Origin of the sequence: Marinagarivorans algicola (assembly GCF_001292705.1) — a bacterium.
Classification (GTDB): Bacteria; Pseudomonadota; Gammaproteobacteria; order Pseudomonadales; family Cellvibrionaceae; genus Marinagarivorans; species Marinagarivorans algicola.
In genome coordinates, this window is sequence record NZ_LGAK01000022.1 from 1 (window position 1) to 57,671 (window position 57,671).

35 protein-coding genes and 1 tRNA gene (1 of these 36 running past the window's edge) are annotated in these 57,671 nt (G+C 43.0%); 14 read left to right on the top strand and 22 right to left on the bottom strand.

All coding sequences use genetic code 11. From position 1 onward, the window contains the following. Positions 1–137: 137 nt before the first annotated feature. From AC438_RS09020 to AC438_RS09055, 8 genes are all read right to left on the bottom strand, one after another. Complete coding sequence (locus AC438_RS09020) at positions 138–965, bottom strand: HDOD domain-containing protein (RefSeq protein ID WP_053980931.1); 828 nt, start codon at positions 963–965, stop codon at positions 138–140. Positions 966–1,073: 108 nt separating this feature from the next. Beyond that, the gene (locus AC438_RS09025; RefSeq protein WP_053980932.1) at positions 1,074–1,478 is read right to left on the bottom strand and encodes a type IV pilin protein; all 405 of its coding nucleotides are present in this window, start codon (positions 1,476–1,478) and stop codon (positions 1,074–1,076) included. A gap of 16 nt (positions 1,479–1,494) precedes the next feature. Further along, the gene (locus AC438_RS09030) at positions 1,495–6,360 is read right to left on the bottom strand and encodes a PilC/PilY family type IV pilus protein (protein WP_053980933.1); all 4,866 of its coding nucleotides are present in this window, start codon (positions 6,358–6,360) and stop codon (positions 1,495–1,497) included. Between the two features lie 8 nt (positions 6,361–6,368). Next, positions 6,369–6,959, bottom strand: a complete 591-nt coding sequence (locus tag AC438_RS09035; protein WP_053980934.1) for a PilX N-terminal domain-containing pilus assembly protein — start codon at positions 6,957–6,959, stop codon at positions 6,369–6,371. Position 6,960: 1 nt separating this feature from the next. Further along, positions 6,961–7,959, bottom strand: a complete 999-nt coding sequence (locus AC438_RS09040) for a PilW family protein (RefSeq protein WP_053980935.1) — start codon at positions 7,957–7,959, stop codon at positions 6,961–6,963. A 38-nt stretch (positions 7,960–7,997) separates the two neighbouring features. Continuing rightward, positions 7,998–8,483 carry a type IV pilus modification protein PilV gene (gene pilV, locus AC438_RS09045; protein WP_082354055.1) on the bottom strand — a complete coding sequence of 162 codons (486 nt, stop codon included), beginning with the start codon at positions 8,481–8,483 and terminating at the stop codon, positions 7,998–8,000. Next, positions 8,471–9,010 carry a GspH/FimT family protein gene (locus tag AC438_RS09050; protein ID WP_053980937.1) on the bottom strand — a complete coding sequence of 180 codons (540 nt, stop codon included), beginning with the start codon at positions 9,008–9,010 and terminating at the stop codon, positions 8,471–8,473. The genes pilV and AC438_RS09050 overlap by 13 nt, the downstream gene beginning before the upstream one ends. Before the next feature lie 178 nt (positions 9,011–9,188). Next, positions 9,189–10,025: a hypothetical protein gene (locus AC438_RS09055; RefSeq protein WP_053980938.1), complete on the bottom strand. Its 837-nt coding sequence runs from the start codon at positions 10,023–10,025 to the stop codon at positions 9,189–9,191. A 360-nt stretch (positions 10,026–10,385) separates the two neighbouring features. Between AC438_RS09055 and AC438_RS09060 the strand changes: the two genes are divergently transcribed. The 5 genes from AC438_RS09060 (at position 10,386) to AC438_RS09080 (ending at position 19,785) form a co-directional block, all read left to right on the top strand. Next, positions 10,386–11,042: an RNA polymerase sigma factor gene (locus AC438_RS09060; protein WP_053980939.1), complete on the top strand. Its 657-nt coding sequence runs from the start codon at positions 10,386–10,388 to the stop codon at positions 11,040–11,042. Then, positions 11,039–12,037, top strand: coding sequence for a FecR family protein (locus AC438_RS09065; protein WP_053980940.1), 999 nt, complete (start codon positions 11,039–11,041; stop codon positions 12,035–12,037). The genes AC438_RS09060 and AC438_RS09065 overlap by 4 nt, the downstream gene beginning before the upstream one ends. A 164-nt stretch (positions 12,038–12,201) precedes the next feature. Continuing rightward, positions 12,202–15,027 carry a TonB-dependent receptor gene (locus tag AC438_RS09070; protein WP_053980941.1) on the top strand — a complete coding sequence of 942 codons (2,826 nt, stop codon included), beginning with the start codon at positions 12,202–12,204 and terminating at the stop codon, positions 15,025–15,027. Between the two features lie 467 nt (positions 15,028–15,494). Then, complete coding sequence (locus AC438_RS09075) at positions 15,495–16,970, top strand: Ca2+-dependent phosphoinositide-specific phospholipase C (protein WP_053980942.1); 1,476 nt, start codon at positions 15,495–15,497, stop codon at positions 16,968–16,970. Between the two features lie 337 nt (positions 16,971–17,307). Next, complete coding sequence (locus AC438_RS09080; RefSeq protein WP_053980943.1) at positions 17,308–19,785, top strand: glycoside hydrolase family 3 N-terminal domain-containing protein; 2,478 nt, start codon at positions 17,308–17,310, stop codon at positions 19,783–19,785. A 436-nt stretch (positions 19,786–20,221) separates the two neighbouring features. Here the strand turns inward: AC438_RS09080 and AC438_RS09085 are convergent, their stop codons facing one another. The 5 genes from AC438_RS09085 to AC438_RS09110 all read right to left on the bottom strand — a co-directional run bounded on the left by AC438_RS09085 (position 20,222) and on the right by AC438_RS09110 (position 30,709). Then, entirely contained in the window at positions 20,222–21,886 is a 1,665-nt protein-coding gene (locus AC438_RS09085; RefSeq protein ID WP_156317047.1) for an RCC1 domain-containing protein, read from the bottom strand. A gap of 71 nt (positions 21,887–21,957) precedes the next feature. Further along, positions 21,958–23,559 carry a hypothetical protein gene (locus AC438_RS09095; protein ID WP_053980946.1) on the bottom strand — a complete coding sequence of 534 codons (1,602 nt, stop codon included), beginning with the start codon at positions 23,557–23,559 and terminating at the stop codon, positions 21,958–21,960. Positions 23,560–23,775: 216 nt separating this feature from the next. After that, positions 23,776–25,263: a DUF1552 domain-containing protein gene (locus tag AC438_RS09100; RefSeq protein WP_053980947.1), complete on the bottom strand. Its 1,488-nt coding sequence runs from the start codon at positions 25,261–25,263 to the stop codon at positions 23,776–23,778. Positions 25,264–25,265: 2 nt separating this feature from the next. Then, positions 25,266–28,244 carry a malectin domain-containing carbohydrate-binding protein gene (locus AC438_RS09105; RefSeq protein WP_053980948.1) on the bottom strand — a complete coding sequence of 993 codons (2,979 nt, stop codon included), beginning with the start codon at positions 28,242–28,244 and terminating at the stop codon, positions 25,266–25,268. 827 nt (positions 28,245–29,071) lie between these two features. Further along, on the bottom strand, positions 29,072–30,709 hold the full coding sequence (locus tag AC438_RS09110; RefSeq protein ID WP_156317048.1) for a glycoside hydrolase family protein: 1,638 nt from the start codon (positions 30,707–30,709) through the stop codon (positions 29,072–29,074). 387 nt (positions 30,710–31,096) lie between these two features. On the opposite strand from AC438_RS09110, the gene AC438_RS09120 reads away from it, so the two are divergent. Together AC438_RS09120 and AC438_RS09125 are read left to right on the top strand one after the other, a co-directional pair. After that, positions 31,097–32,278: a helix-turn-helix domain-containing protein gene (locus AC438_RS09120; protein ID WP_162230718.1), complete on the top strand. Its 1,182-nt coding sequence runs from the start codon at positions 31,097–31,099 to the stop codon at positions 32,276–32,278. Positions 32,279–32,540: 262 nt separating this feature from the next. Further along, complete coding sequence (locus AC438_RS09125) at positions 32,541–34,154, top strand: cellulase family glycosylhydrolase (protein ID WP_053980952.1); 1,614 nt, start codon at positions 32,541–32,543, stop codon at positions 34,152–34,154. Between the two features lie 327 nt (positions 34,155–34,481). On the opposite strand, the gene AC438_RS09130 is transcribed toward AC438_RS09125, so the two are convergent. Further along, a complete protein-coding gene (locus AC438_RS09130; RefSeq protein ID WP_156317049.1) occupies positions 34,482–35,924 on the bottom strand; it encodes a hypothetical protein in 1,443 nt (480 codons plus the stop codon). Positions 35,925–36,455: 531 nt separating this feature from the next. Beyond that, on the bottom strand, positions 36,456–36,932 hold the full coding sequence (locus AC438_RS09135; protein ID WP_053980954.1) for a Spy/CpxP family protein refolding chaperone: 477 nt from the start codon (positions 36,930–36,932) through the stop codon (positions 36,456–36,458). A gap of 207 nt (positions 36,933–37,139) precedes the next feature. Between AC438_RS09135 and AC438_RS09140 the strand changes: the two genes are divergently transcribed. The 3 genes from AC438_RS09140 to AC438_RS09150 all read left to right on the top strand — a co-directional run bounded on the left by AC438_RS09140 (position 37,140) and on the right by AC438_RS09150 (position 40,542). Then, entirely contained in the window at positions 37,140–37,844 is a 705-nt protein-coding gene (locus AC438_RS09140; protein ID WP_172676736.1) for a response regulator, read from the top strand. A gap of 65 nt (positions 37,845–37,909) precedes the next feature. Beyond that, on the top strand, positions 37,910–39,259 hold the full coding sequence (locus AC438_RS09145; RefSeq protein WP_053980955.1) for a sensor histidine kinase: 1,350 nt from the start codon (positions 37,910–37,912) through the stop codon (positions 39,257–39,259). A gap of 41 nt (positions 39,260–39,300) precedes the next feature. Continuing rightward, positions 39,301–40,542 carry a cytochrome-c peroxidase gene (locus tag AC438_RS09150; RefSeq protein WP_053980956.1) on the top strand — a complete coding sequence of 414 codons (1,242 nt, stop codon included), beginning with the start codon at positions 39,301–39,303 and terminating at the stop codon, positions 40,540–40,542. A 113-nt stretch (positions 40,543–40,655) separates the two neighbouring features. Here AC438_RS09150 and AC438_RS09155 read toward each other — a convergent pair whose 3' ends face one another. The 5 genes from AC438_RS09155 to AC438_RS09175 all read right to left on the bottom strand — a co-directional run bounded on the left by AC438_RS09155 (position 40,656) and on the right by AC438_RS09175 (position 45,241). Then, positions 40,656–41,378 carry a polyamine aminopropyltransferase gene (locus AC438_RS09155; RefSeq protein WP_053980957.1) on the bottom strand — a complete coding sequence of 241 codons (723 nt, stop codon included), beginning with the start codon at positions 41,376–41,378 and terminating at the stop codon, positions 40,656–40,658. A gap of 414 nt (positions 41,379–41,792) precedes the next feature. Continuing rightward, complete coding sequence (locus AC438_RS09160) at positions 41,793–43,706, bottom strand: multiheme c-type cytochrome (protein WP_162230719.1); 1,914 nt, start codon at positions 43,704–43,706, stop codon at positions 41,793–41,795. 77 nt (positions 43,707–43,783) lie between these two features. Beyond that, positions 43,784–44,149 (bottom strand): hypothetical protein, encoded by a 366-nt coding sequence (locus AC438_RS09165; protein ID WP_053980959.1) that lies wholly within the window; start codon positions 44,147–44,149, stop codon positions 43,784–43,786. A 299-nt stretch (positions 44,150–44,448) separates the two neighbouring features. Beyond that, positions 44,449–44,524 (bottom strand) — tRNA-Asn (locus AC438_RS09170). Between the two features lie 135 nt (positions 44,525–44,659). Continuing rightward, the gene (locus tag AC438_RS09175) at positions 44,660–45,241 is read right to left on the bottom strand and encodes a hypothetical protein (RefSeq protein WP_053980960.1); all 582 of its coding nucleotides are present in this window, start codon (positions 45,239–45,241) and stop codon (positions 44,660–44,662) included. 181 nt (positions 45,242–45,422) lie between these two features. On the opposite strand from AC438_RS09175, the gene AC438_RS09180 reads away from it, so the two are divergent. Then, positions 45,423–46,001, top strand: coding sequence for an outer membrane beta-barrel protein (locus tag AC438_RS09180; RefSeq protein WP_162230720.1), 579 nt, complete (start codon positions 45,423–45,425; stop codon positions 45,999–46,001). A gap of 188 nt (positions 46,002–46,189) precedes the next feature. On the opposite strand, the gene AC438_RS17425 is transcribed toward AC438_RS09180, so the two are convergent. Next, the gene (locus AC438_RS17425; RefSeq protein ID WP_082354059.1) at positions 46,190–46,525 is read right to left on the bottom strand and encodes a transposase; all 336 of its coding nucleotides are present in this window, start codon (positions 46,523–46,525) and stop codon (positions 46,190–46,192) included. An 815-nt stretch (positions 46,526–47,340) separates the two neighbouring features. Between AC438_RS17425 and AC438_RS09190 the strand changes: the two genes are divergently transcribed. Beyond that, positions 47,341–52,386: a PAS domain S-box protein gene (locus tag AC438_RS09190; RefSeq protein ID WP_053980963.1), complete on the top strand. Its 5,046-nt coding sequence runs from the start codon at positions 47,341–47,343 to the stop codon at positions 52,384–52,386. 202 nt (positions 52,387–52,588) lie between these two features. Continuing rightward, positions 52,589–53,326, top strand: coding sequence for an SPOR domain-containing protein (locus tag AC438_RS09195; RefSeq protein ID WP_053980964.1), 738 nt, complete (start codon positions 52,589–52,591; stop codon positions 53,324–53,326). Positions 53,327–53,517: 191 nt separating this feature from the next. Here AC438_RS09195 and AC438_RS09200 read toward each other — a convergent pair whose 3' ends face one another. Next, complete coding sequence (locus AC438_RS09200) at positions 53,518–55,236, bottom strand: alpha-amylase family glycosyl hydrolase (RefSeq protein WP_053980965.1); 1,719 nt, start codon at positions 55,234–55,236, stop codon at positions 53,518–53,520. Positions 55,237–55,578: 342 nt separating this feature from the next. On the opposite strand from AC438_RS09200, the gene AC438_RS09205 reads away from it, so the two are divergent. Then, positions 55,579–57,671: the 5' portion of a TonB-dependent receptor gene (locus tag AC438_RS09205; RefSeq protein WP_053980966.1), read on the top strand. 886 nt of this gene lie beyond the right edge of the window; only the first 2,093 of its 2,979 coding nucleotides appear in the window; its start codon is at positions 55,579–55,581; the stop codon falls past the right edge of the window.

Sequence of the window (57,671 nt, forward strand, 5' to 3'; positions counted from 1 at the left end):
CGAGAGTAGGTCATTGTCAGGTCTTATTACAAAAACCCCCTTCGAAGCGATTCGGAGGGGGTTTTTACGTTTATGGCGGCCTATCCAAAGCTTTTTGTGATGAGCTTTTTAATCTGCTGTGCCGCGCTTCTTGTAACTTAGTCAAGTAACAACCCAATGCCTCCACTAAAGTCGTCTACGGCATCTAATGCCGATACCATTGCATTAAGATCTACAGGTGGGTTATCTTTTATTTCACTGGGTAGTGAGGTTAAGATTTCATCTTTAGAGGGATGATCTTTAAGCATGTCAACCACATGCTTTGCTAAATAAATGAGTGCGGCAGTCACTGAAGCGGGCGTTGCTTTTTTAGGGTTGTTTTGAAATCTGAGCCCAGTATTGATGACATCGGGAAATTTCCAGCGTTTAGCGAGCTCTGAACCGGCTTCGCAGTTATTGAATCCAAAGATCTCTAGTTCAGCGGCTAGTCGCTCTTGCCCGTTAGCAACTTTTGCTTGTACTTCATTCGCTTTTGCGGGTTCAGCGGAATACATTAACAACTGCCCAACACTGTGAATGAGGCCGGCAGTAAATGCGGTATTTGCGTCTAATTCCTTTTGGAATTTACATAGCCATTTGGCGCACCCTGCAACTTCAAAGGCGTTGATCCAAAAAGACCTTTTATTTAAGGCTGCTGGCATTTCGAGCGAGTCGACCATACCGCTAGCCATAACTAGTGTGCGTACCGCTGGAAAACCCATAATAATAGCTGCATCTTGAACAGATGATACCTGTCTCGGGAGCCCATAATGTGCGGAGTTGGCAACACGTAAAAGTTTAGTCGTTAGTACTGGTTCTTGTGCTATTTTAGCACTTATTTTGTCTATATCGGCATTAGGGTCATCTAAACTTTCGATGAGCTCTTCAATTATTTTTGGAATGCTTGGTAAGCGCGTGGCGCTATTAAATAGACTGTTAAAGCTCATAAGTTAAATCTCTGCCTTTTATTATTTTATGATAGGTGTTAAGTTCTTAATATAAAGAAATTACCTATATGAAATAATTTTTCGGCTACAAAGTTGAGTAAATGGTAATTACCATTTGTCGAGAGGTAATTTTTGTCCGCGGGTATCAATTGTTAAATCGCCGTCAGGCATTTGATTATGAATTGCTTTAGCTTGTAGGGTGACGCAGCTTGTAATAGGGCAGTGTTTTGTTGGAGAAGCTACGCTTAATGTATAATGCCCTTGCTCTGTTGTGACGTTTGTTGTGGAGCTGTAGCCGAGTTTGGTGAGGTCTGTTGTATAAGTGTTTTCGCTATAGAAGTATTGCTCCATGCCTGATAAAGCTTCTAATAAGGCCTTGTGGCCATCGGTGCGGTTGCCTTTGCGAACACTATTTTGGTAAGACGGAAATGCAATGGTAGCGACAATCCCGACAACTGTAATAGCAATAAGTAACTCAATAAGATTGAATCCATAGTGTCTTTTGCTAATCATAGATATAGATACTCTGTTATTGAAGTTCTCGCCAGCTGACTTCGCCACTGCGAATATTCTCTTGATTTTTTTGCTCTATGGTCGTGATTGCGCCATCTGATGTTTGAATAATTGCATTGGCTTTGTTATTTGAAGTGTAACCATCCCCAATATGAATACTTGGGCTGGTTGCAGGGGAGCCCCCGAGGTCAACAACATGCTGGTTGTATTGACTGTTGTTATCTTGCACTAAAATACCTGGACTACCGGCTGTACCGGTCAGGCTATTGAGGACATAAAGACGAGCATCGCCATTGACCGAACATTCATCGAATTCAGGATCAAAGGTTGTAAAAGTTAGTGTACCGCCAAAAATAGTGGCGGTACCAAAGTTCTTCTCTCCTTCTCCTAATTTTCGTACCCAGCCGTCGACAGCTTCATTACTTCCAAAAGATTTCATACGAGATTGAAGTATATGAATGGTTGCGTCATTTTGAAGTGGCGGTGTTAATGTTGGTGGTTGCTCAACTCGGGCGTCATCACTTCTTACTTGAGTATTGGTTACATCGACGATCTTTGTTGGTGATTTATAAGTAAAGCTACCTGTGTTAATGCGAGTCTCTTTCAGCCCATAAAAATAGTTGTAATTGTTATCCAGATTATCTTCTTGGGTATAAAATCGACCGGTACCAAAGTGTAGCCAGCGATTGCGCACATTATCAGTAGTCATTGATATAGGTGATGTAATCGGTCGTTGTGGATTATAGACTTCTTTGATATTCCACTGGTTAACTGGCTTTTGAGTTTCATTATTATTTTCTTGTATTAAGAGTCTGTATACTTTTCCACTCCAATTATTGGGTTCTCCACTGACAGTGCCAAAATATACTGCATCTGTTGTAAATTTATCGAGCCCAAAATCAACAGCGCTTAAATCTGAAATAAAGCTATTATCGTCGGGCAATTGAATTTTTCCATTGCCGTTGCCAAAAGATTTTTCTAAAACAGAATTTTTACCTGCGGCAATATTATTTAGGTCTAGTAGGAATAAGGTTGCTTTTTGAGTGCTGCTCACATGATCAAAACCTGTTGGCGTTGTGTCTGCTCCGGAGCCTAATAATAAGTACCAATCACCAGAGCCTTCGATATTATTACTAACGACAATCGGTGCAGGAATAGCTGTGGTAAAACCGAGCTGTGGATCGGTAAATTCTAAAAGTAATTTTGGGGGTTTATCTGGATTAGTAATGTCAAAAATTGTAATGCTTGAGCGCAAAGTTCGATTGTTTGTGGTAGCGCTTAAATCCATATCTAGTGTTCTTGTGCCTCCGCCTAAGCGACTACCAACAACTAAGACAGTGCCCCACCCTTCTGGATGGTCATTGTCTTTAGGGAAAATTTTAGCGTCAAAAATTCTTGGTTCCAAATCAACAAAATATAAGTGATCGGAGGATACGGAGCCATAATTAGGACGTGTTAAATATTCTAAATGAGTGAGTGTATTATAAGGCGCATACGCCCAGAGTTCAGCACCAAAATCAAATGCTATTGATGACCCTGGCGCACCACTTCCTTTTGCCTTTTGGAATTTTTTTGTTTCAGGGTCAAACCATCCGCCATTAAATGCATGTAGCATGCCGTCATTTCCACCTGCATATACAACCTGTCGGCGATATCGATACCGATCAAAGAAAGCTTGATAGCTAGTACTGCCATAAATTAGATCTAAATTTTCAGCGGGTCTGCCGACTACGGTAGGAGTCGAATAAATGATATCCCCTAAGCGCATGGTTTTTCCATTAAGCTGACGTGAGCGATATCCAGGAATATCTTTGCCTCTAATAAAGCGAACAATATCTTTAGCTTCAGCGACAGTATTAGACAGTAAACCCGCAGTGCTTTCGTCAAAGCTATCGGGCGAAAAATCAATCACTTCTGAGGATGTGACTAGCCCATCGTTGTTATTGTCTATGCCTGAGAAGATGTATCGACCTAGTTGAGTTGAGGTGTAATCACGCTGTTGGATAGCTTCATTATCACTCAATGATGATAGCCAACTAGAGCCGCTCCAGAGATATTCTAGATCGAATAAGTCCTTATCAAATAAAGCTTTAGTGCAGCTAGAAAACTGGATCTTAGAAGGGCGCTGCGATGCCGAAGAAGATAGCTTGACTCTAACTTCCTTGAGTTCTCCATCATCGTAAGAACACATGTCAATATAGTTATCAGCCGCTGGATCACCTAAAATACCATCCCCATTATCTTGGCGAATATTACCGGAGCTATCAATCATCAGTGCATGAACATCGCCGACCCATGTTACTTCTTCCCCATCAGATGTCACAGAGGGTCGAAATATGGCGTTAAAGACGGCCCCTTCACCAGAGCGTGATGCAGCAATAACAGACGCTGCTCCACCAGAGCCAGAACGCGCAGTAATAGATTCTAAAGCCGCATTGAGTTGAGTGACGAGCTCTTCGGCATTACTGGCGAAGTAAAAAGTATCTGGATTACAGTCTCCATCTTCATCCCATTCATTGGGCGTACATGAGTTGTTGCCGTTTTTAATGTAGCTATTAAAATTTTCAGGGTGCGGTGGAGTGGGGTTATGATCACCATTATTATCGATAAAGCCACCGTTAGCTGCCGCTTCTCGCATTCGACGACTTGCGTCGTTATATTGCTCCCCTTCACCTAAGGCAGCATAAACATAATAGCTAATAATCTCTTGATGACCAACCATACCACTTTCTTCTCGGCAATCTTCTTGTCTCAGCATTAGGGCTAAGTCATCTAATACTTGCTCAGTGCCAAAGCTCCCAATACCATCATTTTTTATTCTAGGATGGCCAATACCATCAAAGTCCTTATAAGGTGCACCATCATTAAAGTGTAGGACAAATGATTTGGCACATGGCAGTCGAGCAGAATATTCGGAATAATAATAGGGGTCCCAGTCATTACTGATTTCATAAGAGTTTCGTTGGCCTGGAGTGCCCTCTGTTCCATTGTCGTACCACTGTGAGTGCTTGCTTAGGCCGCGATTAAAGTCATGCTGAGAAAAATAACCTTTGATATCGTAGAGCGTCTCAGCGATAGGTGTAGTACCCCAAATCAAAGGGTGATCTTCAATAACATCAATGATGTTAGAGAGTGGGGACTTCACGTGTGTATCAAGGCAAATGTCAAAATTGGTCCGTGTCGATACTTTTTTGGATACATCAGGATAGCAGGCTCTTAACGTGCCTCCATGTACGTTATTACCATTATAAATCGAAGTAGGATCACGTGAATGATCATAATTGTAAACAGCGACCCCAAAGCGTACAGATCCTGAATTTTGCTGAATAATACCAGAAGGCTCTGAGTTAATAGCCACTCGAATTTTATAAGCTGGATCTGTTTCTATCGCTAAAAATCCAATGGTTTCATTTAAATGGTAGGTTTCATTTCCGTTAGATCTTTCTTCTTCTATTAAAACATCGAAGCCATTACTGTCAACTTCAGAGTCACCATAACGGACTACTGCTGGATCAGGATCATTGGTACTTTGCATATTGACAGCAATAATGGGTGTGGTGCGAAATAAGTCTTCTTCTAGTTTAATATCTTTCCATGAACTACTAAAAGAAATTTTACTACCAATCTGTATTGCACTAGCAGAATGTGTGGAATGACCTGATAGAGACTCTATGGCAATCCAGCTGACATCCTCGGCGCCATGTTGATTTCCCCTATCTTGGTACTTTTCTTCCATTTGCATAGCCACTTTAAATTCAAAAACATTACTCGAATAAAGGTCTTTAACGCGAGTTGTTACAGGTGTATTATCAAAATTTGTTGTGACGCCGGTAAATAGTACAGGTTTTACAAATTTAGCCGCGGTGTTAATTCTTGTATAATCATTATCATTATTGCTATCTCTAAGGGTTTTATCTGAAGAAAGCCTTGCAGTACCAGCAGATACTGGGTAGGTTCGTATATTTGTAGAATTTTTATCTTTAATATCTATCGTATACTGGCCTTTAGCCGCCACGATAAATGTAATTTTTTCTGTTGTATGGCTGCCGTCGAGATAGTCCCACTCATCAATTCTAACTTTAAAGCCTTTATGAGTGATATTAGATACTCGGGCTACCGCAGGATGACTACCGTTATAAGATAACGCAGTGGCAACCACTGCGGGAGGGTTACCTTGATCGTAAGTATTTTTAAAGGTGACCTGGTACCAGCCGTTTTCATTTTTATCTCTATCGGTATCAATAGTGCCTATTTCGACATTATCACTGAGTATGACACTTGTTGCACCGCCTGTATTGTTAGTAATGGAAAACGTTCCTTCACTAATTAGAACTTCTGCGTTATTAGGTATTGGGCTTAAAGTTGAACTCGCATTATATTTCTTTTTAAATGTATAATCTAAAGGTTCATTTTGTCCTTCCAGTACATACCATTTTTCACCGTTAATAAGATCACCTGAGCGATTTTTTACTTTACCACCCACCAATACTTTGCGCACTACATCCATGCGACGCATGGTTAGCCAATTTAAATAATTGCCATCCCATGCTCCTGCTGTATCAGCATAAAAAAATTGTTTGTGAGTTTCTGCTGAATATGAATACTTTTGATCATTCTCGAAGTATCCGTAGTAAGGGTACTGTGGATTGAAATCTTGATGAATGCCTGATTTCCAATTAATACGCGTATCGCTATATGCGGATTGCTTCATACTACCTGAAATATCCAATGCAATAACCACGTTGGGCTTACCCACGTTTGTTGCTACAAAAGGTGGTGCTGCCGTGAAGTTGGCTGAATCGTTATGCGCAAAGGTAAATGCAGGCAAGAGTAAAATTAAACAGGCTAGTCCGTTAGTGAGCAATTTATTAAAAATTTTCATGGTTAGCCTCACTGAATGAATGCACGGTATTCACTGGCGGTCACTGTCTGTGCCCCGCCTTTTGCCATACCTTTTGATCGTAATTCAAAATAAATGGCGCTGCCGCTTGTGGCAACTCCTTTACCTGCGCCGCGATAACCTGCTAGCTGTTGTAGCCCACCACCAGAGGCGGCATTTGTCATGGGTATGCGTAAAATATAAATGTCAGAAGAAACCTTTTCTGCGGTAGCCGATTGAGCGACAGAAAAATTCATATCAGTTTCTAAAGTGTCAGTATCAAAAACATCTTCGCTTTGGTTACTTACTGCAAGCGGGTTAAAAGATGCCTCAAAAGATAAATTAATATGCTTATTGGCGCTATTCCAAGAGCGATCATAAATATATTCTTTTATCGCATTTCCTGCACTAACTCTACCCGTCTCTGAAGCTTGAAAAGATTGACTTTTGAATGCAGAATTAGAGGCCATCCTATAATCCAAGTTTGATGTTTCTATGCTTGCAATAGCGGCAATACCAACAATAGTTAATAAGATTAAGCCAATAATTAAGATGGCACCTTGTTGCTTCTTTTTCGGTTTTTTTCTAATTATTGTGTGCATTTTAACCTCTAACCATATTGCGTAACTGGACTACTTTTGTATAGGTACGTCTTCGATAAGCTTGATCTTCATTTTTGGGAGTGTAATTCACGTTTCCAACTAGCGTGTAAGTTTCGGTATCTAAAAGACTATTATCTTGAGTTTTTCCACGGATAACGAGACTGAACTTTACGCTTATCACTTGCTGCCAATCCTTAATGGCTGAAGGCGATAAGTATTGATCGGCGTTGTAATCGGCATCTGAGTCAATACCAAATTCAATTTGAAATTGCTCAACACCTGCAATTAATAGGTACTCTTTAAACTCTAAGCCATCAAGCTGATAGCGTACAAGACTTGGAATGTTATCATGGCAAACGCCATTTATTTTTTGGCTACAGGCACGAATATAGTAAAGCTCACTAGCGTATTTAAAATTATAAATACCCAATGCATCGCTAGACCCCCCAATGCTTGGCTTGCTATCGCCTTTGAATATTTCACCGGAAATTTGCTCATTAGAAGCCGTTACAGTTCTCACATATACGGTATTTGCATCCAAGTCACTCAACTTCGCCATACCGATGGTTGAGCCATATTTTAATGATAAGATATCGGTATTGGCGACATAATCACTCGCTTCTATGCAACCATTGGGTAAGTTTGTAACATGAGTAATCGTACTGTTGCCATCGTAAGCTCGAATAGGTTCTGATGTCGCAGTAATCCATGCATGATTACAATTGCCCTTGCCTTTAAGGGTTAATGAGCTATTTGTTAATATATCTATCGGGTCGACTCCACCAAAGTGACCGGCTTGCCGAATAGAGCTTTCTAGTACATGGTTAGCTGCGCGAGCGCCTTCTTGTAATGATCCAAAGTCAAACATCAAGCGGGAAGTGGTTTGATTACTGCTAAAAACTGTAATCAAACCACTTAGCAATATTGATCCAAGTAATAAAGCAATCATTAACCCAACAAGTGATATACCGGTATATTTACGTCTTATCGTGATCTGCATGAGATTGGCCTATATGAGTCGTGGCTAGCGCAAATAAATTAAGGGTTATATGGCATGAAGGTGAAGCGATGGGTTTTGGTGGTATGGGTATTTTTAGCTTTTTCTACCCAGCTGATATGAATGGTATATAAATTATTACTAGCATTGATCACATGTAGCGTAGGTGAAATTAAGCTTTGTGATAGCTGTTGTTTAATGCTGTAGGCATCAAATACTGCAGTCTGTTCAGGGCTGCATAATGAGTCGCAGTTGGCTGACGTATCGCCTTTAATATTATTATAGCTGCCTGCTTCTACACCCAGAGGGTTGGCCCGCATGCGATCTGCCATGTCGTTTGCGCTCAGTACGGCAACATTCATCGCATTGGAATTCGATAATAGGCCTAGTCCACCAAGTTGCATTGTTGCGATACCTAATATACCGCCTGCAAAGATAACCAGAGATACTAAAACCTCAATCATACCAAACCCAAAATTTAACCTTCTGGCAGGCATATAACCCTTACGGATTACTACTGATTGCATATCAATGCGCCTCCGACTTCATTGTATTGAGATATTTGAGGTCGACCGATAGTGTTGATAATGATTGCTTGTGCTTTCGGGCTACCACGAGAGTCACAAATAGTTATCTCACCAGGAGAAATCGTCATACCATTAGAGCGATATCGGATATATTTTGCGAGGTTATGGCTGACTGTGACTGTTAAACCGCGATCAAATTTTTCGCCAATTCTTAGGATTTCTTCGGCATTTTCATGCATATTATTACGATTGTTATCGATAAACATGATCCAACCATCAGCCCAAGTCTGTGCAGTATTACAGGTGTTATTGTTGCTACTAGGGCAAATAACCACTTGTCTTGCCCGTTTTACCGCTTCACTGCGTGCAAAGTGCAACTCACCTAAAAGTTTATTGATCGCTGCAGATTGTTTATTGTTATCCATAATGCTGTCAAAAGAAGGAACAGCTACGGCTGCAATAATAGCAATAATTGTGAGGGTAATTAATAGCTCTAGTAATGTATATCCGAATAATATTTTTTTCATAATTATATTTATAGCATTACTATCATATAGAAATATTATGATAAAGATAATTGGTTGGCCTTAGGTAATCAGTGTACCTCTTATATGATGATAATCTTATAATAAAATTATTATAACTAAATTTTTATTTCAGATATTTATGTCAGTAATATAATTAAAATTTATAGTACTAATGGCTTTATTCTTTTTTTGGCTGTTCGGGGTGGTTATATTTATGAAGCAGATCTTGTAGCACAATCACAAGATAATCTAATTCATCTTCAATAATATTATCATCTGTTTCGTTTAAGTAATGGCTAGCTGAGGAGGCGGGGTTATCAATGCTGGCGCGATAAGCAAGATTTAATAGGTATGCAATTTGCTTTTTCCATTTATTTGCATATGTTAGAGCAGTAAAGTTACTAATAATTAAAATTATGAAACTAGCAATTCCCCAAATCAACAAGCTCATTTGTGTGTTTTTTAATTCGCGATGATTTTTCATGGCTAGCGCCTGATCTATACCTTCTATAATATAAAAAATTTCACTTTGAATTCTAGAAAAGAACAATTGACTGCGCCATAAGTTCTCTTCGAAATTTGTATTGTGTGGCGCTATTGTTTTAATTTGATTTTGATAATTAAATAAAAAACTAATGAGTACGCTAAAATCAGTATTAAAAATAGATTGTCCTTTTTGGCTTAATTTTTTCATATTATGAATATGTTGATTTAGCGCCTGTATTGTATCTTCATAAGTAGGTGTTTCATTGATATTGACAGATACTTGTGCTGTTTGCTCTTGATGATGGCCTTTATTGCGGTAGCTAGCAAGTTGCATGCTAAGTGTGTTGAGCATGGCATATTCGTGTTTAATTTTTTTAATTGTTGTGACCGTCTCTGCATGTTGTGGCGCAGACGAAAAAACCCAGCTGGGGTTAATGAGGCTGATACTGATCAGTACAACGGTTAAAACAATAGCTTGTAAAAGTACAAGTCGTAGTATTTTATATTTTAGGCTACCTTTAATTCTCATTACTTACCTCATGAGTTCAGGGCTTTTCTAGGTATTTAGATTTTTATATTGAGTAACGATAGGTGAACTATAGAAGTGCTATGGCTACAGTGCTAGTCATAAGGTAGTAGGGCATAGGGTTAATTTATTGCCAGCACACTTATCGGCAGAGTAGGCCGTTGAGCTAAAGGTTGAAGGTGGTATTGCCGGCTATAAAGCCAACCCTTCTCTATACCAAATAATTGATTGGTTTCTCACGCAGGCAGCATATAAAGGTGTGTAGAAAAATATTGACGCTATAGTGCGGCGGTGTCTTAAAAAATTCATTTATGTGCAATAGACTGGCGCCTCATTAGATGTAAAGCTGAGTAATTGATCGTCATGAATAGTGTGTTGTTTGAGGCCGCGGCGAAGCCTGTACAAGTGGCTGCGACATTATCTTTCTCTTCATATAAAAAAAAGAAGCATAATCAAGATCGCCCGGGGCGATTGTGTGGTATCGGCGCAAATGTGATGCAGTCTCCTGAGCTGGCACGACACTGCTTGCTTGAGCGGCTTTATCGCGAATCATGGAGTGACTTATGTCGGCAGTTACAGAGGCTCTACGGTAACCCGCCTGACCCCGAAGATATTGCGCAGGAGGCCTTTACGAAGCTCTCACAAGTAAAAAATATTGACGATATTGAAAATCCTCGAGCTTTCGTATTCAAAATAGCCTTTAACGTAGCGCTAAAGTCGATTCATCATCTTCAAAGGGCGCGTAATTTTCTTAGTGAGCAGCTCAATAACGAAGACAGAGAGAGGCAGGATATTTCACCTGAGCGCATTGTGAGTAGTCAGCAGCATATAGAGGCTACGCATCGTGGTTTTATGAAATTAACCCAAAAGCAGCGCACTATTCTTATGCGTAGTCGTATTAAAGGGGATACTTACGCCGCAATTTCTCTCGATACTGGATGGAGTCAAGCCGATATCTCTCGTCAACTTAAACGTGCCTTAGCCCTGCTGGAAGAGGCTGTGAGTGAGTGTGACATATGAATGCTATTGATACGAAAGTAGCGGAGATACCTGACGGTGTGAGTGATAAGGCTAGGCAATGGTTGGTGCACCTTTATTCGGGTCATGCAACGCAAGCCGATTATGATGCGTTAGAGGCATGGCTCGCCAGCGATTCAGTACATCGAACGGCCCTAAAAAGAGTGGAGGCTGTTTGGCATAACATAGGCTTGTTCGATGACATTGAGGCGTTGGCGACAAGTATTGAGGCCTCTAGAAAGCGTCGCTTCAACCCGTTGAGAGTGATATCTCATCCTTATCATATTGCGATGGCAGCAAGCATCTTATGCGTGTTATGCCTATTTGCGCTGACACGTTATCTGCCATTAGATTATCGTGCGGTAGAGTATGCTTCGCTTTTTGGCGAAAATAAAAGTGTTGAGTTAGATGATGGTTCTGTGGTGATGTTGAGTGGGGACTCTAGAATCGAAGTGATATTGACGGGTAAGCAGCGCATGGTGCAATTGTTAAAAGGTAGTGCATACTTTCAAGTCGCCAGCGATAAGGCTAGGCCCTTTCATGTGGTAGGCCGGCATTCGAGTGTGAGCGTCTTAGGTACAGCGTTTATTTTTTGGCAAGGTATCGATACTGATCGAATATCGGTGACAGAGGGCGAGGTATCCGTATCACTACCTAGTGAAAATACCCCGTTGGGGGCTAGAGCAATATTGTCTGGTGAGCAAATAACGGTCAATAAAGATGGTGCTGTAGGCAATATAATAAAGTTTGATCCCAATGTTGAGCTGGCTTGGGTTAATCGGCGATTAATCTATGATGGTGAGCTTCTGCATAATATTATTACTGATATGAATCGTTATCATAGTAAAAATATTTCGCTAAAAAATATTAACACAAATATTGCAATAACCCTATCATTGGATGTCAATAATATTGATCAAGCACTTGCTGGATTGGTAAATGCCTACGGATTTAAAATATATGAAGACGATCATAATATTAAAATTATCAATGACTAAATCATATTGATATTGCATGTTAAAAATTCTATTAATTTTATTGTTAAGTTTTTGTTAAACTTTAAATAATGCTGAAAAAAAATTTCGCCAATAGATCTATATAGTACCAATATAATTTAAGTGTCTATTATCTGACACATCAATAAAACATTATAGGTATTTATATGTTATTTAAGCGTAATAAAAAAGCACAGGCGTTATCTGGTGTAATTTCTTTGGTGGCACTTGGATTTTCTGTGTGTGTGAATGCTGAGGCGGTTACGTTAGATATTGCTGAGCAGCCCTTAGGGCAAGCCATTAATCAGTTATCTGAAAAAACAGGTACCGTTATTTTGGCTCCAACTAAACTTATAAAAAATAAAGCTGCACCAGCAATTAAAGGGGAATACGAGATTGATGAGGCGCTAAAATTATTGCTCAATAGCACCGGGTTGAGTTATAAAAAAGGCGATAAGGGAAGTTTTATTATTGAGGTCGGAAAAAATAATCTAGCCATTAAAGCCGACCAGTCAGAGCCTACACTTGAAACAGTAATAATTACCGGTCGTTATTCTGGAGCTATAGCACGCGCTATTGATGTCAAACGCAATTCGGCATCGGTAATGGACAGCATAAATTCTGAAGATATTGGTAAATTCCCAACAGAGAATGTTGCTGAAGCATTACAGTTAGTACCAGGTGTTCAAATTGAGCGTAATCGTGGCGAAGGTTTATTTGTCAGCGTTCGAGGTTTGGGGCCTGAATTTCAAATTACACAACTTAATGGTAGTAGTCTTGCTATTAATGAGAATGTAGAGAACAGTGGCCAAAAAGGACGGTCGTTTCGCTATGATGTCCTACCCTCTGAGTTAATTTCGAGTATCGATGTGATTAAAGCGCCAGAGGCGCGTTTAGAGGAAGGCTCTATTGGTGGACTTGTCGATGTTAAAACATTTAAGCCGATACAATTAGGCCATTCAACAGCGCTCAGTCTTAAAGTGAGTCATTCTGATTTTGCAGGTGGTACAGATCCTAAGGTGTCAGGACTTAAAAGTTGGCTCAACGATGAAGGAACTTTTGGTGTGCTTGTTTCAGCGGCATACGGTAAGCGTAATATTCGCCAAGATCGTGCTTTTACTTTTAACTGGATCCAATCACAAGAAGAGGGTGACCCGCTCAATGGTTTTTTTAAGCCCCAGCGTAATCGGCCTACATTAGAGCGGCAGGAGCGTGAAAGGGTATCACTGGCAAGCAGTATGCAATGGCAGCCGAGTGATAACTATGAGGGAACATTAGATATTTTATGGTCGCAATTTTCGGTTGATTTTGATGAGATTGGTTTGGACCTAGGCTTTGGTAGCGAAATTATTAACGCTGTAACCAGTGGTAACACTGTTGTAGCGGGTACTGCCAGAGAGACGGGCATACAATTATCTCGTGAAACATCAAAATCATTGCACGATACATTTTCTATAGGATTAAAAAACCATTGGGATAATAACGACTGGCACTTTGATCTTAATCTCACCGCTTCTAGAGCGCAAAGTAATACAGACGACCCTATTCGGCGTAATCGATTGAGAACGTTTAGCGATTTAAATTTTGATTATTCAAACGGTTTTAACAGTGCTCCGTTTTTGATGACTCCTACGATTGATGTCAATGATGAAACTGCTTTTTTAGGGCGTCGTATTGAATATCGTACTATTGATGTTAGGGATAGTGATAACGGCTTTAAGTTTGAAGCGCAATATGATGTTAATGATATTTTTACTAATATTCAAATGGGTTTTGGTTTTCGTGACCGTTCACGTGAATACAAAAGGCGTGATATTCGATTTTCGTTTGATGGGTCTTTTGGTGGTGATTTCTTTGATGATTTTCCTGTCAGTAATTTTTTAGCAGATGTTAACGGTGATTTCCCTAGGCGTTTTGTTGTACCCAGTGCAACAAAATTTTTTGATGAGTTTTTTGAAGATAGCGCTATCAATGAACCATTAACCTCTGATGATTTAAAGCGCTCTTATCATGTTGATGAAACGATATTATCAACTTTTGTTCAGGGTAATTTTGGCGCTGAAAATGAAGACGATAAAATATTTGGTAATATAGGTGTTCGTATTGTTCAAACAACGCAGTCACCTTCAGGTCTGCGTATTATTAATCAGATACCTACACCCGTTTCGTTCGAAAATAAATATACTAATATATTACCAAGCTTAAATTTTAATTTTAGATTGAGTAATGACGTTCTATTAAGAACAGGCTCTGCTAAGGTTATTGCCCGTCCAGCACTTAATCAGCTAACACCCGGTTTAAGTGTTAATACTGATGCGCCTACCGCTCAGGGAGGCGAGCCTATGTTAAATCCTTATGAGGCCATTCAATATGATGCGGCCTTAGAGTGGTATTTCAGTGATGCAGGCTTGCTCTCTTTTAGTGTATTTTTAAAAGATATCACAACGTTTATCTCAACAACCTCAGAAAGTTTAAACATAGCAGGTGAGAGTATTGTCTTGAGCGCACCACGTAATACCGGCGGTGGTAGTATCGATGGGTTTGAAGTTAGTTATCAGCAGGTATTTGATCAGTTACCGGAGCCTTATAATGGTTTTGGTCTTCAAGCAAATTATACATATGCTGATGGCGAAGTAGAGGTTAATGAGGCGGGTATATTGCGCGATAAACCAATTGGTGGCTTATCTAAGAATAGCTTTAATGCTGTTGCCTTTTTTGAGCAAGATAATCTTAGCGCACGAGTTGGCTATAATTGGCGAGATGAATTTTTGCTGGATAACGGTGTGGGTATTGTCTCTGATGAATCACAAGCTGCTTTTGGTACAGTCGATACCAATATCAGCTACAGCATAACACCTGAAGCAACGGTCTCATTTGAAGTAATCAATATAACAAATAAAAAACAAAAAACTTTCTTTGAAAGTCACCTCCGAGGTGGGCGCATAGATCATTATGGGCGTCGTTTTGTGATGGGTGTTCGTGCTAAATTTTAGCATTTAATTTGTTACTATTTTTAGTTAATTTAAGTCATAAATACGTCATCACTATGTCATTTCAGAGGGATAATATGGCGTATGTAACCGTTAATGATTTTTCACTATAAGAGAAATAAAAATTGAGCGTTAATGAGTTATCGACTGAGGTATCAAATGCTCATGTAATAATCTCCTAATCATTAATGGTTACATGAAGGGTGCAGCATGGAATGTCGCACAAGATTAAGCTATGGCGTTAATAATTTTTTAAGTAACTATTCAGATATACCGAAATTGGGCACTAATGAATAATTGTCTGGGTCGCTCAAACCACTCATGATCGCTATATAAGCGATCGCGGGGGTTAAATATCTAGACCATAATTTATCAGTGTTCTATCAGGTGAATTTTTTTCAGATTAACTGAATGGTTGCTTGTTAATTAATAAGCCATTTAAATCTAGCCCAACCTTAATGAGACCCTCAATGAAAAAATATTCTATCCTACTATTTTTCTCTTTTTTTTTAGTATTGCAGGCAGTTGCTTCGCCTCGTTATAACGATATTCAACAAAAATCGTCACATAATAGCTATGCACGCGATGAAGGTTTATTAGATCAATTGATTTTTCATCGTGTGCGTTCTATTGAGCTGGACCTCTTTAGAAATGGCTCCTCTGGGCAAGACTGGCGTGTGATGCATATTCCCTTTTTTGATGAAGGATCAAATTGTTACAGTCTTAAAGATTGTTTCTCCTTGTTAAAATTATTTGATGAGCAATATCCCGATCATGAGGTTGTGACTGTTTGGTTCGATATGAAAAATGGATTCAGTGCAAGCCACACACCTAATGCTTTAGAGGGGCTTATTAGTCGGTATATCTCAAGGTCTGATGTATTAAAGCCGGCCGATTTATTTGCGGCTTGCCCTAGCGCGACTCATTTACGTGATACGGTAACAGGCAATTGTGCTTGGCCAACACTTGACAGGTTAAAAGGAAAGTGGATTTTTGTAACAACAAGTGATGAGTATCACACTCATAGCGATGGACGCTTGATGTTTAAAGCTGATGGGGTCAATACACTCACCGACGTTAATCGTTCATCGAAAATTTTCTTAAATACCAGCAGTCAAGATAATAACTTATCTAACAATATTAATCATCAAGGCTTGGTTAGCCGGCGTTATGTATTAAATAGCGAAAGTGCCTTTAATACAGCGATCAACGGTAAAGTTCACCACATCGCAACCGATAAGATTAATTTTCTTAGTGATTGGTGGTCCAAAACACACAATGCCAATAACCCCCTTGCTTGGCCTTTTCGTTGTGTTGAGCACTGTGGGGGGCGTCAAGAAAAAGTAGATGCTATTGGGATAAGAGTTAATTCAGAGGATATCAGTGGTCGCAGTGATCATTTTACATTTGCTTATCAAAAAAATAATACAGAGAAAAAAGATTGGACAGTAATGAGTAGTGTTACGAGTAGCCATGTTGATCGCTGGGCAAAAAGCTGCCTGATGGCACGTGCCTCCCTGCGTAGTGATGGTCCTTATTTTTCTGTGTGTCGCCCATCAGATAATCATAGTATCGTCACGCAGTGGCGTAGTGATTATAGCGACAAGACAAATAATTATAACGGACGCTTCAGTACCCCCGGAAATATTGATCAAGATGATTACTCTTTTATGCGATTAGCAATAGATAATAATGGTCGGTGTGCAACAGGGTTTGGCTCTTTTGATGGCCGCCGATGGGAGATAATTGGTAGTAAAATGTGTTTCTCTGAGCCATTGCAATATCAAGGTATTGCCGCGAGCTCTCATGGTAATAAGGAAGTTGGTCATATATTTTCTAATTTACGTCAGCGCAACGGTGTGATCAGACTCAACGATTTACAGTCTAAGAATATAGGTACAGTTCGCTCAGCTAAGTTTTATGAAAGTAAAAATTTATCTCCCTGAATTCACAATCGAAGTGCATAGCGTAGTGCTAATTGAAGATTTAAATGGTGGATGATTAACTCCCATCTTTATTGGTTTATTAATTATTTTTTACCCTTTTAGTGATATTTTTTTCACTATCATTTTTATTTAATGTTCCTTTTATCGCTAGCGTCCTCTAAAAGTACTTATCGCTAGTCATTTCACTTACCTTCAGCTATTATCTATCGCGAATGGCTGTATTTTTTTTATTTTACACGCTTCTTTTTATGCGCGAATGTCCATAAATTAACGCTATTGTATAGGGTTGATTTATAATTTTTTTCGTGGTGAATTTTGGTATAAAGTCAGGTGCTCTATGAAAAATTCTGTGTTGAAAGGTATGGCTGCGTTGATTTTTTACCTCAGTATTCACTCTTTTGTGATCGCTAGCCCAGTGGATAATGCCATGTATAAAAACCCTAAAGCCCCAATTGATGTGCGTGTGAATGACTTGCTCGAGCGGATGACTCTCGAGGAAAAAGCCGCGCAATTACAGACTATTTGGCAGGAGCGTCAAGCACTAGAAACCGACACGGGTGTTTTTATTGAGGCTAAGGCATCAGCGATTTTAGGGTTAGGTATAGGGCAGGTGGCGCGCCCAGCAGAAAATAAAGGCCCTACCACCATGAACAAAACACCATTAGCAACAGTGGCGTTTACCAATGCGATTCAAAAGTGGTTAATTGATAATACACGTTTAGGCATACCCGCTATTTTTCATGAAGAGGCTCTGCATGGGCATGCTGGGCGCAATGCAACGAGCTTTCCGCAAGCGATTGGTTTGGCCAGCACATGGAACCCAGAATTAGTGCATGATATTTATCGCGTTGCAGCCAAAGAAATTCGCGCACGCGGTGGTCATCAGGCATTAACGCCTATTTTAGATGTCGTCAGAGACCCTCGCTGGGGCCGAATAGAAGAGACTATGGGCGAAGACCCTTATTTAATTTCCGTATTGGGTGTGGCTGCGGTTAAAGGTTTTCAAGGTGATGGCGACGGTATTGCGAAAGACGGCGTGATTGCGACTCTAAAGCATTTGGCTGGGCACGGTGAGCCGGTTGGCGGGTTAAATATCGCCCCTACGCCCATTGGCGAACGTGGCCTACGCGAAATCTTTTTACCCCCCTTTGAGGCGGCGGTAAAAGTGGGTGGCGCACGCAGCGTAATGGCCTCTTATAATGAAATCGATGGCATTCCATCTCATGCCAATGTCGATTTACTGCAAAACATATTACGCGATGAATGGGGCTTTGACGGTGTTGTTGTGAGCGATTACTTCGCCATTAATGAACTTATGACGCGCCATCATTTAACCGAAGATAAAGCCGGTGCCGCGCTTTTGGCGCTGGCGGCAGGAGTGGATGTTGAAACACCCGATGTCGATGCATTTGGCTTATTAGTACAACTGGTTAAAGATAAAAAGCTCAGTGAAGAGGTATTAGACAAAGCAGTAGCAAGAGTACTCCATGAGAAGTTTTTACTTGGATTATTTGAAAACCCTTATACAGCAACACAAAATGTAGACGCTTTTGTGGGTAACGATAAGCATCGTGCGTTAGCGCTTACGGCGGCCGAGCAAGCAATGGTATTACTTAAAAATGACGATAACCTTTTACCCTTAGATGCCAACCAGCTTAAATCGATTGCCTTGATCGGCCCCCATGTACATGAAACATTATTGGGTGGCTATAGCGATGTACCGAAGCAAACGGTGAGTATTTTACAGGGGCTGCAAGAGCACCTAAAAGGCAAGGTGGATATTCATTATGAAAAAGGCACTTTGCTAATCATCGATACACTCGAAGTGGATGAAGATTCACAAATCGCTAATACTCAATCTAAAGAGCGCTGGAATACCGACGAGGTGGTACTGGCCACAAAAGCCGATACGAAAGGCATGATAGAAAAAGCCGTAGCCGCTGCGCAAAAAAGTGATGTAGCCGTGGTGGTGGTAGGCGATAACGAAGCGACCTCGCGCGAAGCATGGGCCGAATCACATTTAGGCGATAGTACACACCTTCAATTACTCGGCGAGCAACAAGCGTTAGTTGATGCTGTTTTAGCCACGGGCAAGCCGACCATTGTATTGTTGATTGGTGGCCGTCCATTAGCCATTAATCAAATAGCACAGTCGGCTCCCGCGATTATAGAGGGCTGGTATTTAGGGCAGGAAACAGGCACTGCAGTCGCCCGTGTATTATTTGGGGATGTAAACCCGAGTGGTAAATTACCGGTGAGTTTTGCACGCTCTGTAGGGCATTTACCGGTGTATTACAATCATAAGCCTACAGCAAAGCGGGGTTATGCTTTTGAAGATACCGGTGCACTTTACCCCTTTGGTCACGGTTTAAGTTACACCCAATTTAAATATAGCCAATTAACAATGAATAATAAAAAGCTTAAAGCGGGCGAGACGGTTGATATTAGCTTAACAGTTACTAATACCGGTGCCCATGCTGGAGACGAGGTGGTGCAGCTTTATGTGAATGATCCTGTTGCTAGTGTGACTCAGCCTGTGAAGCAGTTAAAAGGGTTTAAGCGTATCAGTCTCGCCCCCAAGCAGACTAAGCAAGTAACCTTTACGTTAGCGGCTAACCAGTTAGGCTTTTATAATCGTGATATGACATTCACATTGGAGCCGGGTAAAATTAAATTAATGCTAGGTTCGTCTTCGAAAGACATTCGCTTAGAGGGTGAAATTGAGATTAAAGGTAAAGACGTAGATATCAGTAATAATAAAGTGTATTTGACGCCTGTCATTGTTCAATCGCGCGGCGTTATAGACAAAATATAAGCTTCTTCCAATTATGTTGGGAGCTATTCAGAGGTGCCGAAATTGGGCGCTAATGCATCATTGTCTGGGCTGCTCAAGCTTGAGCTCCTCGATTTTATGCGCCTTCAAGGTCTAATCTTGCATATCCCTATGCAGGTGCAATTCTGCAGCTTGGCTGAACAGTTACTTATTGTGTTTTATTTGATGTAGCTTTGTTGGCAAGGTCAGTAATCGTCAGGTAGAGCCTGAGTGTTTTTGAGGTCGCGTGAATAATAAAATAACCCAAGATATGATTCGTTCGCGCTACAATTACAGCCTTTTTTAAACGTTATATTTAAGCCATAAAAAAGCCCCACAACCCAATGTTGTGGGGCTTTTTTATTATTGGTGCAATAGCTTTAGTCACAAAATAGCTGTAGCGACTCAATAAATATAGCGACTAGAATGGATGTGACCGCTAAGGCAATTTAATTTTAAAGTTATTCGGCATATTGATACGTTTATTCGAACCGTAATGTCTAAATTGCACAACGGTACCGTCTGTTTTAACAAGGTGTGCTGCAGCTCGGTTAGCGTAGACTTCGATAAAGTCGTTACCTGATGGTGGGTTGGCGCCTGCGCCCCAGCATACAGCGCTACCATTTGGCCTGACTGCGCAGCTGGTTTTTTCACCCGCGGCGATGGATTTGGCTTTGAGGTTGGCCGGTACATTGGTGCCTGCGCCATCGCCCCAGCATACAACATTATCGTTAAGATCAATTGCGCAAGCGTGAGGGTTAGAGCCGTATCCACCACCAACGGCAATACGCTTAGCTTTTAAGTCGTTGGGTGGATTGCGCTTTTTGGGTCCCCAGCAGGTGACTTTGTCATCGGCTTTTTGGATGGCACAGCTAAAGTCGCTGCCTGTTGATAGTGCTTTAGCAGCTAGGCCATTCGGTACAGTGTGTACGGTGTTGCTAAAACGAGTATCTGCAGCCCAGCAAATTACCTGACCGGCACTGTTCATGGCGCAGCTCTGACGATCACCGCCACCTAATTGCACGGGGTTTGCAAAGTCGGGTGACGGGCTGATTTCGGGGCCCCAACAACGAATGGCTTTTTGCGGGTTGCTTGGGTTTTGTAAAATAGCGCAGGCGCCGGTGTGCATACCTGATAAGGCTTTTACTTTACCTAAATCGTTGGGCGCACTAGCGCGACCAACGCAAGGACCTTTGCCCCATTCCTCTGGTTTGTTGTCGCACTTGTTACGAGGTAGCAAGTAGTTGCCGCCCCAGCATTTGACTGTGTTATCGGGTTTTATGGCGCAAGTACCGTATGGTCCCATACCAATAGATTGTGGCGGTAGCTGTATGCTTGGTTGTGGTTCGGGTTGCGGTGTACCGGCGTCTGGCCAGTCTTGCCCTGGACACCAAGGCTGACCTACGGCATCGCTGATATAGGCGGCGATATTATCGCCAAACGGCTGCCCAACACTGAGGCTTGTGGTGGGCATGTACATCGCAATAAAATCACCTAGTGGCAGCATTTGATGACTGTCATCCCGTGTTTGATAGCCGTTGCCGTCGCTGTCAAAGACATCAATGGCTACATTGCCAAATTGCCACTGAGTACTGCTGTTGGTGGGTACATCGCCATGGCAGCCGGTGCAGTCTTCTTGGTAGGCATATTTACCGGCTGTAATATTGGCGCTACAACCTGTTGGCGCCGAGGATGCGGCATGGCTTGATGATTGTGTGGGCTGTACGTCGCAGCGGTTAGCGCCGCATAGGCATACGCTATTATTGGCTAAGCTATTTTTACAGTCGGTGGCATTAGACCACTGCGCGCGGCATTCACCAGTGTTATTGCACTGGTCGGCGACAGGTACCATGCTCACCGAGGATGCAAGTGACGAAGATATCGAGTCAATAGAGGCTGAGCTTGAGATAACCGAGCTCGAGCTTTGGGCGCGGCTTGAAGCTAGGCTGCTGATGGATACGCTTGCAGAGCTATTGGATATAGAGCTGTTGCTTGCAGAACTCATGGGGGGCTTGGGTGTTGTGGTGCCTGTGCAGGCCGCCAGCAGCAACGCAACGCAGGGGAGCATGAATAATTCTCGGCTCCAAGCTAATGTTTTTATCATAATTATTAGTCTCAGTAATCTAAAGATGAGTAAGCGAGAGCCCCCTAGCGCCATGACTAGGGGGATCGTTTTTAAGGTGCAATCAAAACTTTAACGGCTGGGGGTAGGTCGGTCGCTTCAGTGGCCGGCATTGCTTCGAGTTTCTTTTTAATGTTGTAGTCACGGAAGCGGACGATATCGCCATTTTGCTTGGTGAATACAATGGCATAGCGTGAGGCGTTTACACTGACAAAGGTATTACCCTGCGGCCCCTTTTTACTGTTTTGCGCGATGGTGCTACCGCCGGTATCTGTTAGAGGCCCCCAGCATTGTGTTTGGCCATTTAGCAATACCGCACATGAGGAGTCAGCGGATGCAGCAACTGACTTGACTCTAAGGTTGGCTGGTTCGTTTGCACCTTCACCTTCGCCCCAACAAACGACTTTGTCGTTTAGGTTGATGGCACAGGCATGATGTGTTGCTGCGTAGCCAGCATAAATATAAGGCGCACCTGCGGTGCCAGACTTTGTACCGCCTACGCTGATATGCTTAGCTCTTAAGTTAGCTGGCGGCATGGGCGGGTTGTTACCCCAGCATGTGACGCTATCGTCTGCACGAATGGCACATACCGCTTCATGGGTACCTGCAATTGCTTTAGCTTTGAGGCTGGTGGGAGGCTTGGGGTAGTCATTGCTTGCATCGCTACTAGGCCAGCATTTCACGGCGCCAGTGCTGCGTAAGCCACAAGAGAAGTAGTTGCCACCCACGGTGCTTATGGTGTCGTTCCAATTGGGGGTGTTTTTGATGCGATCCTTAGCGCCCCAGCAAAAGACATTGCGGCCGTTGACCGCACTTTCACGGATAGCGCAAGCGCCGGCATGTGAGCCACTGAGAGCAATAATATTGCCTAAGTTTTTAGGGGGGACGGCACGCGATATGCAGTCGCCTTCCCCCCAGTTGGCGGGTGTTTTACGGCAACTGGCGTTGTTGGGTATCATAAAGTTACCCCCCCAACATTTTGCCTTCTTGTTGGCATTGACAAGACAACCTGCGTAGCCGCCTAAACCCACAAGGGTATCTTGCGCTGGCTTGCCGACAGTGAGAGGAAAATCACTCGCGGGTGGCTCGATGGTTTCGGGTGGCCATGGTTCGCCTGGGCACCAAGCTCGCCCGGTACTCTTGGTTAAGTAGGCTGCAATGTTATCGCCTTTGGGCTGGGCCACACCGCTATTCATACTGGGCATATATAAAGCGATAAAATCGCCAAGGGCGAGCATTTGTGAAGCGCCACTGCCACGAGGTTTGTAGCCATCGTTGTTACTATCAAATACATCCAGCGCGTTCCCGTTAAACACCCATTGACTTGTACCGTTGGTCGGCACATTACCATGACACGCGGTGCAATCTCTTTGGTAGGCTTGTTCGCCGGCAGCGGCTCGGCTATCACAATCGTTCGCTACCGAAGAGGCTGCGCTAGAGCGTACTGACGAAGAGCTTGATCTTGCGGATGAACTAGGTGCTAGGCTACTTGGAGGCGCTTGGCTGGATATTGCCGTACTCGATGGTGGCGCAGGCTGACTTGAGGTGTTGGCACTACTTGTTGGCTGCGAGGTGCCGCCAGTGCATGCCGATATTGTTAAGGCAAGTAATGGCAAAATAGTGAGTTTTTGCCATATAAATGTTGTGCTGGTCATAGTCTATGTTTCACGGTGAGGTTTCAGCATGCTGACTATCATCATTGGCAGCTATTGAACGCTACCGCTTAAAATAGTCGTGCTTTAAAATACTAAGGCCTTCAATATACAAGGCCTTAAAATGGCTAGATGTGAAAATATTGGGGTATCGCAAAAAAATAAACCCGCTACGGATGACTCCTTAGCGGGTTTATGAAAGTGAGACTTAAGGAGTCACTAAACGAGCATACCTCTATAGGCATTGGTTGAGGTACCAAAGTGGTTGAGGTTTGCACCAAGCCCCTCGGTAACACCATAGAAGAAGTCGGCAGAGTTTCTAAAGCTACCGCCACTGCGTGCATCTAGGTATTGGCCTGTCTTAAAGGCGCCACCACCATTGCCGCAAATCATATAAGGCATGTCGTTACTACGGTGGTTGTACATGCTGAATTCCGAGGCGGTGACAATCAGGGTGCTATCAAATAAAGTACCGCTGCCATCGGGTACAGCTTTGAGCTGATCAATTAACTGCGATAATTTACTGTAATACCAGCGGAAGATACGGGCTTGGTTACGACGACGCTTAGGGTCGGGATCATGGCCTAAATAGTGGTCGTTGACATCGCCAGCTTCTAAGCCAGGCACACCAATTTTGCGGTAGTGATCACGAGCAACGGGGCCCTTATCGGTGCCACTGCCGCTAAATTGCATCATAGAAACTCGTGTACGATCTAATGCAAATGACGCCACTGTGGTTTGAATGGCAATATCCATGAGTTTTTCAAAGTTTTCAGGCTTATTCCAGTACTTGCTTAAGTCAGTACGGGTACCGTTGGTATTGAGCCAATTATTAGGGATTGGAAAGCGTACGTCAGGACCGTTATTTTTAGCAGCCTCTTCATCAGCGAGTAATAATGCTGAGGTTTCCTTTTCGAGTTTGGTGTAAGACGCTAGCAACGTTTCGTATTTGCTATGCGCTTGCGCACCGCCCACACATTTAATGGCTTCTAGGCGGGCTTCCATGGCTTTCAGAATTTGTACCGTCGTTTGACGCTCGCCATAAGGAATAGCACCGCTGCCCCCCGAGGGGGCGGGAATACCATCGTTACCAAAGACAAACTTGTAGGTTTCCATGGGATTCCAGTTAGAGCTACCGGTGGTACCGCCACCGACTTTACGTACGGGCGATAAGTAATCGTCGTTAGCACCGCGGTTATGTACATGGTGACCCCAAATCGCCGAATAAATCGAAGGTACAGGTGAGCTACCTTGTAGTTTTTTGCCCAATATTTGGTCGATGCTTCCTTCGTTGGTTTTGCTGCCTGTTAGGGCACTATTCACCACTTGTTTATGCGGATCATCGGCATCGGCACCGTTATTTTTAAAACCGCTATAAAGTGAGATATCAGCTTCGTGCTTTTTGAGTGGCTGCAAGCAATAAGTTGCTTGGTTAGCATCGACATAGCCGCGAATAGAGCTGCCTTTACTTTGCGGGTTTTTGCCGTTAATGCTAGCCGCCTCGTTGATGACTAAGTTGCCGGTATTTCTGGGCCAAAAGGCTTGCTGAGCGCAGCCCTCTGGAACATACCAAACAATAACGCGCTTAAAGTTGGTGTCAGCGGCTAGTGCACGTTCAACCATAGAGGCAGACAGCGTACCAGCACCTGCCACGGCGGCTGTTTGTTTAATTAAATCGCGTCGACTGAGTGAGTTAAATCTTTTCATTGTTAGCTCCCAACCATACATGATTGTGCTGTGTTGGTATTTGAATACACATGTTTGAAGGCATCGCTTGTCACTAATGCACTAAAGGTGGCATTAATGGTGCCGGCGCCTTGTAAGGCTTCATAAACACTATTAAAACTGCTGCTTTCATTTTTAGTCACATCACGACCTAAAGCAAAGCGGAATAATTGGCGGCTTGCGCAATGTTTAAAGGCATCACTGTTTTCAAGTGCCTGCGCAAACTCAACAGCACCATCGTAATCGTCTGCAATGTCAACATCCATATACAGACCGCCAAATAATTCGGCTTTATCGAAGCGCTTGCCGTAATCGTCGTAGAGATCAAACATGCGACCAATAGGGTCGACCACTTGGTGGCAACCGCGACAGGCTAATGCCGTACCCCTGTCAGAGACTTGATCGGCCAGATCGACTGATTGCTCAGCTGGTGGTACTGGTGGCATGGCATCACAAAACAAACGTTCAAAGACGACCTTACCGCGGAAGATGGTATTGATATCGCGACCATGCTTGCCGTTAGCGGTTAAAAAGCTTGCGTGAGTTAAAATACCTTGGCGCTTAGCATTGGCTGGGAAATCATAGCGTGCCCAGTTAGTGGTAGGCTCTGGTACGCCATAGTGCCTTGCTAACACTTTGTTAATAAAGCTGTAATTAGCAGTAAATAGCTCTGTTAAGGGCAGGTTATTATCAATAATGTGGTTCACTAATAAGCGTGTTTCATGAAGTGATGCCGCATCGAGTGTACCTAGGTTGGTGCTAGAGGCTTTTGTGGGTATGCCTAACCACTCGGCAACAAAATTGAAAACAGTATTTTTATATTCTGCTTTTGCCATGAGACGGGTAGCTTGGCTATCAATTTTGCCGCTGTCATTGACAATACCATTGCGTGAGTTAACTAGGTTGTTATCGGGGGTGTTGTCGAGTAACAAGTAAGATAAACGGTTAATAAATTCACGGTCTGATAATTTGACTTTGCCAGACTGTGTACTGTTACCGCCTACTTCTACTTGGTAAATTGCACGATCATCGATTAAGACAAATGCGATACCCGCTGCTACGGCTTGCTCAGTGCTAGCACCTTTAGCAAGGCTGGCTCTAATGATGCCTCCAATGGTTTGTATATCAGGAGTAGAGAGTTCATTGAGGCGCAACAAGGCTTCGATCGGAGTCGTTAGCTGGGCTCTTACACAGTTATTGGGAGTGCTATTCCAATCACACTTATTGGCATAGTTAGTGGCTAAAGCATTAGCAATTAAGTTTGCCGCGCCAACCAAGGTACCAAAATCTGCTGATTTATCATCGGCATTGTTAATATACGTGCGGAATGGACCGGTGTTGTCACTTAATAAAGTGGCATCAGGTAGGTTATTTACGCCAAATGCAGTCTTAATCGTATTGGTATATTCAGAGGCGGTTAAGCGCATTTGAGGGCTGACAATAGCTGCTGTCGGAAGGTTATCGCTAGCGCCTGAACCAATGCCTGTACAGCCTGTAACCCCTACACTGAGACCTGCACTGGTACCTGGGCAGTTATCAATGACATCGGCTACGCCATCATTATCGCTATCGATGGCAATAACGCGTGCTGAGCAACCCGCTAAGCGGCCACTTGTGGTGATAGTATTTTTTTCGCTACTTATAGTGTCTGGGCAAACGTCATCAGGAATTAAAATGCCATCACCGTCTTTATCGCGCTGCTGATCAGAGCAACCTTCAGCATTCACTGTTGCACCAGGTTTTGTGCCTGGACAGGTTTCTCTTTTGTCGGGGATGCCATCGCCATCGCCATCGTTGTCTAGCAAGCTAACAACATTGATCGCCACAAGACTACCGTTGTTCGTGGTGCCTTTAGCGTTAATGTTCAGCATGCCATCATTCACAGTTACGTTATTAATGCGTTCGGTTTTGGCTTTATTTTTGCCGCCTGCTTTATCAAAAATGTCGTAATTGGATAACACTTTTTTATTTTCGATAAACACATCCATAATGCGCTTGCCTTTTTCGGTATGAAAAACCTCAGCAAAGTGCAAAATCACATCGTAAGAACCCTTATTGGTAAGAGGTATTTTATAAATAAGGTTGCTGCCCCAGCGCTCTTTACGGTATAGCACGTCATCTTGTGTGTTGGCCACGGCGTGGGTAGGATTACCGCTGCTGGCGCCAAGTGAGTTAAGGTAGTATTTTGCGGCATCAGCAATGTATTTGGTGCCATCTTTTGCGGTATATGCATCGCCGCCGACATTAATAGCAAACACACTGGCTTTTTTGCCATTGTTGACTTTACAGCCCGTGTGATCGATGGTCTTTAGATCACCTTCGGGCGTATCTGGACAAGCATCTACCGCATCTTGAATGCCATCTTTATCGCGATCGCCAGCGACAACTTTCGGGGCAAACTCAATGACCATAAAGTTTGACACGTCGGTCGCACAGGTTGAACCGTTAGTATCAGTACACTGACCGGGTGTGGGCATAAAGCCCGCAATGTAAGTCGCTAAACCTGCAACATCTGCACAAGCACCTTGTACTTTGCTGGTACATTTGTGGTCTTTAATGGCTGGGAAAGGACCAGCGCCGCTACCATCTGCTTGGTGGCATACTTGGCAGTCTGAGGCATACAAGGCTTTACCGCGTTGGAAGCTTGAGCAGCCATTGCTATCAATGCTTTCACCAAGCGCTGTCTCTGGGCACTTATCGCTTGGGTTTAAAACGCCATCCATATCGCTATCAGTCAGTGTTGGGGTGCTAGGAGTGCTAGAAGCAACACTACTGATCGCGGAGGATACCGGTGCGCTACTGACAGGTGCAGTACTGCTCACGGGTGCAGCGCTCGATGGCGTTGTTGTGGGGGCGCTACTGGTGTCTGTTTCGCCAGCGCAACCGACTAGCAAGCTAATCGCGCCAACACAGGCGAGGCGTCTGAAGAGCCCGGCCCCTGCAAAGGTATGATCTGAGGACATAAATAGTTACCCTTTGGTGGTTATTGTTATGAGTGTTTTGGCTGATTAGCAAAAGAGTGCATGCTCAATTGTTAATGCCTATAAATCATGTTTTTAGAATACGTTCGGACTTTTACTACAGCCAAAACACCTGAATACCCGACTAATTTAGGCGATTCCAGACCTTAAAAAAACCATGCGAGTGTGACCCAGTGATCAAATGCGTAATGACCCACTTATGGATGTCGCTTAGAATAATGTGGGACGCCTAAAAAGCCTTTAAATACAAGGGTTTAGGTTGCAATCCCAGTTTTTATCCTAACGTCCCAATATGCAATGTAAGCCGTCCCACTCAGTGCCAAAATGGTTGAAGTATTCATTTTTTGAATATGATTAACCTGTTTGGTGAGGTCGGTCCTTGAGGTTGTTTATTGTGCCATAGAGAGGAGGTGACTGCCACGAAGTGTCTTATAGTTACAATTTTGGTCATAGCTGATAGACCTTTAAGGCAATGCTTATGGGCTAAAAGTCTGGCGAATATCGAATAATAAGTCGGCTGATAGGTAAAAAAGGGTCGCTATTTTATTTTGAGTGCATACTGAATGGGGAGTGGATTAGGTTGAGGGTTCCCTTGATGCGGTATTTGGGTAAGCTGTAAAGGCGGCGGTGAAAGGTATGGGGCGCAATAGGCTCAAGCAGGCCATTAGTAGTTGGGCCCGCTGGATATACATTATTGAGTTCATTGGGTCTATAAGCGCCGGATAAAGAGACCAAAAAAAAGCCGGTGATTAACCAGCTTTAAGGCCGCGAGTACTATCGCGAGAATGATCGTATTGGTGCTGTAGGTGTTATTGCGGCGTTAATATGATGGGGTAGAGTGTTTTACTCTTAGGTACAATAAAGTCGCCATTGTTATCTTTCATTGGGGGGAAGTTATTATCGAGCTGTTGCTCACCCACGGCTTTGTCGTAAATAGGGCCAGCATACACTTTATCGTTATCAGACATCCACACGCCTGGCGGCTTGCCACGGTTTTCTTCGTGAATCCAGTTGTCATAATTAAAGTTATTGTTTAATGACTTGTGATGTTTAGTTGACCAAGGGCCCATAATTGCGCGATAACCAGGACCATTTGAGCCGTTGGGCATATCTGCCGGTAAGGTGATGCGGTTATTTTCAATGAGGTTGTTACCGTAATCGCCACTGTGGTAGCTCACCTCTTGGCGCAGGTCGTTGTCATATAGCACGTTGTACTCTACATCATCGCCTTGTAACGATATATGTCTAAGGCGTGTGATTTTTGACTGAGTAATGAGGTTGTATCCGTTGAGAATAAAGAAGTACCCGTGAGCACCACCGTTCTTATTGTGAACACCATCGACGTTTAAGTCACGCAAGGTGATGTGCTTAGCGTTGCAGCGCAACGGGAAATCACCGCTATTGAGCAAATCAACACCATCAAGCCAGCTGTCGGTTGCGTTTTTGAACATCACCGAAACATTTTCAACATCGGGCTCTTCAAAATTAGCGTTTGTACCTATATTCCAGTCGTATTGGGGGCGGCCCCAGCCGCCTTCGATAGTCATACGGTAGATACCGGAATGGCGTACACCGCTGCCAAAGTAAAAAGCATTGCCTTTTTGCATGTTGATAATTGCGTTAACGCCTCGGCGAGATTCGCCAATCAGCACAACTTTACTTTTCATGGTGACGGTTTTGTCGATGCGATACATACCATTTTTCAATAAGACAGCGCCGCCGCCATCACGTGCAACATCGTTAATGGCTTTATTGATAGCATCGCTGTCACCACCATTAAGGGTTTTTTTAATGGTGTGAGAGTCAATAAAGGGAATTCCTCCGCGAGCACCTGCGGTGATCCATTTTTGCATTTGGGGGAATCGTGGGTCCATTTTACTCATGTCAAAAGTCACGCCGGGGTCGCCTGGGCGCAGTGTTTGAGTTTCGGTGGGGGCTTTGCTACTGGTTTGGGCGCTACTTGATGAGCTTGAGTCGCTGCTGCGCATATTGAGTGCATCGCAACGTGTAGTGCCACACAAGCACACGCTAGTTGGTGCCGCACTGTTTTTGCAGTTGGTGGCTGCCGAGCCATAAATTACGCGGCATTGACTCGTAGAATTACATTGGTCTTCGACCATTTGAGGGGTGCTGGATGCGCTGCTCGATGAGCGACTACTGGGGCGCTTACTGGTGATTGTGCTGCTTGCCGGGGTGCTACTTACTACACTACTTACTGTTACAGGGCTGCTGATGGTTAGTGTGCTACTTGTCGTAATAGGGCTGTTGTTGGTAGGCGTTGTGTCGCTGCCTGAGCAACCACTGAGCAATAATAATGCGACCACTGCTGAGGCGACAGAAAAGTACTTTAATGATAAGCGATTGATTGCTCTAGATGAATCACTTATAGGACTGAAGAAGCTACTACAGCGACGCAAAAATTGAAGAATGTGGGCAAGTGTGATCATTTTTATCTCAATGTTGTTGTTAACGAATATTGATGAGCCATTATCCACTAAATGGTGAAGCTAAAAGCATCTGTGCAATGTAGTAGTATAGAGCTCTAACGAAAATGTCTTCGTGTATTACACTTTTGATCTTATGTGATGGAAAAGAGTTGGCGCAAGGTTCAATAAGCGCGCTATTGTGCTTATGGTGATCGGGTTAGCATATTTACGCTCCTGTAGCGTAAATCGGGAAGCGTTAATTAGGTAACGTGCTTGAGTCAATGCCATAAAATATCGATAGTGGCTGCAGCGTAATACAAATTATAACGGTATAGTGAGCACCTTTCTTGGTATAGATATCACTTGATATTTAGCTATAAATATTCGCTTTTTAATACTCTAATGATTATGAATAAACTTATTTTTAACATTAACGATCTTGCGCTGTTATTGATGATTGCCCAATGCAGTATGTTGGCGTTTATTTTGATGCTGTCACGGGAAAAGTCTGGTGAGGGAAAAGGAACTCTGGCGGCTTTGTTGATGATATTTGCTTTGCAGTCGCTGGATGTTTTAATTTATTGGAGTGTACCGGTTAAAACAATTATTGCAGAGCATGGTGTGTGGCCATTTTGGTTATTTAAATGGGCGCCTTTAGCGCAAGGGCCGCTATTATTTGCCTATGTTCGCTTAAAGCTGACAGGTCAGGCGCTTTCCTTATCAGATGCCAAGCATGCACTGCCAATATTATCGTATCCATTGATTGTGTGGGGTATTGCTATGCAGTTAGGCCCTCAGGGCATGATTGATGGGGTATTTAAATTTGGGATTTTATTTCAAAGTACAATATTTGATACTTTATTGTGGACACAGAAAATTAGTGCTGCAGCGTATGGTAGCGCTGCTGTATGGTTTATGTTAAAAAATTATAAGCGGTTAGAGTATAATTTTTCTAACCCTGTGAGCGCGCAGCCACTATGGCTCCCTATTATTGTCGTAGGCTTTATGGTGCTAGCAATTTTTCATTTGGCGCAGGGTGTTATTGCTTTTTTTGGGTGGATTGTCATTAATCATTTTTCAGGTATTCTCTCCAATTATTTAAATTTTGCTTTTGTAACGGCTTTGATTTCTTATAGCCTATTAAAGTCCGCGGTTGTTACGCCAATACCTGATGTGCTTGTGGAAGCTGACAACAAAGCTGAAAATGCCGATGTAAAAGAAGATTTTTCGCCCAGTGAAGAAGATATTCAGACTGCTCATAACCTGACACAGCTATTGGCTGATCAGCAGTTGTATTTAAACCCAGAGTTAACATTAGAAGATTTTTCACGCGCGGCCCGTTTGCCTGAGCGGCAAGTATCTTACTTATTGAATAGCGTATTAGGTCAAAGCTTTTTTGAGTGCGTTAACGCCGCTAGAGTGGCAAGAGCAAAAGAATTATTAGCTGCAGAGTCTTGGCCTGTACAGCGTATTTTTGAAGAGTCAGGTTTTAATAGTAAGGCAACCTTTAATCGTATTTTTAAGCGCTACACCCATATGACGCCGAGCCATTATCGCAAGCATAATGATAAGGCATTAGATACAGCTTAGATGCACGAGTTAACTATTTGTCTTTGGTATATCGGATGTTAGTTGAGGCTTTGCCGCTTATCTGTTGGTATTTCAAACAATAGATTAAGGTGCCAAATGCGTGCTATGAGACCCTAAGGCCTATAAAGTGGGACGTAAACAGTGAGCGTAGAGGCTCATCAATATAGGTTTAACCATGACATAACAATAGTAATAACAATAGTAATAACAATAAATAAATAGGTGCTTAGTGGTCTTTGGCGCTTTTTTGAGGATACCTTTTATGAATCAACGAATTTTACAATTGGCTTTATTGCTGGGCAGCTGTGCTTTACTCAGCGCATGTGGCTCTTCCGGTGGTGGTGGCATTGAGCAGGGCCAATTGATGCAGTCTTCTAGTAGTCATAGCTCGAGTGCTAATGAATCCAGTGCGAGTGAATCGAGTGCGGGTGAGATGGTTTTGTGTGAGCGCACAAGCCCTGTTACTCAAATACAAAACCGTGCACAAGTGACATTCATTGAAGCTGAGGCATTCGACGTCTGTGGTAACTCGGCAAGCCCAGGAGCCATGGCTAATAGTCAAATTGATGTGTTGAGCGATACGGATACCTCTGAAGGCGCTTATATTGGGCAGAGCGCGCAAGGTGAATATGTGGAGTATACCTTGGTTGTGAGCGAAGGCGGTTTATATGCTGTCGCATTGACCAGTAAGCTCAGTACTGGTGCGACAGCGACGCAATTGACACTACTGGTCGATGACGAAGCTGTAGGGTCTGTTGATATACAAAACGATGCATGGGGGTTAGCGCCACAGAGTCATATCTATCTTGGTGGTGGCCAGCATCGATTGCAAATCCGTTTTGAGGGCACTGGTATTGAATTTGATAAATTCACGCTCACCTCTGCTGAAGATGACACCCTCACCGCTATCGATATTGTACGGCGTATGGGTACAGGCATTAACTTGGGCAATACACTAGATCAGCCTAAGGGGGCTAACTGGGGAGCGCAACCGGAGCAACAGCATTTTTTTGATGATTTTAAGGCAACTGGCTTTGGCCATGTGCGCATTCCTGTGAGTTGGGGGGATTGGACGAGCGAAAGCGCTCCTTATACTATTGATCCGGATTTTTTGAATCGCGTTGAGAAAACCATCGATTGGGCCTTAGCCAGCGGCTTATATGTGATTATTAATGCGCATCACGAAAAATGGTTTAAAGAAGAGTACCCAACCAAAAATAATCAGCCCACCGACGATACCCCAACGCCTGAACAGGCGGCAATTATTGCCGAAAACAATGCGCGCTTAGAAGCTATTTGGCGGCAAGTAGCAAGCCATTTTAAAATCAAGCCTAAGCGCTTGATATTTGAAATATTAAATGAGCCGTTTGGTATGACGACGGCGCAAGTTGATGATCTGAACCCTCGGTTGCTTGCGATCATGCGAGAAACTAACCCCAACCGTGCCGTTGTATTTTCGGGTGCGGGCTATACACCCTATAGTGATTTAATAGCTGCGAAGGTCCCCGCGGGCAGTAATTTGATTGCTAATTACCATAACTACGATCCGTGGGCCTTTGCAGGCCAGTGCGCACAGCGTTGGGGGAGCGATAACGATAAAGAAGCATTGCGCCTGATTTATCAGACGGTCGCAGACTGGGCAGAGGGTTACAGTATTCCTGTGACAGTGAATGAATTTGGTGTGGCGCTATACGATTTTGAGCATCCTGAAAATATATGCAATACCGAGGATCGTAAAAACTATTTGAACTATCATATACAACTTCAAAAAGAATTTGGTATTCCTGGTACTTTATGGGATGACGATGGCTCTTTTCGCATGTATGACCGCAAAAACCGTCAGTGGGATGAATCTATAGATGCGCTGGCTTTTTAAGCGCCTCGCAAAGAGTCTAGTAAAGTGCATTGTTAGCTGATTCTTTAGTACTCTATTTTAATGGGTATTTTTATTGAGGCCTTGCGCTAGTCCTTTTACTTAGGGGCCTTTTAAATATACGTTGACTTAGGGTTTTATTATTTTGTCACTATTCAGCCAAGCTGAAGCAATTCACGTGATAAGCTGCTGATGAATTATTTTCTGCTTATATAGCGCCCATTGATGGCTTGAGCAGCCCAGACAATGATTCATCAGCGCCCAATTTTGGTCACTCGAATAGTTCATGATTTCTTTTGTTATTAATGGCCTCGCTCAATACGAGGTAAATTAGCTGGCGCAATAACTATTGACAGTTTTTTGATGATGCGCTTCCAGAGCATAGCCTTCTTGTTCAAGAAAATGGCTAAAGCTTAAATAGTTCTTACCCAGTGCTTGCATATGCTCCAATATATTGTCTTGTATGTTTTGCGAGCAGGCTAGCATTGTTGATGCATTCACTAATGTTTGCAGTGTGGTTAAAATTTCGTTCCATTTATCACTATCTACGCCAAATTGCAGGCCTGTAATTAGTAAAACATGTTGCCAATATTGCTGAATAAAATGATGGATCTCTTGCGCTGGCGGTTCATCGTTAATAGCGTTAACGATGCTATTAACGTGGTTAAAAATTTTACCTGTTCGCGCATAGTGATGGCTCATTTTTTGATGTTGCGATGAATGGTTTGTTTGGTTTTTTTCTGTCGTATGTAGTGTGGCTAATTCTGACTCATTGGTAATGTGCGTAATTGTACTTATATCATCAAAAAAGCCTTGCAATTTAATACGATGAGCTTCGTGCGTGACAGATAAAGCTTCTAACTTCCAGTGGATAAGCGGCGCATTCTGGTCAAAGAAAGTATCGGGGTAAGTCGTTAACGCCAGTAATGCATTTAATGCATTTCTAATAATTTCAGATTTTTCTGCTAACAATTCGCCAGTACCGCTTTGTGTTGAGCGGCTGTAGTCAATAAGCTGCGTATAAATATTTTGATGAATACTATGAAGAACAGGATGTGAAGGTTTAATATATAAATTGGCGCAATAAAATTTTTGAATATAAGTTGTCAAAATCTGAGTGCTTGAATTGGGTGATGCAGAATCGACATGGGCGTCAGTATTTTGTACAGGTGGGCATTGTTGTTGATGCTTTAATGGTTCTGGATGAGACTGTTGCTTAATAGCATGCTGTTGCGAAGACGGAGCCGAGGGGTTTTTTTGAGCAGTATTTATGACATCGAGCAATGTTGAATAAAAAGTATGTGCTCTCTCTTTAAATACACCGCTAAAACTTAAGCATATTTTGTGAAGTGTCTCTTGTGAAAATTGACTAAGTGTGGCTGCTTTAATTAAGTGTGTGGCAATCATTTTAGGGGTGAAAGTGTGCGGATTATAGAGCCCGCTATTATTCAGGCACTGCTGAACATTCTGCAGATTCAGTGAGCTAGCTTGCGTTAAGCTACTGGCCATATCTAGGGTCATGGCACTTATTAATGACTCTGAGGTCGCGCCTTCTGTTGTTTTAATAACATGTATGTGCTTATTTACGTCGCCAGTAAAATTTTGATTGAGTATGTCAAAAAAATGATTTTTGAGCGTAAATAGCCGGCTGCGGTTAGCTTGCATATTGGCCGGTAGATCCTGCCAGCACAAAGAAAGCGTACGACTAAAAAAAGACTGGCAGTAATCAATAACGGCACTATCGCATGGACTCAAATAGTTTTCTTGTGGCATATAAACCCCGTCAATGTCAGAAGGCCCATAAAAGCAGCAAATCAACATATTCATGTGTGAAGCGATGAATAAGAATATATTTATTCATCAATTTTAAAAAGAGAAAAAATGAATTATTTAACTATTATTTATCAAGCTGTCATATTATTTAAAGTATCGAAATAAGCAGAAGCTGGCTAATTGCTTTATGTTACTAAAATGGCGCAGTAAATATTGCAAAGCAGAAAATGATTATGAATGAATATAATTCTAGCCTACAAAGAAAGATATAGAGCAGTAATCTATTGCTTAAAATCACATAAAATAATGCGCTCTTATAGCAATAAAAATGAATACCATTATGTAGCAGCACTGCGCGACTGTAGGGCAGTGAGTAAGAGGTGAAGTGTTAAGTGATATGAAGTCAGTGGGAGAGGAGTGTGTGCTGCCCATAGCACAAAAAATGTATTTATGGGGCAATAAAATACGGAGGCAGTTGATATGCAAAAGGCAAGCGCTTGCTTGCCTTTAGACTTTTATTTTTAGTGGCGGCTAACGATCTAAACGCTCTAGCCGGCGGGCTTTATGCTGACTGGCCAGTACTTGCTGTTCTGGGGTCAGTAGTTCGTGGATTTTAGTCATGGTTTGTGCACGCCTTAAAATATGTGACTCGACCGCTTTGGCGCGTTTTGCGGCAATTGCCTCAACTTGCTCTTGGTAATCAGGTGCGCCGGGATCTAGCGCCATAAGACCATTGCGCTTGCTATGCGACTGAATAATGGTGCGCTCAATACGATCTTCTTCGTATATCGCTTTTATGGCGGCGACTTGCTGCTCGGTTAAATTGAGCTGTTTGGTCATGCGCTTTAAGTGTTTGTTTGCCTTTTTAGCTTTGCGATTTTCACATTGGTGAGCTTTATCATGGCTGTCCATGTAAGGCTTTGCGATGGCTTGAGTTGTGAATCCCGCCAGTCCAAAGCTTAAGGCCGTTGTTGCAAGAAATGCAGCACTCGCTTGTTTCATATTCATAATAAAAGTCCTATTAAAACTGCTGGGTTGTTTATGGAAGAGCCTGCCAGAGGGTGTTTGGTTGGCTTGAATGAATTGTAAGGGTATCGACTGCAAATAAGGGTTAAGGCACTGTAAAGTTATGTAAAGGTGCTCTGGTGTGTTGGGGCGGCACAATGTGCGCGCTATGATAGGCCTAAATCGCTATATCAAAATAAAGAGAAGATCATGAATAAACCGATTTTATTAGTTGACGATGATATCGAGTTGTGCGCTTTGCTGAGCGAATACTTGACCGGGGAGGGGTTTGCGCCTGCAGCGGTACACAGTGGCGAGCAAGCTTTAACATGGTTGGCGCAAGAGGCGCAGTCTGTCAGTGCGATTGTGTTAGATATTATGATGCCGGGTATGAGTGGCCTAGAATTATTACAAGTACTGCGTCAAGGTAAAGGCATCACTGCACCCATCATTATGCTCACAGGCCGCGGCGATGATATTGATCGCATTGTGGGGCTTGAAATGGGCGCTGATGATTATATGGGCAAACCCTGTAACCCTCGAGAGCTGGCTGCGCGCTTACGTGCCATTATACGCCGCAGTGATATTTTGCCAGTCATCAATACGTTGCCCATAAGTTTGCACGGCATTAACCTTGATGTGAGCACATTAACCGCTACATGTCGTGGTCAGCCGCTTAACTTAACCGGTGCCGAATTTAATGTACTACGTTGCTTTTTGCTCGATGCGGGTAAAGTGCTGAGTAAAGCGAAATTAACGCAGCAAGCTTTAAGCCGTGAGTACACGCAATATGATCGCAGCATTGATGTGCATGTAAGTCGTATTCGTCATAAATTAGCGCAGTGTGATGTGTTTGATGTCATTCGTGCTGTGCGCGGGCAGGGTTATCAGCTGGTAATGCCAGATGAACAATAAAGCCATACGCCGTTCACTCTGCTTATCACGCCGCAATATCTCCCGCAATGACTCAGGGTTACAGTATGCGTTTTAATCGTATCTTTTGGAAGATATTTACCGCGATCTGGCTAGTCAATGTATTGGTCGTTGTGTGTGTGGTGTGGGTCATTAGTAGCGGCCATTTACGCGAGCGTATGGCGCATAAACATGCGATTCAGGTAGAGCGTTTAGCCGAGCAACTTATTGCTCGTTATGAGCGCGGCAGCCCTGTAAAAAACGGGCGCTCAGCGGCACTAAAAAAAATATATCGACGCTACAATATTCCACCCGAAGTCTTAATTACAATTACCAATCTGCAAGGGTCCACTATTTATAGTGGCCATAAGCGTTTTAATGACTCTGTTACGCACAAAAAGCGCTTATTAACATTAATTATTGAAAGCGAGAAGGGTGAGCGCTATCGCGTGCATTACCTACCCATAAAAACTCCGCACTCCATTGGCTTGGCTTTGCGCGATATCTTGAGTGCGCAACTATTATTAATGTTGGTAGCGTCAGCGTTTTTAAGCGCCTTAATTAGTTGGGGTATCACACAACCGCTCAAGCACTTGCAGTTATTTAGTCGGCGTTACCAGCCCGCAGGCACTAGCCTATCAATAGACCAAAAGCTTTTACGCCGTGGTGACGAGCTAGGGGATTTGGCCCGCGATATTGCACGTATGACCGCTCAAGTGGATGCCGCTTTTAGCGCCCAAGAAGATCTATTGCATGATGTGTCACACGAACTACGGGCGCCGTTGGCGCGCTTGCAGGTTGGGGTTGCACTGGCAGAGCTGGCGGCACCTAATAATGCTGCCATTGCCAAAATGCACACTCAATGCGAGCGTATGAATGCTTTGATTCAGCGTATTTTAGAGTATTCACGCTTACAATCTGCCACCCAAGCATCAGCTCAGTGCGCAGCTTTCGAAGAGCCTAATACAAAAACTATAGCCCCTATAAATTTGCAAACATTGTTAGTGCAGGTAGCCGATGATATAACGTTTGAGTTCAGTGATACGGTTGTGAGTGTGTACGGTAATGATCATCCTGCGCATGTACGCGGCGACCCCAATTTACTGCAAAGCGCGCTAGAAAACCTGATGCGCAATGCATGCAAACATACGCCACCAAAAACCCCCGTAGAGCTACACTTAACCCACGGTGATAAAACGTGGCAGCTTACCGTGCGCGACTACGGACCCGGTGTTACTGAAGATCCCAGTAATTTATTGAAGCCGTTTTACCGTGCTGGCGGGCAAATGCATACAGAAGGCTTTGGGTTGGGTTTAAGTATTGCTGCACGAGCAATTAAAGCGCTCGGTGGTACGTTAGTGCTGACTAATCATCCTGAGGGCGGGCTAGAGGCAACAATCAACTTGCCCAAAGGTTGAAGCTAGACTATGAATATCGATAAAACTTGAAAGGCAAAATTATGTTACACATTCAATACAGCGCATGGCTGGTTTGCACAGCAGTAGCGCTAACAGGTTTCAGTGCAGTTGCTCAGACGAGTGCACCGACTGTGACCGAGGCTGCGACAAGCCAAGTGGTTGCACCCGCAGCGGCCGAGCCACAAAAAGCCAAGGCTCTTCAATTACACAATACACTTCAATCACAAAAAGAGGCCTTGGGTGCGGTTATTTTTAATGATGTGTCTTTATCTAGCCCCGCAGGGCAATCATGCGCAACTTGCCACAATGCCGCCAGCGCATTTGCTGACCCCGGTAAAGCCGTGAGCGAAGGTGTGGTTAAGGGCGCTTTTGGCAATCGCAATGTACCCACGCTTAAATACGCGCAATACAGCCCGCCTTTACAAAAAGAAGAATATGCCGATGAATGGCGCGGTGGGCAGTTTTGGGATGGGCGTGTTGATAGCCTTAAAGAGCAGGCTTTAGGGCCGTTCTTTAACCCCGTAGAAATGAACAGCACGCCCGCTAAGCTGGCGCAAGCATTGCGCAGTGCCGCTTATGCTCCACTGATATCAGCCGCTTATGGCAAAGCAGTACTCACTGATGAAGATGCTTTAATTAACGCTGCAGCCGATGCCTTAGAAGCCTTTCAGAAAACACCGGTATTCGCACCTTTCGACTCAAAATACGACTATTACAAAATAGACTTGGTTAAATTGAGTAAGTTAGAGGAGCGCGGTGAAATGGTCTTTAACTCTGGCGGCATGTGTATTGACTGCCATTTGGGGCGCGTTGGCGAGCGGCAAATTTTTACACGCTTTGTGCATCATAATATTTTAGTGCCGCCTAATCCTGAGTTACCTTTTTATCAGCAGCCTGCGACCGTTAACCCAGCCGGTAAAGCTTTTGTTGATGCTGGTACAGGCAATAACCCTAAGCTGAGCGAAAAAGAAAAACTCATTGCTAAAGGCATGTTTAAAACACCAACACTGCGCAATATTGCCTTAACCGCGCCTTATATGCATAACGGTGTATTTAAAACTTTAGAAGAGGTGGTGGAGTACTACACCAAAATGGAAAAATTCTGGCCACCAGAGGTCAACGAAAACCCCAGCCGCTTAATGTCGACGTCATTAAGCATTAGCGAACACGATAAAAAAGCACTCGTCGCCTTTATGAAAACCCTAACCGATGGCTACGATGCCCCGCCAGAGCTCAAAGCCAAATTAAGAGCGCACCAAGAGAGCTTGGGGTATTGGGAGTAGACCAGCTCGCTATAAGCGACGGCGCCTATTCTTATCAATTAAAAAGCCGCATTATTGATGCGGCTTTTTTTATGGCGAACGCTTTATTCTTTAGCGTTTATGCTTGTTAGTCTTTAAGCTTTTACGCATACATACACAGAGTTTGTCGATTCACCACCTTGAAAGGGGTTATAAAAAGAAACGACATGCGACTCTACGCGATCAAATACCGTTTTTAATAAAGCTTCAAAGCTGGCCTCAGGCAAGTTTTGTGACCACATGGCAAATACGCCTTGTGGTTTGATTTGCTCAGCCATAAGGGCGAGGTTTGCGGTGGTATAAAAACGGGCATTAGCCGCGTTTAAAAATTCAGTAGGCGAATGGTCGATGTCGAGTAGCACCGCATCAAACTTTTTACCGTTGCTGCTAGGGTCAAAACCTGTGGCGGGGTTTGTGGCAAGGTCAAAAAAGCTGCCTAGTACATAGCGGTTGCGCTTATCAGCGTTGAGTATTTTACCCAAAGGTACCCGCTCATCTTGATGCCAGCCAATAACAGTCTCTAAGGCATCCACCACCAGTAGCTCATCAATACGCGCATCTTTTAAGGCGGCAACCGCGGTGTAACCCAAACCCAAACCGCCCACAACCACCTTTAGATTATCACCTTTTAGCGCCGCCAGCCCCAAGGTTGATAAGGCTTCTTCTGCTTCAACAAACATACTCGACATTAAAAATTCGTCACCGAGCTTAACCTCATAAATATCTCGATCACCGAGCGCAGGCATGCGGCGTTTACGTAGCGATATCTCACCTAAGGGCGAAGTTTGGCTGTCAATTTCTTCAAATAGTGGAGGCATGGTTTTCCTAGGGGGGGGTCAAAGGGTCATTATTATACTCACTCTAGGTGGCTAGTGTGATTGTCAATGACTTGCTCTGTAGTAGTTGTAATGGCCGCCCTAGCAGAAGAGTACTAAGCTTTTTACGCAATATGGCGCAAAAACTCCCAGGGGGGGGCTCTCGGTAAGTTGTCGCGCGCAATACCGTGCGCATGTGGCGTGCCCGATCAAAGTTAATGGAGCGGTGAATACTGCGGTAGTGCTTTTGTGAATGCCTGCGAGGTAGTCGTTAGGCTATGTGTTAATGGGCAAGACTAAAAAGTACTATCGCTGAGTGTCAAAGAGAATGACAATACCGTTGGTATAAAAAAACCGAATAGCATTATGCTATTCGGTTTATGAGTGCTTTATAAGTACTTTAGCGACGTAAGTTAATTATTGGGTGCTAAAAAAACGCTTGTACACCGACCCTAAATTTTTATTGGGGTCGTTAACGGTAAACGTTTGGCTAGCCATCTCAATAATGTGATTGCGCTGTAGTATCTCTAACCCTTTCCCTTTTAAAGCGGCATTGGAATTTTGATTTCCGCTATTAAGAATTTGATCATTGCCGTTGTTATGCTGGGCATCAAACTCAATCAGCCCACGTAAAAAACGTGGAGGGAACTGGCGAAAGTTAAGCTTAGTGGTAATGGTTAGGGGGTAAGCGTACGGATCTAAGCCTTGTTCGCGCACTAACGGAATATCATAATCGTAAGTGCGAGGCTCAAGCGGTGGCAACGAGTGTGAATTATCCATTTCATTCGCTAAAAACGGGCTAAAGACTTCTTCACCATTGCGCTTAAATTCATTGCCAAAAAAGACTAAACCTAAGTTTGCTGGATGATCATGATCGTTACGTAAGTTTTGATCTTTACCATAGCGTAAGTGCTGGCCATCGGCGGTTTCTACAATGCTATCATCCGTAACTTCAAAGTTGCTAGGGTTTAATCGTACATCTAAGTTAAATAAATCATTCATACTTTGCGATGTTTGCTGGATGTAGCTGGCATTGTATTCGATATCGGCAATGGCGCCGTTACCAAAGCCTGTATCGCTGGGGCTTGTTGTATCTTTAGTATAGCCCGAGTGGTAAACCACTTTGTTATTGGCATCCACCACTAACACTTCGATCCACATTTGCCGCTCTTGTGAAAAGCCCGATGGTACATGGTGCCCGGTGCCGGTATTTTCGAGTGTGACTGTTAAGGGCAATACCTTGCTGCTATGTAAAAAAGGTACATCCGCTTTAAGTTCTACTGCGCGTTTTAGTAAATCATCACGACGCTGCCTTGGGCTACTCGGGAAGCCTTTTTTATCAAAGGTATTGCCGATATCTTGCGCGGCAAAATCTTCGGCGGCTTCACCGATTTTGTTACTGAGAGTATTATCGGCTAAAGCAATATCTACACCGGTAAAGTAGTGTGTAATATTATCGCCCGAGGTATCGGGTTTGGCTTTAGGGTCAAACACCCATTTTTCTGTTAGAAGTTCATACCGATAGGGGTAAGAGGACATATGGCAATCCTGACAGCGCCCTTCAATGCCGTCATTCTTAAAGGCCTCATTGGTGGTTTTGGGGTTGTAGGTACTGCGCTCCCATTCGGTAAATAAATTTTCTAAGCGCAAAAAGTTCTCATCATCCTCTGTAACCGCAGTAGATAGTGGTGCGGGTGGGTTGGTGCGTACATCATGGCAGCCGCCACAAAACTGGCTATTACTGATGGCGTTGGTTTGGCCGCTAACACCATTGGCGTTGGGGCTTCCTGGATCAAAAGGAAAGCCGTTTGCACGTGTGTGCCCATCGCCTGGGCCTTGCACAAAATAGTAATCACTGAAAATATCAATATTTAAAGCGGCATTGGCAATGCCTTGTGTAATGCCGACTTTATTGGATGTAAATCTATTGCTGGTAAACTCAGTATCATTGCTAAAAGTATTATGGCATACGGTACAAGTGACCCCGTCTAAGGCGCCTTTAGTTAACCCTGCAACAGAGGGTGTTGGGCCGTTGGCGTCAAACGCTTTAAATTCATCCTTAATCACGCCGATAGGGCTATGGCATTTTTGGCAAAATAATGAAGTGTTAACCGCAAGGCCCTCTTCCGTTCTCCCGCCATCTTTAGCAAGGGCGCCACCGAGTGTGGTGTTACCTATTTGCTCCAGTGTGCGAAAGGTAGGGCTGACTGCGCCGTACTTCATGGTGGATGTTTCCCACTGCGCATAAATATCGTCATGGCAGGTTTTGCATTGGGTTTGGCTGCCATGGTCAAAAGCGGTATCAGTGTTAGCCGGTATTGGTGTTTCCACAATATCAGCTAGTGCGCTATGGCAGCTAAACAGGAGGAGTAGATAAATAACGAATCGGATATGCATAGCGGCAATCCTTAGTTTTCGTCGTGGTGAATGGTAATGGAAGTCACTAGGCATGTATTGGTCGGAGAGTTAGGGTCAAACTTAAGCGTATAGCTTTCACCTTTTAGCAGCGCAAGTTGATGACGTTCGTATATATCTTTGTGTTCCTTCGTCCATGCGATAAGGCCGGCCCCTGCATCTATACAGCTTTCTACACTTCGATCGGAGGGGGATGAGAAATGTAAGGAAAAGACAGAAAGTTCACCAATTTTAGTCGGGTTTTGTGACCCGACAAGGACTTCACTATGTATTATTGGGTTTTTAGCTGGTTTAGTATTTGCGTGAGCAATACCTGGAAGTGTTAATACGGTTAAAGCTGCTGCTAATAAAATTTTCATATTTATCCTTTAAAATCCATAAATTAATTTATATTTGGGTGTCATATTTAACCCGCGCGCAGTTTAGGTGTTGCGCATAACTTATTCAATGGTGAGTGTGTGAATTTTGGCTGGGACTAAGGTCGGAGAGAGGCGCTGATTATTATTCGGTGTTTGGGTACTTTGAGTATTGGGGCTCAATGGGATGGGCTTGCGGGACGTCAGCGAAGGCTTTCACCAATGATTAACCGCAAAAGCGCTAATTATTAGGGCGCACAACGCAAAAAGCCTGATTCCAAAGAATCAAGCTTTTTATAATATGGCTCCGCTTGCTGGACTCGAACCAGCGACCCAATGATTAACAGTCATTTGCTCTACCAACTGAGCTAAAGCGGATTTATGTTCGGTGTTGACCGAAGAGGCGGGCATAGTAGCGCTCGATTTTTAGGGTGTCAACACCTTTTGTAACTTTATGATTTAAAAGAGTTAATTATGTGTTTTGTGGGTGAATTTTGTGCATTTTGTTGGTTTTTAAGGGCTTTCAGGCTGCCAATCGAATACACCGATAAAGTCTTGGCAGTTGCTCATGGCGGCATGGCTATCGTCTATATAAACCTGCAAGCTGGCCGATGCGGGGTAGCTGAGGTATTGCGAACACTCGGCGCTTTGCCCGGTACCAATCACAACTTGAGTGCCCGGCTGCAGTTGGCACTGCACGAGCTGGTCCAGCGCCGACCATTGATAGCAGATTTTGTAATTTTTGCGGTATTGCGCGACGGCGCCTGTAGGTGCGTCCATGGCCCACCAGCTACCCAAGCGGCTATTAGGGTTGGTGCTGTTCCATGCGCGGTAAAGGGTAGCGGGTGCATTAACCGTAAATACTCGGCCTTGGCACAGCTTGCCTTGGTTGGGTTTACCGAGCGCATTAGTGAGCAACTGTTGTTGCACAAGGCCAGGTCGAGTGACCGGGCTAAAAATAGATTGCCACTGCTGAGGTAAAACAATATCACCTTGGCATTGGGTGATTTTTATGAGTGTTGATGTGGTTATTGTTTGGGGCGTGGTGGCGCAGCTAATCATTAATAGGCTGCTCACTAATAACAACTGGCGCATGGCGTGTCTCATTTTATGGGTGTCTAATCCGTAGTGTAATTTAGTTATGTAAGGGGAAGGCATTAATTTAATAATACAAGTGCTTTTTGGGATTGATGAATAAGCCTTAAAGCCATTCTTTGGTTTTTTGGGCCGTGGTAGAATGGTAATACTTATTGTGTTTTTAAGGGAGTTAATTTTTGTGAAAAACGTTTTTTCATTAGTCATAGCCACTGTCATGTCTTCTGCTGCATATGGCGCAGAGGTAAATTTAGCTGATGACTTTTATGCTTATGGTTACATGGGTGTAAATCTAGGAAGTACTCCGGTCTCACCTAGGAGCGGCTCACAAGGCTATCGTTTTTTAACCGCTGGGTTTTCTGTTGGTTATCAGTTTACACCGTTTATTGCTGTTGAGGGGCTCATTGTTGTGCCTACCTCTGGCAAAAAAGATAACGTCACAAGCAGTATTTTAGATGAGCGAGTCGAGGCCGAATACTCTGCATACGGTGTTTATTTGAATGCTAAGACTAGGGGGGATTGGTTTGTTAAGGGGCGCTTAGGCCTAGCCCTGTCGCAATTTAGTTACTCTGCAGATGGCTATAAAGATGAAGACGGTAATGATATAGGTTTTTCTTATGGCGTAGGCGGAGGTTATAAAAACGGCCAATATAGTTATGAACTCGATTATATTGTTTTTCCTGATGTTGATGATCCTTTTTATTCATCTGAAAGTTACGAAGCAAAAACAATCAGCTTTAGTCTCTCTTTTCAATTTTAAATTAAAACAGAAGCACCCTGCATGACTAGGGTGCTTGCTTACATTAGCGGGCTATTACGCTATTGCCGCCTTGCCAAGTGACGCCGATATCATAGAGGACATTATTTCTCCATCTTCACATAAAGAAATAAGTTGCTCATCGGTTGATGCTGCAGTCGCAAGTTGACGGCAAGCTATAGGCAGTGCGCCTACTGAGTCCATGTTTTGCCATTGTCAGTGCTTAGTATAACGGGTGTGCTTTCTTTATCTTTTTTGGAGTCAGCCCAAAAATTATACTCAGATAATTTACCTGTATTCTTAAAAAAATCTACACATGCCTGCCTAAAAGTTTTCACATCGGCATGATATTGATCATAGAGGGCTTTCTTTTTGAAGAACCGCCAAATGCGTGCGATCAAATTAAGCTCGGGTGAATAAGCGGGTAGAAACACTACGTTAATTCTGCTGTTTCCTTCAAGGTACTCCCTAAGCGCTTTGGAATAATGGTATCGTGCGTTGTCTAATATGATATGTAAGCGCGCAATGTCTCATCATCAATAAGCAGGGCTTCTTTAACCTCTTTTAGTGTCCAGCCCGTACCCAGCAAGATAATCGCATTGATTTTATGCGCTCAACGCAAGCCGAGGAGTTCTTCATCGGTAAGCTAAAAGTCTTTCATGGAACAATCTTATCTGCAAATGACAATATTTCAATCGTTAAAAATAATAACACCTAAATCCCAAGTGCTACGAGTATAGCTATATTAATGGGGGCCTGTTTAACGCTAGGTTTACTCATTGTGCGCCAAGCCATGATTGTACGAATAACTCGGCCTAGGTGCTTTGCGGTTCGTCAAAATATTGACGTGATTGCTATGCTTTTAGCGCCAATTGTGGTGTTTGCACACGGTGTTGCGCACGGAGCATAAGGTATATCTGTGTCGGTAGTTTTTAAATAGATAGCAACATCCGATAAAACCTTATTTAAAAGCCAATTTGTTGACGCTTTTAGAGAAAAATCTGCCTAAGGGCAGCTTTTTTTTGATCTTAAATTTTATGATCTACACTCATATATATGCAATCTAATTATTCAGTGTATTGGCTATTGGCTGTATTTGATAGGCAGAGGTTTTGTCGTGCGCTATGAAGATTTTATCGGCTTAAGTCGCACGTCAGTAAAATTTTTAGGTATGCATATATCGCTAATCAGGTACGCATATTAGTGGGGACTACAGTATTGGCGCTATCTTTTAAATGATTGCTATTCAATGGCAAAAGTCACGCACGATAGCGGTTGGTGATTTTATTTGAATGAAGCGGGCAAGTTGTTACCGGGCTAAGCGGGCTAAAGAGGGTATTGAATGCTGTTTTTTGTTTTAATGAGCCTATGCATTGGAGGGGTAATTGGGGCTTTAATAACCTATGTTATCGCGCTAAGAGGTAAACATACCCAAAAATCACACTATAAAGACGGTATTAATGCATCGACTACAAAAATAAAAGATAAAGTTATTACTGCGCAGGCTAATCATGCGCTAGATGCCGTACTCCTAATTGAAGATGGCGTTTTTATCGGCTGTAATAGTGTTGCCCAAAAAATGTTAGGTTGTCAAAAAGAGGCCCTCTTAGGGAAGAGCTTATTAGATTTTTCACCGCTACAGCAGCCAAATGAGATGTTGTCATCGGAATGCTTTTCTTATTATTTTAAATTGGCAGTAGAGGGAGCAGCACAAAAATTTTTATGGCAATACAAAAAAAATTGTGATAATTTTTTAACGATAGAAATATTACTTTCTCCGGTTGCTGAGCAAAGTGACCGGCCAATCATTATTGCTGTCTTACGAGATATTACCGAATTACAAAAAAACCAAGATGAAATGGTGCAGCAAAAAAAACAGCTAGAATTAATGGTTGAAGGTACTGCAGTTGGAACTTGGGACTGGAATATTCAAACAGGTACGGTGCAATTTAATGAGCGCTGGGCAAAAATTATTGGCTACTCTCTTGAAGAGTTAAAACCTTTAAATATTCATACGTGGTTCAATACTTGTCATCCCGAAGATATGGCGATTTCGCAAGAAGAGCTTAATGCACATTGGGAAAACAAAAAGCCTTTTTATTGCTGCGAGGCTAGAATGCAGCATAAGAAAGGGCATTGGGTTTGGGTATTAGACACTGGTCGAGTGGTTGAATGGGATAGCCAAGGAAATCCGGTGCGAATGGTCGGCACTCATTTGGATATTACCGAGCGTAAAAATGCAGAGGCAATGATTCATACTGTAACGCTGCAGATCAATCGATTTTTTGATTTATCTCCTGATTTTATGTGCATTTTTAATGCAGAAAGTTTTTTTGAAAGAGTGAATAAAACCTTTATTAAAGAATTAGGTTACGATGAACAATATTTACTTAGCCATCCATTAATTGATTTTTTACACCCTGATGACATACCGCATGTTAGGCAAGAATTAAAGCCGCTAGCACATGGTCAGTCAATTATTGATTTTAAAAGTCGACTGCGAACAAAACAGGGTGAATACATTATGTTGCAATGGAGTTGCACGCCAGATGCTAAGACCCAAAAATATTATGCGACCGCGCGTAATATGAGTGCAATTGAGACGCGTGATGAACAACTTAGACGGCTATCTCGCATAGCGCGGGAGACTCGTAATGGCGTTATTATCGCTAATATTAAAGGCGAAATAGAGTGGGTTAATGAAGGCTTTACGCGTATTACTGGGTATACCTTTGATGAGGCTTTAGGTAAAAAGCCCAAAGATTTTTTGCAAGGTGAAAAAACTGATAAAAAAGTGACCGCCGAAATTGGTATAGCCATCAAAGAAGGTAGATCATTTCAAGTTGAAATGATTAATTATACTAAATCAGGTAGACAGTATTGGATCGATATTGAATGTAACCCCATGCTGGATAGTACAGGGCAGTTACAAGGCTTTATGGCCATTGAGAGTGATATTACCGAGCAAAAAAACAATGCAATAGCATTGGCGAATCAACAAAAACTGTTTGAAAAAATGAGCTTTCATGGACGTATTGGGGCTTGGGAGGTAAATCTAGAGACGGGTGAAGTTTTTTGGTCATCGATGACTAAAGCCATACATGAAGTGGCAGATGATTATACTCCTAATATAGAAACAAGTATTAATTTTTATAAAGAAGGGGAGAGTAGAGAGACCATAAAAAAAGTCGTTTCTGAATGCATAGAAAAAGGCCAATCATGGAATTTAGAGTTACAAATTATTACATTAAATGGGCGCGAGCTGTGGGTGGCGGCAACAGGCCAAGCTGAGTTTGACAACGGTCGCTGTATTCGTTTAATGGGGTCTTTTCAAGATATTAATGATCGAAAAATACATCAAGAAATTAACCGTAAAGCACTAAAGCATAGTGAGGCATTATCGCATTTAACAGTAAATACTCATGTGTCGCAGGGTGATTTCTATTTGGCCTCTAAGCATATTACACAAGAGGTAGCTCATGCATTGAATGCAGATAGAGTGAGTATTTGGTTATTTGATGGTGACCTTAAGGCGATGAATTGTAAATATCTATATGTAGATACTGCCAATACACATAAGCGCAATCAATCACTAGATAAAAAGATCATGAACCATGAATTTTATTTTAGTGTTAAAGAGCATCCTGCATTATTTAAGTATTTGCATACTTACCCCATTATTAGCGCTGCTGACACTAAGGCTCATGAAGCTACCTCAGATATCTTAACGACTTATATAAATCCCTTGAATATAGTTTCTATGTTGAGTGTTGTCATTACCGGTGGCGGTGATTTTGTAGGTATGATCTGTATCGAAAATACACAGCAAAAACATTATTGGAGCGTGCCTGAAGAATCTTTTGCTAGTGCAATAGCGACACTTTCATCCAGTATTTATGATAGGGAAGAAAAGAAAAAAACAGAGATAGAATTAAAAAAAGCGATTAAATCAGCAAATGCAGCAACTCAGGCAAAAAGTGAATTTTTAGCGAGTATGAGCCATGAAATTCGCACCCCAATGAACGGTGTTTTGGGGATGCTCGGTTTGGTATTAAAGACTGAATTAACAAAGGAGCAGTACCGTAAAATCTCTATAGCGCAAAGTAGTGCGAAGTCCTTGTTGACTATTATTAATGATATTTTAGATTTTTCTAAAATTGATGCTGGTAAATTAGATCTGGAGTACATCCAATATAGTTTAGAGATATTATTGTTAGAATTCGTCGAATCCATGACCTATCGCGCAGAAGAAAATGGCTTAGAGCTTATGCTCGATTTATCTAAACTTGATGTCAATATTATCATTGGTGATCCTGGTCGATTAAGGCAAATTTTAACAAATCTGGTGGGTAATGCCTTAAAATTCACTCACGAAGGTCATGTTATTATCCGTGCTAAAACTGAGCCTTTAACGAGTGATCAGTTAAAAGTGATTGATGTTGGTGATGCGTCTCAGGATAATCATTCGAATACAAAATTACGTTATCTAAAGCTGACATGTGATGTTGAAGATACCGGAATAGGCATATCAGAAAATATTTTACCAACGTTGTTTGAGGCCTTTACACAAGCAGATGCTTCGAATACACGAAAATACGGCGGCACAGGTTTAGGCTTATCAATTGTTAAGCAGCTATGCGAGGCGATGCAGGGAGAAGTTTACGCCACAAGTACAAGCGGAAAAGGTAGCTGTTTTACATTTTCTATTGTCGTGCAACAAAGCTTGGAGCAACAGCATGCATTACCTGTCGTCAACTTGGAGGGAAAAAGAGTTTTAGTGGTTGATGACAATCCTATTAATTTGCAGGTGATGGTCGAGCAGTTAAGCGCTTGGGGTCTTAATGCAAAAGTGGCCACAGGGGCGATTAAAGCCATAGAGTTGTGTGAACAAGAGTATGCAAAAGGTCAAGTTTTTGATATTGCGTTGCTTGATATGCAAATGCCAACAATTGATGGTGCAACCTTAGGTAAAATATTTAAAAGCGATGAGCGCTTTAAAGATGTCCCTCTTGTTATGATGACCTCGCAAGCCCAAAGAGGTGATGCGGCACAGTTTGCGGCAATGGGTTTTACCGGTTATTTTCCTAAGCCTGTTAATCCCAAGTTACTGTTTGAGGCGATTAAAGTCATATTAGACGATCCTATGGCTTCGCTGAGATATGTGGAGCACTCTCTTGATAATGCTGCTAATGCAACATTGCCGACAGATATTTCACGCTTTGTCACACGACATTTTTTGAGTAACTTCGAGCATAATAAAGACATTGGTATAACTTACTGTCATTCGCAATGGCCTGATAATACGCGTATTTTATTAGTAGAAGATAATCAAATTAACCGTGAGGTTGCTTTAGATTTGCTACTTGACTTAGGTTTGAATACTGATATTGCCGGTGACGGGCAAGAAGCCATAAAACTCTTGAATACAAAAGCACAAGGCCAGTATGCACTCGTATTAATGGATTGCCAGATGCCTATTTTAGATGGCTTTGCGGCCACTAGGGCTATTAGGCAAGGTGGTGCAGGTGATGCCTATAAAGACATTACGATTATCGCGATGACAGCTAACGCGATGAAAGGTGATAAAGAGCGCTGCCTGGCTTGTGGTATGAGTGATTATTTGAGTAAGCCTGTAGAGCCCGAAAAGCTTGAAGCGATGCTTAATAAGTGGTTATGTCGTACCGCAACAGTTGATAATGAACATGCGACACTGAACGATGTGAATCACCCAGTGAATACACGTAGTTTAGCTAAGCTAGATCGTTTGGGCAATCCCAGTCAGGAGGAGTTGGCGCAGGAGGAGGCCCAGCCACTGTCAAAAAATGGGCGTGAGTCAGCTGCTGATGAGCTAAGTACTGATTCGCTAAGTCCTCATGAGTCAAATGATAGTATGCAGACACACAATAATACCGTCTTGCGTATGACTAGCGTGGGTGATGAAGACACTCATGCAGCCAATCCTCAGTCACTATATGCAAGGCCTGAGGCTGCAGTCATTGCCTCACAAAAAGGCAATAGCGAGGTGAATGATTATCCGGAAGGGGTTTGGGATTTCGAAGCGGCATTTAGGCGTACAGGTAAAAAACCGCACCGCCTTGCGACTTTGATTAGTCGGTATACCCAAGAGAGCCCAGAGCTTATTTCTAATATTTTTATGTTTATAGAAGGTGAGCAATTTAAGCAGGCGGCAAGTGCCTGCCACACTTTAAAGGGCGTGGTGGGTAATTTAGGCGGGATTAAAATACTCGAAGTAGTCGAGCAGTTAGAAGAACAGGCAATTGGCCAGGCGCGCGATGAATCGAGTGAACTCGCAGGAAGCCTATTAGTGGCTAATGATATTTTTGTTCAGGCACTCAAAAGTTACGAGCATCAAGCTCCAATACAGTAAAACCAGATGGATTACTCGGGTGTATGGCCTAAAAAGTAACCAATTGGCTTGGCTACTCTCGATGAAGCTCTTTATTGCGCCACAGCGGCTGGTTTGGGTGTCAACTTTAATGGTTTCAATCGATTATATATTTTGCTTGGTTTCCTATTGCACCCTCAGCAGCTAGAATGTGAGTCATTGAAACTTGATAATGAATGCATTCATGGCACACGATTACGCTAAAAAGCCACGCACCAAGACAGCGACAAAAAAAACGACAAAATCCAGTGCTAAACCTCGTCAGCGCACGACTGCTAAATCACCTGTGCCTGGTTGGGTGTGGTTGTTTGTAGGGACTGCAGTAGGGGCTTTTATTATGTTTTTAGTACGCCTATCCGAGGTCGATACGGTTAGGTATTCCTCTTCATCGAGTAAAACACAAGGCCCAAGTACCGCAGAAGCTTCTCGCCAGTATGAGCAGGCGACGAAGCAAAATAATACCAAGGCAAAAATCAACACTCAAAAGGCACCGCCTATGGTAGGCTCCACTACCACTAATGCGGTAAAGTCTACTGATAAGAAGGCAGAAGAGACAGCACAAAATCAAGAGCAAAAGCCGCGTTTTGATTTTTATCATATGCTAAAAGAAAACGAAGTGCCGGTTGCGCAGGGTGGAAGCAAAGCTGAAGTGACAGGTCAGGCTAAATCGCCGCGTATTTTTATTTTACAGGTCGCCTCATTTAAGGCTGAAACAGATGCCGAGCAGTTAAAAGTTGAGCTAATTTTAATGAATCTTGAGGCGCGCTCAGAGAAGGTAACGGTGCGTAATGGTGAGGTGTGGTATCGCGTGCTGGTAGGGCCGTTTGATTCGCGATCAAAATTGGCTAAGGCGCGGGCATCATTGATCTCTAATGGGCATCAAGCGTTAATTATGGAGTATAAAGAAAAGCACAGCGAGTGAGATTAAAATTACTTGTACAGCTTAATCATTGGTTCAAGATCATTGGTTCAAGACTGTAAATTATTTGAAATCTGATGCTCAAAAAACTAAAAAAGCCCGAGAGGCTCATAGAAGATCCATCTTCTATAGATAAGCCCTCGGCAAGAGAGTCTAAGCGGTAACGATCAGTCATTACTCTGACCGTTGTACACTCAGGGGGATGATAAAGACAGGGTGTTAACTTGTGCAAAATAGCGCCCAAAAGGCGGTAGGCAGATGTTGTTGTCGGTGCTAAGATCTGCATCTTGATTTGGGTTGTTGAGCGTTATGATCGTGTTGTAAGGCTGCTTGAGTGTCACGGCAGCATTGCTAAGATTGAATGCACACAATATCACTTGCTTGGCTGTATGGTCATCAGCATGAAGAGTCCGCGTGAAAAGCAGTGTGTTATCTGGACTATTGATAAAATCAATATCGCCACTCATTAGTGCAGGCCACAGTTTGCGCCACGCCATAAATTGCTGAAAGTGTTCTAAAGTAGAGCACGACAGCGCCTTTTGTGTGTTGACGCTTAGTACATTATGGCTTTGTGCCACAGGTAGCCATGGCGCGCCATCGCTAAAACCTGCATTATGTTGGTTGTCATCCCATGGCATAGGCGTACGACAGCCATCTCGGCCTTTAAATTTAGGCCAAAATGCAATACCAAATGGGTCTTGTAAGTCTTCAAAAGCGACATCGGCTTCGGTGAGGCCAAGCTCTTCACCTTGATATACGCATAGGCTCCCTTGCAAGCTAGCTATTAACGCGGTGATCATCTGACTAAACTGGGCGCGTTCGTGAGCCGTTAATTGGTCACCGCCCCAGCGTGATGCAACCCGCGCCACATCATGATTGCTAATTGCCCAGCAAGGCCAGCCCCCTTGGCTACGACTTACAAAACTTTCTACAGTATGGCGAATATGAGCACTTGAAAACTCATCGACTAGTAGCTCAAAGCTGTAAGCCATATGCAAATGTTTGTCGCCATCGGTGTACTCTAGCATTGTCTTGAGTGAATCTTCTGATGATACTTCGCCCAGTGTGGCGGTGCCCGGGTAGCGATTTGTTAAGCTGCGTAAGCGTGCTAAAAAGTCTAAATTTTGTGGCTGTGTATTATTGAAATAGTGATATTGATAGGCGTAGGGGTTATCGCTTGAAAAGCCTCGCCCTTCGCGTTCATCAATAGGTTTGGCTGGGTTATCGCGCAATAGCTCATCATGGAAGCAAAAATTAATGGCGTCTAAGCGCAAGCCATCAATACCGCGTTTTAACCAAAACTCTACTTCATCCAGTATTTGATTTTGTACATGCTGATTATGGAAGTTTAAATCTGGCTGAGACTTTAAAAAATTATGTAAATAATATTGCTGGCGCCTAGGTTCCCACTCCCAAGCGACACCACCAAAAATAGACAGCCAGTTATTAGGTGGGCTGCCATCGGGCTTAGGGTCGGCCCACACATACCAATCGGCTTTTGCATTGGTGCGGCTTTGACGGCTTTCTTCAAACCAAGCATGCGCGACAGACGTATGACTGAGTACTTGATCAATCATAATCTTTAGGCCCAAGTTGTGGGCTTTAGTAATGAGCTCATCAAGATCGTCAAGTGTGCCAAAAATAGGATCTACATCGCGATAGTCACTAATATCGTAACCAAAATCATCCATGGGTGATTTGAAAAACGGCGATAGCCAAATGGCATCAACACCTAGACCTTTAATGTAATCTAATCGCTCGATGCAGCCTCGAATATCGCCAATGCCATCGCCATTAGAGTCTAAAAAACTGCGTAAATATACTTGGTAAATGACCGCGCCGCGCCACCAATCGTTATTGGTCGCGGGCTGTAATTCATTCACAGATAAGGGATTGTTATTTGCTAAGGTCATGTTTACCTCGTCTCTTCGCTATCGTCATACTCTACGGAGCAAATCATTAAGCGACAAGCATATTGCATTCGTATTCATAACCCGATTAGGCAAGTGTTACATTGTCCTACACATGCATACGTATGCAAAAAATCAGTTCCTATGAATACGTATGCATAGGGTTGTTCGTCATAAACCCAAGGACGTACAGTGAATTCACTATGACTAAGGCCTCTTAGTTTTTGAGTAACCAAAAAAATAATAAATCTTTTATCAACCTCTACCTCAAAAGTGCATTAACGTAAACTTTATTAAGCTTGTCTTGAGCGTGAGAGAAAACAGCAATAGTACGAGGGTAACGCTATGACGTCCAAAATGAATCACAATAAGGCTACTACACAACAGCGCTCAGCCTATAAAACAGCCAATCGCTCGGTATTTAAACAGGCCCTTTTGCCCTTGGCGATAACGGCGTTAAGCTACCCCGGCTTATTGCATGCGCAAGAGCAAAAAGCGGCTAATGAGCGCTTTATTGAAGAAGTCTTAGTGACAACTGAACGCCGCACACAAAGCTTGCAAGATGTTGCCGGTACTGTGCAGTCGTTCTCTTCATCTGATTTAGATGACCTAGCTATTAATAGTGATTTTACCAACTTGCAAAATATTGTGCCTGGCTTACAAATTACTAATCAAGAGGGAAAGCTTGAAGTTTATCTAAGAGGTATTGGTTCCTCAGACAGTGACTTTTCATCAGATCCATCGGTTGCTACGCACTACAATGGTGTTTATTTGTCCCGCCCTCGTAGTATTGGCCCTATGTTCTTTGATGTTGAGCGCGTAGAGGTTAATAAGGGTCCGCAAGGCACATTGCGTGGTCGGAATGCGACTGGTGGAACAATTAATATTATATCGAGTAAGCCTAAATTTGACGATGTTGGTGGTTACGTACAAATAGGTTCTGGTAATTTCCATGCGCGCACAATGGAAGGGGTGCTGAATGTCCCTCTGAGTGATGAGTTCGCAATGCGTGCAGCTGTATTTTCTGATTCACACGATTCTTATTTTACTAATGCATATGGCTCTGGAGTAGAGGCGCCAGGTGCTGCAGATAATTCAGCGGCTCGCCTGTCATTTTTGTGGGAGCCAAATGATCAGTTCAGTGCTTATGTCATGGCTGATAAAGTTAAAGAGCAAGGCTCGGGCTACCCTGGTGCTTTTAGTGGGCGAGCATTGTCTGCTGGCTATGACATTGAAGATCTTGACGATCCTTTTAATCAATATTTTCGCTCGGCTGGCCGCATGGGCAATGAAATTGAGGGTATTGCCTCAACATTGAGCTATGACTTTAGTGATGCAGTAACACTTGAGTACAACGCCTCGTACCGTCAATACTCTTTTTACAATGCGAACGCCTCGCGTGAGTGGCAATTGGGCATGGTCTATGATGGTGCCGAAGGTGTTGTAGGTAGTGATGCTGAGTCTATTTATCAGGCATATCAAGATGAAGATTATCGAAACGCTGGTCCGGCTAGTGCATTTCCTGATCGCCTGAATTGGAATGATACTTTTTATCAATCAGAAAAATCATCAACAAGAACGCATGAGCTACGCTTAGTGGGTGAAACAGATCGCTTTATTTGGGCGGCCGGTGTCTTCTTATTTAATGAGTCATTTGATTATTCATCGCAAGAAATTGGCAATGGCTACTTTGGTTACAGTGACTGGTTTGAACCTGGTACCATTAGCGGCTTTCAAGATGGTTTAGGCGGTGAAAATAGAGGCGATAATTCTAGCGTAGAATCAAAAGCGTTTTTCTCTGATGGTACATTTAATATTACCGATAATACACGTATTAAAGCCGGTGTTCGTTTTACTCAAGATAAAAAAACAGCTAATGAGTCAAATGTAAAATATCAATTTAATTTCCCTGCTGAATTATTTGAAGAGTTTGGCCTTCAGGTTGATGATAGTACAAACCCCCTTACAACTGATTTAGTGTTGGGATCTAATGGCTTCGCACTTAAAGGTCCTAATGAGCGTAGCTTAAATAACCCGTCAATTTGTGGTGAGCTATGGAATCGTGCTGATGTTGATGCTGCTCAGTGCGTCAATAATCGCGTTGTGGCTGCAGATGGCACTGTAACTGATTCAGTGCCCAATAAAGATAATAATCTGGATTATTTCTTAGATGGCATTGAATCTTTTGGTGTGAGAGATAATTGGGATGAGTTTTTGCTGCAAAATAGAGATCAAATTGATGTCATTATTCGCTCTGATTTTTATAATGAGCAATACATAACTGATGAAAGCGGCAATAGTGTTTTGGATTTAGATCGTTCTAATTTAACGCATCGCTTATCAAATACTGTGAAAGAGAGCTATGTTGATTGGCGCATTGGTTTTGAGCATGATATCGGCGACAATATGATCTATGGTACGCTATCCACAGGGACGCG

What these genes read in the sequence shown, in the direction of transcription:
- AC438_RS09020 (WP_053980931.1), bottom strand. Translation starts at nt 965, where the DNA reads ATGAGCTTTAACAGTCTATTTAATAGCGCCACGCGCTTACCAAGCATT.
- AC438_RS09025 (WP_053980932.1), bottom strand. Translation starts at nt 1,478, where the DNA reads ATGATTAGCAAAAGACACTATGGATTCAATCTTATTGAGTTACTTATT.
- AC438_RS09030 (WP_053980933.1), bottom strand. Translation starts at nt 6,360, where the DNA reads ATGAAAATTTTTAATAAATTGCTCACTAACGGACTAGCCTGTTTAATT.
- AC438_RS09035 (WP_053980934.1), bottom strand. Translation starts at nt 6,959, where the DNA reads ATGCACACAATAATTAGAAAAAAACCGAAAAAGAAGCAACAAGGTGCC.
- AC438_RS09040 (WP_053980935.1), bottom strand. Translation starts at nt 7,959, where the DNA reads ATGCAGATCACGATAAGACGTAAATATACCGGTATATCACTTGTTGGG.
- pilV (WP_082354055.1), bottom strand. Translation starts at nt 8,483, where the DNA reads ATGCAATCAGTAGTAATCCGTAAGGGTTATATGCCTGCCAGAAGGTTA.
- AC438_RS09050 (WP_053980937.1), bottom strand. Translation starts at nt 9,010, where the DNA reads ATGAAAAAAATATTATTCGGATATACATTACTAGAGCTATTAATTACC.
- AC438_RS09055 (WP_053980938.1), bottom strand. Translation starts at nt 10,025, where the DNA reads ATGAGAATTAAAGGTAGCCTAAAATATAAAATACTACGACTTGTACTT.
- AC438_RS09060 (WP_053980939.1), top strand. Translation starts at nt 10,386, where the DNA reads ATGAATAGTGTGTTGTTTGAGGCCGCGGCGAAGCCTGTACAAGTGGCT.
- AC438_RS09065 (WP_053980940.1), top strand. Translation starts at nt 11,039, where the DNA reads ATGAATGCTATTGATACGAAAGTAGCGGAGATACCTGACGGTGTGAGT.
- AC438_RS09070 (WP_053980941.1), top strand. Translation starts at nt 12,202, where the DNA reads ATGTTATTTAAGCGTAATAAAAAAGCACAGGCGTTATCTGGTGTAATT.
- AC438_RS09075 (WP_053980942.1), top strand. Translation starts at nt 15,495, where the DNA reads ATGAAAAAATATTCTATCCTACTATTTTTCTCTTTTTTTTTAGTATTG.
- AC438_RS09080 (WP_053980943.1), top strand. Translation starts at nt 17,308, where the DNA reads ATGAAAAATTCTGTGTTGAAAGGTATGGCTGCGTTGATTTTTTACCTC.
- AC438_RS09085 (WP_156317047.1), bottom strand. Translation starts at nt 21,886, where the DNA reads ATGATAAAAACATTAGCTTGGAGCCGAGAATTATTCATGCTCCCCTGC.
- AC438_RS09095 (WP_053980946.1), bottom strand. Translation starts at nt 23,559, where the DNA reads ATGACCAGCACAACATTTATATGGCAAAAACTCACTATTTTGCCATTA.
- AC438_RS09100 (WP_053980947.1), bottom strand. Translation starts at nt 25,263, where the DNA reads ATGAAAAGATTTAACTCACTCAGTCGACGCGATTTAATTAAACAAACA.
- AC438_RS09105 (WP_053980948.1), bottom strand. Translation starts at nt 28,244, where the DNA reads ATGTCCTCAGATCATACCTTTGCAGGGGCCGGGCTCTTCAGACGCCTC.
- AC438_RS09110 (WP_156317048.1), bottom strand. Translation starts at nt 30,709, where the DNA reads ATGATCACACTTGCCCACATTCTTCAATTTTTGCGTCGCTGTAGTAGC.
- AC438_RS09120 (WP_162230718.1), top strand. Translation starts at nt 31,097, where the DNA reads ATGAATAAACTTATTTTTAACATTAACGATCTTGCGCTGTTATTGATG.
- AC438_RS09125 (WP_053980952.1), top strand. Translation starts at nt 32,541, where the DNA reads ATGAATCAACGAATTTTACAATTGGCTTTATTGCTGGGCAGCTGTGCT.
- AC438_RS09130 (WP_156317049.1), bottom strand. Translation starts at nt 35,924, where the DNA reads ATGCCACAAGAAAACTATTTGAGTCCATGCGATAGTGCCGTTATTGAT.
- AC438_RS09135 (WP_053980954.1), bottom strand. Translation starts at nt 36,932, where the DNA reads ATGAATATGAAACAAGCGAGTGCTGCATTTCTTGCAACAACGGCCTTA.
- AC438_RS09140 (WP_172676736.1), top strand. Translation starts at nt 37,140, where the DNA reads ATGAATAAACCGATTTTATTAGTTGACGATGATATCGAGTTGTGCGCT.
- AC438_RS09145 (WP_053980955.1), top strand. Translation starts at nt 37,910, where the DNA reads ATGCGTTTTAATCGTATCTTTTGGAAGATATTTACCGCGATCTGGCTA.
- AC438_RS09150 (WP_053980956.1), top strand. Translation starts at nt 39,301, where the DNA reads ATGTTACACATTCAATACAGCGCATGGCTGGTTTGCACAGCAGTAGCG.
- AC438_RS09155 (WP_053980957.1), bottom strand. Translation starts at nt 41,378, where the DNA reads ATGCCTCCACTATTTGAAGAAATTGACAGCCAAACTTCGCCCTTAGGT.
- AC438_RS09165 (WP_053980959.1), bottom strand. Translation starts at nt 44,149, where the DNA reads ATGAAAATTTTATTAGCAGCAGCTTTAACCGTATTAACACTTCCAGGT.
- AC438_RS09175 (WP_053980960.1), bottom strand. Translation starts at nt 45,241, where the DNA reads ATGCGCCAGTTGTTATTAGTGAGCAGCCTATTAATGATTAGCTGCGCC.
- AC438_RS09190 (WP_053980963.1), top strand. Translation starts at nt 47,341, where the DNA reads ATGCTGTTTTTTGTTTTAATGAGCCTATGCATTGGAGGGGTAATTGGG.
- AC438_RS09195 (WP_053980964.1), top strand. Translation starts at nt 52,589, where the DNA reads ATGGCACACGATTACGCTAAAAAGCCACGCACCAAGACAGCGACAAAA.
- AC438_RS09200 (WP_053980965.1), bottom strand. Translation starts at nt 55,236, where the DNA reads ATGACCTTAGCAAATAACAATCCCTTATCTGTGAATGAATTACAGCCC.